This is a genomic window from Cellulomonas pasadenensis, from assembly GCF_047229365.1.
Lineage (GTDB): Bacteria > Actinomycetota > Actinomycetes > Actinomycetales > Cellulomonadaceae > Cellulomonas.
In genome coordinates this window covers 1-57,085 of record NZ_JBFTEP010000004.1, presented here as the reverse complement: position 1 = coordinate 57,085, position 57,085 = coordinate 1, and the positions used below count along the sequence as shown (strand labels likewise).

Sequence of the window (57,085 nt, the reverse complement as noted above, 5' to 3'; positions counted from 1 at the left end):
GGCAGGAACCGCGTCGTGCCGTCCCGGGCGGTGAGGCCGAAGACCCGCGTGCCGTCCGGCGCGACGCGCGACGGCGCGAGCGGCGGCACGGGCAGCGGGACGTCGAAGTCCGCCGGCTCCGAGACGGCGGACGTCGAGACCGACCCGCACCCGCCCAGGGCGCCCGCGAGGACGAGCGCCGCCGTGAGCGCCGCGGCCGCACGGCGCACCGCCGGTCCTGCCGCGCTCACGGCCGGCCCCCGGTGCGCAGCTGCCGCACGGCGCGCCCGAGGAGCCCGGCGCCGGCGCCGAGGAGGGTCGCCCACGTCAGCTCCCACAGCGCGCCGACCGCGACGAGCACCACGCCCTGCCCCGCGCCGCGGCCTCCCACCAGCACGGACACCGCGACGAGCGCCGCGCCGTACAGCAGGCCGGCCCACGTGCCGGTCGCGAGCGGGCGCGGCACGTCGAGCAGGCCGAGCACGGCCACCCACACGGCCGCGGTGACGCCGAGCACGAGCACGGCGAGCACCGGGCCGTCGCGGCCGGTCGTGCCGACGAGCGGCCACAGGAGCACGGTGGCGGCGAGGCAGAGGACGGCTCGCCAGCGGACGGACGTTCTGGTCAGAGGTGTGGTCTCCATGCCGTCGACGCTAGGGAGACGGCTCGTGCGCGGGATCCGCCCGGTGTCGTCGGCGCACCCCGGTCCGCGTCCGGGGGCGCGTGTCGTCAGGAGGCGACACCGGACCGCTACCCGCGGGGGATGTCCCCGACCGGCGCGCGTTCCTACGCTCGGGGGATGGGCGCCCCACCTGCGACGTCGCGCCGGGTCGACGTCGCCCTCGCCGTCGCGACGGTCGTCGTGGTCGCGCTGACGGTCGGCGCGGGGCTCGAGGCCGAGCGCGACCCGGCGCCGGCGGCGTACGCCTTCGCGACGGGCTTCGGCGCGCTGCTGCTCGTGCGGCGGCGGTGGCCCTTGGGCGTCCTCGTCGTGACCGTCCTCGGCATCTTCGTGTACTACGCGCTCGGCTTCCCCGCGATCGGCCAGGCGCTGCCCGCCGCGGCGGCGCTGTACTCGGCGGCGGAACGCGGGCGCACGCACGCGGCGCTCGTGGTCGGCGGCGTGCTCGTCGGGGTCGCCGCGTACTTCCGCATCACCGAGGGCCTGCCCGCCACGTACCTGCTCAGCTACGAGCTGCTCACCAACGTGGCGCTCGTGGTCGCCGCCGTCGCCCTGGGGGTGAGCGTGCGCGTGCGGCGGCGGGCGCGCGAGGACCAGGAGCGGCTGCGCCTCGCGGCGCTGGCGGAGCAGGAGGCGCAGGCGGAGCGGCGGATGCAGGCGCAGCGCGTGCGGATCGCGCGCGACCTGCACGACAGCGTGGGCCACACCGTCTCCGTGATCGCGGTGCACGCGCACGTCGCCGCGGAGGCGGTCGGCCGCGACGACGCGCTCGTCACCGCCTCGCTGGAGCGGATCAGCGTGGCGACCGCGTCGACGCTGCGGGAGCTGCGCGCGACCGTGCGCGTGCTGCGCACGGCGGACGACGACACCGGGCGCGGCACCGTCGGGCTCGGCGGCATCGCGGATGTCGCCGACGCGACGCGCGCGGCGGGCGTCGCCGTCGACCTGCGCCTCGACGTGCCGGACGGCGCCGTCGACGCGGCGATCGGCGCGGCCGCCCACCGGATCGTGCAGGAGGCGCTCACCAACGTGCTGCGGCACGCGCGGGCGCAGCACGTCGAGGTGCGGGCGTCCGTCGCCGACGGCTGGCTCGAGGTGGCGGTGCGCGACGACGGGGTCGGACCGGGCGACGGGGCCCGCGCGGACCGCGGGACGGGCCAGGGCCTGCGCGGCATGGGGGAGCGCGTGGGCCTGCTCGGCGGGGCGCTGACGTCCGGCGCCGGCGACGACGGCGGCTTCGCGGTGCACGCGCGGCTCCCCGCGAGGCTCGCGCCGTGACGGCCGGGCGCGTCCTCACGGTCGTCGTGGTCGACGACCAGGAGCTGCTGCGCACGGGTCTGCGCACGCTCCTCGAGCGGGACGGCGACGTCCGCGTCGTCGGGGAGGCGGGCACCGGTCGCCAGGGGCTCGCGCGCGTGCGCGAGCTGCGCCCCGACGTCGTCCTCATGGACGTGCGCATGCCGGACCTCGACGGCATCGCGGCCACCCGGGAGGTCGTGGCGGATCCGGCGCTCGCGGGCGTCGCAATCGTCGTCCTCACGACCTTCGACGAGGACGCGCTCGTGCTCGACGCCATCCGGGCGGGCGCGGCCGGGTTCCTGCTCAAGGACGTGACGCCCGACGAGCTGCGGCACGCGGTCCGGACGGTCGCGGCGGGGCAGGCGCTGCTCGACCCGTCGGTGACGCGCCGCGTGCTCGACCTCGTGGCGGCCGCGCCGGCGCCGGTGGACGACGCACGCCTCGCGGTGCTCACGGCCCGGGAGCGGGAGGTGCTGCGCGAGGTCGGCCGCGGCCGGTCCAACGACGAACTCGCCGTCGCGCTGCACCTGAGCCCGGCGACGGCCCGGACGTACGTCAGCCGGTTGCTCGCGCGGCTGCACGCGCGGGACCGGTCGCAGCTGGTCGTGGTCGCGTACGAGACGGGGCTCGTGCGCCCCGGCGACGCGGGCTGACGGGCCCCGGGCCGGCGGCGGGGTCCGCCCCCGGCCGGGCACGAGGCAGGCCGGCCGGGGGCGGCGCGGAGGGGCGGACGGGCGCCCGGTCTAGGGCGCGGTGACGTTCGTCCGCGTGAGCGCGACACCGCCGTTGAGGGACACAAGCCGTCCCGCCACGGTCGCGCGCGTCGCGGTGACGTCGCCGTTCGCGAGGACGAGCCCGCGCACGAGCGCGCCGTCGTTGAGCACGGCCGTCGACGTGCTGACGAAGAGGACGCGGTCGGCGGACGCGCCGTTCGCGAGGACGACCGACGACCCCGCGGCGAAGGTCAGCGAGGTGCCGGAGAAGACGAAGAGGGCGCTCGCGTCGCCGCGCGCGTCGAGCGTCAGCGTGCCGCCGACCTGCACGGCGCCGGCGCGGTGCAGCACGCCCGGGCGCAGCGTGCCCGTCAGGGTGGCGACGGCCGTGCCGGTGGCCGGGCGGGCGCGTGCGGCGTCGTGGAGCGCGATAGCGTCCGTGCGCGCGGCCGCGGCCGCCGCGGTGCCCCGCTCGGTGCTGCCGGTGATGTCCCAGCTCCAGAAGCCGGTCACCGTGGTACCCGGCGAGACGCCGACGCTGCCGTTGACCGAGCTGCCGATGCCGAGGAAGGACTGGTTCGTCACGCGCGTCGCGGCCAGGATCGCGAACGACGCGACCCGTCCGAGCGCGAGCGTCGGCCACGTGCCGACACGGAACGAGTTGGCGGCCATGGACGTGCGCGCCGAGAACCCGGCCCACACGGGCTCGCGCGACACGAGCGCGGAGCCGCCCGCCGTCGCTGCGAGCGCGGCGGCGAGGAACGTGCGGCGGGTCAGCGCCGGTGCGCCGGGCGCTCCGGCCGGCGGTCGCGACGGCGTGCCCGGGCGGGACCCGTCGCGCGACGGCCACGTCCACGCGACGAGGCCGACGGCGGTCGCCGTGACGGCGGCCCAGCCGACGAGGAGGTCCGTGCGGCCGTCCCGCTGCCAGATGCTCGGCAGCCCGACCCACCGCACGAGCAGGCGCGCCTGTCCCGTGATGTCGTCGCGCGTGAGGGGGCTGCTGTCGACGTCGGCGTTCGCGTCGCCCGCGGTCACCCACTGCCCCCGCTCCTCGCCCTCACCGACGACGCGGTGCATGACCGTGCGCTCGCCCCCGCCGGGGGCGGACGTGCGGAACTCGACGACACCGCCGAGCGGGACGGGCGAGTCGTCGGGCAGCGGCGTCGACAGGACGACGTCGCCCGGCCGCACGTGCGGCTGCATGGACCCGGTCTGCACGACGGAGCCGTGCCACCCGAGCGCGAGCGGGAGGACCGCGATGGCCGTCATCGCGAGGGTGAAGACGAGGTAGCACTCGGCCGCCGCGCCCAGCACGAACGCGGGCCAGCCCTCGCGGCGGAGCCACCCGCGGCGTGCCTCAGGCGAGGTCGCGCGCACGGGTGGCTCCGTCGGTGGGGGGAGTGGGTCGCGGGGTCGTGCTCACGCCGTCCCCGCGGTGGGTCACGGGGCCGGGGTCACCGGGTCGGCGCTCTGCAGCTCCCACACGAGGTCGATCGAGACCTGCGCGCCCTGGAGCGCGTCGACCTGCTGCTGCGTCAGGCCGGTGGTGTCGAAGACCCAGGAGCCGCGGTACGTCGTGGACTCGCCGGGCGTGCCCGTCGTCGTCCACTCCTGGCCGCCGTTCGCGAAGCTGTTGTACGCGGTCGAGAGCAGCGACAGCGGCTGCGCCGGGAGCGACGGCTGCGCCGGGGTGAAGCCCGCGCAGCTCTCGAAGGTGCCGCCGGTGCCGCGCTCGACGCGCAGGCGGATGTGGTCGGCGAGGCCCTGCGCCGAGGTGGAGAGGTTCTGGACGTACGAGCGCACCTCGCCCGGGACGTTCGCGTTCGAGGTGACGACGATGCAGCGCTCGCCGGTCTGGCCGGGGACCAGGTTGGTGACGCTGAAGCCGGCGCGGCCCGCGTCGTCGTCGGTCAGGGCGACCTGACCCGTGCTCCACGAGTTGCCCGCGTTGCGGGTCGTGGCGGTGAAGGCGGCGGTCGAGCTCTGCCAGACCATCGCGCCGGCGGCGAGGACGGCGACGGGCGCGGCGGCGAGGGCGACGGCGCGGCGCACGCCGCGGGACGGTGTTGCCATGGTGGTGGTGTTCTCCCCTGCTGGGGCCGCGCGGATCGGCGGCCTCGTGGGGACGACGATATGTAGCGGAAGCGCAACACTGCAACGTATCAGTTACAGAAAAACCGGACGTGCGCGGGTGAAGAATCCGACACGTCCGACTCTGGCGTATCGCGCCGCTGTGTGATCAGGCCAGCACCGCACTGACGATCAGCAGCACGGGCACGCAGAGCAGCGTCGTGATCAGCCCCGCGTCGCGGGCGAGCGACTCGCCGTGGCGGTACTGCATCGCGTACACGAGCACGTTCTGCGCCGTCGGCAGCGCCGCCATCGCGGTGACCGCCAGCAGGGCGTGCGGGGGCAGGCCCAGCGCGCTGCCCAGCCCCCACGCGAGCACGGGGTGCACGACGCTGCGCAGGGCGACCGCCACGACGAGGTCGCGGCGCGGCGCCGACGCCCCGGGTGCGCGCGGGACCGCGAGCTGCATGCCGAACGCGAGCAGCGCGAGCGGTGCGGCAGCCGCCCCGACCAGGCGGAACGGCTCGAACACCACCTCCGGCAGGTCCCACGGGAGCGCCGCGAGCAGCACCCCGGTGAGCGTGCCGAGGATGATCGGGTTGGTCAGCGTCCGCCGCACCACGGCCTGCGCGCGCAGCGCCCACGGGACGACCGCGGCGACGTCGCCCGGTGCCCCTGCGGGGCGCGCCGCCGCGGCGCCGTCCAGCACCGTGAACGCGACGGGCGCGAGCACGAGCAGCTGGAACAGCAGCGTCGGCACCACGGCCACCGGGTCGCCCAGCAGGTACACCGACAGCGGCAGGCCGACGTTGCCGGCGTTCACGTAGGACGACGCGAGCGTCGCGACCGTGACGTCGGCCGCCGCACGTCGCAGGGCGAGGCGCACCACGAGCGCCGCCACCAGCGCGACCAGCGCGGTGGACCCCCACGTCGCCGCGGCGGTGCGCGAGAGCAGCAGCCGCAGGTCGGCGTGCGCGAGCGTGCCGAGCAGGAGGGCCGGCGTCGCGACCGTGAAGACGACGCGCGCGAGCACGGGCGCGGCGCGCTCGCCGAGCACCTGCCAGCGCCCGAGCGCCCAGCCGAGCACGACGACGGCGCCCATGGTGCCGAGGGCGGTGAGGACGGCACCCATCAGCGCGCGCCACCGGCTCGTCGTCCCACGGCCTCGATCCTCGCACGCCGCACGAGGCACGCGGAAAGCGCTTGCCTCGACGTGCCGCGGCGTGGCACGATCACTCGTGCCGCCGACGACGGCGGTCCGGCCGTGCGCGCCCCGAGCGTGACACCGCGCACCCGGCCGCGTGCTCGCACGAGGGAAGGCAACGATGCCCGCAGTCGCACTGGTCACCGGAGGCAACCGCGGGATCGGCCTCGGCATCAGCCGCCGCCTCGTCGCCGACGGGTTCGCCGTCTCGATCCTCGCCACGCGCGAGGAGCCGACCGACGTCCTCGAGGAGCTGCGCGCGGCCGCGGGGGACCCGTCGCTCGTCCGCTACGTGCGCGGGTCGGTCGCCGACCTCGACGACCACCGCCGCTACGTCGCCGACGCCGTCGACGCGTGGGGACGCCTCGACCTGCTCGTCAACAACGCCGGCGTCGCGCCGAGCGTGCGCGCCGACCTGCTCGAGGCGACGCCCGAGTCCTTCGACCGCGTCCTCGGCATCAACCTGCGCGGCCCGTACTTCCTCACGCAGGAGTTCGCGCGCCGCGTCATCGAGCTGCGCGGACCGCTCGAGGCGCTCCCCGAGCCGCCCGCCGGCCCCGTCGCGACGGTCGTCAACGTCTCGTCGATCTCCGCCACGACGGTGTCGACCAACCGCGGCGACTACTGCATCTCGAAGGCCGGCGTCGGCATGGCGACCCAGCTGTGGGCCGCGCGCCTCGGCCCCGAGGGCGTCGTCGTCTACGAGGTGCGGCCCGGCGTGATCGCCACCGACATGACCGCCGGGGTCACCGGCAAGTACGACGCCCTCATCGCCGAGGGCCTCGCCCCGGTCAACCGCTGGGGACGCCCCGCCGACGTCGCCGGCGCCGTCGCGATCCTCGCGTCCGGCCAGACCCCCTACTCCACCGGCGAGGTCTTCCACGTCGACGGCGGCATGCACATCCCGGTGCTGTGAGGACGGAGCGAGAGATGACGCAGCAGCCCCTGCCCCACGAGCAGCGCCACCACGAGCCGCACCACGAGCCGGAGACCGTGCGGATCGGCGAGCACGACGTCCCGGTCGTCACGGCCACGACCGTGGTCGTCGGCACCGGCTCCGCCGGCTACTGCGCCGCCGCCCGGCTCGTGCAGTTCGGCCACGACGACGTCGTCATGGTCGCGGACAAGATCCACGCTGGCGCGTCCCGCAACGCCGGGTCGGACAAGCAGACGTACTACAAGCTCACGCTGTCGGGCGGCGACGGCGACTCCGTGCGCGAGATGGCCGAGACGCTGTTCAGCGGCGGCGCGATGGACGGCGACAACGCGCTCGCGGAGGCCGCGCTCTCGGCGCGCGGGTTCCTGCACCTCGTCGACCTCGGGGTGCCGTTCCCGCAGAACCGGTTCGGCGAGTTCATCGGGTACAAGACCGACCACGACCCGCGCCGCCGCGCCACGTCCGTGGGCCCGTACACGAGCCGGTCGATGGTCGAGCGCCTCGAGGCGAAGGTGCAGCGCGACGGCACGCGCGTCTTCGACGAGTGCCGCGTCGTCGACGTCGTCACGACCACCGACGCGGACGGCACGCGACGGGTCGCCGGCCTGCTCGTGCTACGCACCGACGTCCCGCACGACGGCGCCGCCAGCCCCTGGCTGCTGTTCCGCTGCTCGAACCTCGTCTACGCGACGGGCGGCCCGGCGGGCATGTACGCGACGCGCGTGTTCCCGAACGGGCAGTGGGGCGCGTCGGGCGCCGCGTACCGGGCGGGGGTGCACGGCAAGAACCTCACCGAGTGGCAGTTCGGGCTCGCGTCGACCAAGCCGCGCTGGAACGTGTCCGGCACGTACATGCAGGTCGTCCCGCGGTTCGTCTCGACGGACCAGGACGGCGGCGACGAGCGCGAGTTCCTCACCGAGGCGATCCCCGACTACGGGCGCCTCATGTCGCTGGTGTTCCTCAAGGGCTACCAGTGGCCGTTCGACATCCGCAAGGCGCGCGACGGCTCGTCGCTCGTCGACCTGCTCGTCTACCGCGAGACCGTGCTGCGCGGCCGGCGCGTGTTCCTCGACTTCCGGCGCAACCCGGTGCGCGAGGACTTCGACCCGTCCGCGCTCAGCCCCGAGGCGTACGCGTACCTCGAGCAGGCCGGCGTCCTGTTCGGCACGCCCATCGAGCGGCTGCGGCGCATGAACGAGCCCGCGTACCAGTTCTACCTGGACAAGAACCCGTACGTGGACCTCGAGAAGGACATGCTCGAGGTCGACGTGTGCGCCCAGCACAACAACGGCGGGCTCGTCGTCGACGCGTGGTGGCAGTCGAACGTCACCGGGTTCTTCCCGGTCGGCGAGGCCGGTGGCGCGCACGGCGTGTACCGGCCGGGCGGCGCCGCGCTCAACAGCGGGCAGGTCGGCGCGACGCGCGCGGCGCAGTTCATCGCCGCGCGTCGGGACGAGAAGCCGCTGCCCGAGGCGGAGTTCGCGGAGGTCGCCGCGCCGGTGCTCGACGCGGCCGTGGGGCTCACCGCCGCCGCCACGGGGCGTGCCGCGTCCGGCGTCGCCGACAACACCGGCGACCTGCTGCGCGACGTCCAGGTGCTGATGAGCGCCAAGGCCGGGCCGGTGCGCTCGGCGGCGTCCATCCAGGAGGCGCTCGTGCAGGTGCACGACTGGCTCACCCGCTACGACGACCTCGTGAGCGCCGACGGCACGTCGCGGCGCTCCGTCAACCGGACCTTCCTCGTCCGGGACATCCTCACCAGCGCCTACGTCTACCTGTCGGCGATGGCGGACTACGTCGCGCACGGCGGGCGCTCGCGCGGGTCGGTGCTGTACTCGGACGCCGCGGGGGAGCTGCCGCGCGCCGGGCACGGGCCCGACGCGGAGGCGGAGCTCGACCTGCCGGACGTGTTCCGGTTCGCGCTCGACGGCGGCGTGCTCGACGACGTCGTCCAGGAGACGGCGTGGGTCGCGCCCGGGTCGGCACCGGCGGACGCGGGCGACGGCGCCGGCTGGGCGCCCGTCGTCGCGCGCGACGTCGACGACCCCGCGGGCACGCCCGTGTTCCGGTGGCGGCCGCGCCGGCCGATCCCCGCGGACGACGACTTCTTCGAGAACGTGTGGCGCGAGTTCCGGGAGCACGGCAACGTCCGCTGACGCCGTCGTCGTCCCGCTGCCCGACGCCCGCGTCGAGGTCCGCGGGGCGGCGTGGCTCGAGCGGACGGGCGACGGCGTGCTGCCGCACCGCCTGCCGGCGTGGACGCGCGCGCAGTTCCCCGACGGGTTCGTCGCGATGTGCGACGAGCAGCCGTCCGGGGTGCGGCTGCGCCTGCGCACGGCCGCACGGCGGCTCGTGCTGCACGTGCGGACGTGGCGCGTCGCGACGCTGCCGCACGCCGCGCCCGCGCCGGGGGAGCGGTTCGAGGCGGTGGTCGGCGGGCGGGTCGTGGGTTCCGCGGTGTGCGAGAGGTTCGGGGTGCAGACGTTCGACCCCGGCGCCGCGACCACGGTGAGCGGACCGGCCCCGGTCGGCGCCGTCGCGTTCGCGCTCCCCGACGCGGGCGGCGCGCCCGTCGACGTCGAGGTGTGGCTGCCGTACCGCGAGCGGACCGTGCTCGTCGCGGTCGAGGCCGACGCCCCGGTGCTGCCGCCCGCGGCCGTGGACGCCCCGCGGTGGGTGCACCACGGCTCGTCCATCAGCCACGGCGCGAACGCCGACGCGCCGACCGGCACCTGGCCCGCGGTCGCCGCCCGCACCGCCGGGGTCGACCTGGTCAACCTCGGCCTGTCCGGCAACGCGGTGCTCGACCCGTTCGTCGCGCGTGCGGTCCGCGACCAGCCGGCCGACGTGATCAGCCTCAAGCTCGGCATCAACGTGGTCAACCACGACCTCATGCGCCGCCGCGCCTTCCTGCCCGCGGTGCACGGGTTCCTCGACACGGTGCGCGAGGGCCACCCCGCCACGCCGGTGGTCGTCGTGTCGCCGGTGCTGTGCCCGCTCGTCGAGGACGTCCCGGGGCCGACGTCGATCGACCCCGACGTCGCCGAGACGCGGTTCCGCACCGCCGGCCGGGCCGAGGAGGTCGCCGAGGGGAAGCTCTCGCTGCGCGTCATCCGCGACGACCTCGCGGCGCTCGTCGCGGCCCGCCGGGCCGCGGGCGACACCGCGCTGACCTACGTCGACGGGCGGACGCTGTACGGCGAGGCGGACGCCGCCGCGCTGCCCATGGCGGACCTGCTGCACCCGGACGCGGCGGCGCAGCGCCGCATGGGGGAGCGGTTCGCCACGGTGCTGCGGGCGGTCGCCGCGCCGCCGGTGGCCGCGCCCCCGGTCCGCCGCCGCACGCCCTGACGCCGGCGCAGCCGACGCCGGCCCCGCTCCGCCGTCCCACGCCGAACGGGGCGTGACGTGCGGATTCGCCGGTGCGAGCGCACGCGACGTCCCGCTCGCGGCGGACGGGGCGACACGACGTGCAACTCAGGGGTTGCGCACGCGCCGCCCGCAGTGCATGGTGGTGCAACCAGAAGGTTGCATCTATCGGAGGTCGCCATGTCGCAGCACCAGCCGTCCGCCGTCGTCGACGCCGACGCGCTCACCGTCAGCCGCACCGTGCGCCTCGCGGCGCCGCGGGCCCGCGTGTGGGCCGCACTCACCGAGGCCGACCTGCTCGCCCGCTGGTTCGGCGACGAGGCGTCGCTGCCCGACCTGCGCCCCGGGGGCGCCGGCTCCCTCACGTGGCACGACCACGGCACGTTCGACCTGCGCGTCGAGGCGTGCGACCCCCAGGAGCGCTTCGCCTTCACGTGGGCCGCGCGGCCGGGCGCGCCGCTCGCCGCCGACAGCAGCACCACGGTCCGCTTCACGCTCGAGGACGACGGCGACGGCACGCTCCTCACCGTCGTCGAGACCGGCTTCGACGCCCTCGCCGGCGACGCCCTCGCCGCCCTCGAGGACCACCGCGGCGGCTGGACGGCCGAGCTCGACGAGCTCGCCGCGCTCGTGGAGGCCGGCACGTGGCACGGCGCCCGCCTCGCCGACGCCGTGGCGGGCGACGCGTGAGCGCCGACGCCGCCCTGGTCCCCGTCTTCGCCGCCCTCGGCGACGAGACGCGGTGGGCCGTCCTCGACGAGCTCGGGCGCGGTGACGCGTCGGCGTCCGCGCTCGCCGGTCGGCTGCCCGTGACGCGCCAGGCGGTCGCCAAGCACCTCGCCGTGCTGGCCGCCGTCGGGCTCGTCGAGCCGGTGCGCGTCGGCCGGGAGGTCCGGTACCGCGCGGTCGGCGCACGGCTGAGCCAGACCGGCCGGGCGCTCGAGGCCGTGGGCCGCGCCTGGGACCGCCGGCTCGACGCCCTGCGGGCGCTCGTGGAGGAGCCGGGCGACACGGGCGGGGGCGCCACGCAGTCCGGCTGACGTCCGGGCCGGGATGCTGGGGAGGACGACGGGGGCGCGGAGCTCGCGTTCGTCCCCGCGCGGTTATGACGGCCACGCCGTGCGGTCGTGACGACCGCGCCCTGCGCCCGGGCGTCCACCCGCCCGGTCCCGGACGCGACCGAGCGCGGGCGACGTGGTCGCCCGCGCTCGGGGGACGGCGCACGCGGTGCGCCGGGGAGGGGCCGCCGGTGGGGTGCGTCCCCTCCGGACCGTCAGAGGCCGGTGCCCTGCACGGTCGCCGTGAGGCCGCCGGTCTCCTGCACGACGACGCACTGCACGACGTCGTCGCCGGCCGCGAAGCCGTCGGGCGTCGGCACGAGCGTGGAGTAGTAAAGCGCCGAGTCCTCGTAGGCCGCGCCCACGTACCCGGCGAACTGGTCGTAGCAGTACTGGTCCGCCACGTCGTCGACCGTCGCGAACTGCTCCTCGGTCACGGTCGTCTCGGCGTAGATCTCGGCGTCGTGCGGCTCGGAGCACGGCACGGTCGGCAGCGAGGAGATCTCCGACGAGCCCTCGTCCTGCATGTAGTTCAGGCAGTCGCCGACCTGGAGCGTGAAGACGTCGGCGTCGGCGGAGGCGGTCACCTCGCCACCGGGCTCCGAGCGCTGGGCGGGCGGCGGGTTCTCGCCGAGCACGGCGTCGGCGATGGCGCCGCAGCCGGACAGGGTCACGGCGGCGACGAGAGTGGCGAGGGGGAGGAGGGCACGGCGGCGGGTGGCGATCACGGGGAGCAGTGAAGCAGTCGGACGCGCCTCGCGGTGAGCGGTTTCGGCAACGATCGGATCAAGGTGCGCCGCCGCCGCGCGGACCTCCGGACACGCGTCCGGCCCGGCCCCGCGCGAGGGGACCGGGCCGGACGGGCGGCGTGCGGGGGTCAGAGGTGCGGCAGGACGTGCCGCACGTGCCGCTCCGCCATGGTGGCGAGGGTGGCCTCGGCGGGGTCGGCCCAGATCGCCTCGTGGAAGATCTCGACCTCGACGTCGCCGGCGTAGCCCGCGTCGCGGACCCAGCCGGTGATCGTCGCGACGTCGACGTAGCCGTCCCCGACGTGCCCGCGGGAGTTCAGGGGCTCGGCCGCGAGCGGCAGCACCCAGTCGCACACCTGGTACGACGCGATGCGTCCCTCGGCCCCGGCCCGCGCGACCTGCCGCCGCAGGTCCGGGTCCCACCACACGTGGTACGTGTCGACGACGACGCCGACGACGTCCGGGGCGAACGGCGCCGCGAGGTCGAGCGCCTGCCCGAGCGTGGACAGGACCGCGCGGTCCGCGGCGAACATCGGGTGCAGCGGCTCGAGGACCAGCCGCACGCCGTGCTCCGCCGCGTACGGCGCGAGCTCCGCGATCCGGTCGGCGACCCGCTGGCGGGTGGCGACGAGGTCGCGCGCCGGGTCGGCGGCGCCCGCGTCGGCGGACGGGTACGGGCGTGCGGCCGCGCCCGGGGCGGGGCACGCCGGCAGGCCGCCGACGACCATGATGAGCTCGCGCGTGCCGAGCGTCGCCGCCTCGCGGATCGCGAGCCGGTTGTCCTCGAGCGCCGCGGCGGCCCCGTCGGGGTCGGGCGTCGTGAGGAACCCGCCGCGGCACAGCGACGAGACGCGCAGGCCGTGGTCCGCGACGACGCGGGCGGCCTGCTCCGCGCCGACCTCCTGCACGCGGTCGCGCCAGACGCCGATCGCGGACAGGCCCGCCGCCGCCGCCGCGGCCGCCGCCTCCGGCAGCCTCAGGTGCTTGGTCGTCGCCGTGTTGAGCGACAGCCGCGCGAGGTCCGCCCGCCGCCCCGCGGCCGCCTGCCCGACGGGGGCGACGGCGACCGTGCCGGTGCCCGCCCCGCTCACAGCGTGATCTCGGGGACGTCCAGGCGCCGGCCCTCGTCCGACGAGCGCAGGCCCAGCTCGGCGAGCTGCACGCCGCGTGCGGCGGAGAGCAGGTCGAACCGGTGCGGGCGGCCCAGCGCGACGTCGGCGAGGAACTCCTCCCACTGAGCCTTGAAGCCGTTGTCGAGCTCGGCGTTCGCCGGGATGTCGATCCACTGGTCGCGGAAGTGCTCGGTCGTCGGCAGGTCGGGGTTCCACACCGGCTTCGGCGTGGCCGAGCGCGGCTGCGCGACGCAGTGGAACAGGCCCGCGACGGCCGAGCCGTCGGTGCCGTCCACCTGGAACTCGACGAGCTCGTCCCGGTGCACGCGCACGGCCCACGACGAGTTGATCTGCGCGACGACCGGGTCGCCGGCCGGCGTCTCGAGCTGGAAGATCCCGTACGCCGCGTCGTCCGCGGTGGCCTCGTAGGGCTCGCCCTTCTCGTCCCAGCGGGTGGGGATGTGCGTGGCGGTCTGCGACGACACCGTGCGGACCTTGCCGACGATGCCCTCGAGCACGTAGTTCCAGTGGCAGTACATGTCGACTGTCATGCCGCCGCCGTCGGCCTTGCGGTAGTTCCACGACGGGCGCTGGGCGCTCTGCACGTCGCCCTCCCACACCCAGTACCCGAACTCGCCGCGCAGCGAGAGGATCCGGCCGAAGAAGCCCTCGTCGACGAGGCGGCGCAGCTTGACCAGGCCCGGCAGGTAGAGCTTGTCGTGCACGACGCCCGCGGTGACGCCGGTGGTCTCGCGCAGCCGCGCGAGCTCGGTCGCCTCGTGCAGCGTCTCGGCCGTCGGCTTCTCCGTGTAGACGTGCTTGCCGGCCTTCATCGCCTCGGTGAGCGTCGCCGCGCGCAGGCTCGTCATGGACGCGTCGAAGACGATGTCGGTCGCCGGGTCGTGGATCGCGGCCTGGAGGTCCGTCGTCCAGTGCTCGACGCCGTGCTTCTCGGCCAGCTCGCGGACCTTGTCGGCGTTGCGGCCGACGAGGACGGGCTCGACCTGCACGCGCGTGCCGTCGGGCAGCGTGATGCCGCCCTGCTCGCGGATCGGGAGGATCGAGCGGACGAGGTGCTGGCGGTAGCCCATGCGGCCCGTGATGCCGTTCATGGCGATGCGCAGCGTGCGGGTGGTCATCGGGTCTCCCTGTCGTCGGGGCCGGCGCCGTCGCCGCCCGGAGGAATGCGCTTTCCGCACTGTAACGGACGGCCCCGCCCCGCCGTCAAGACCACGACCCCGCGGCTCCCCACTCACGCCACCGTCGCCCCGAGCCCGCGAACCGGTCGTCGTGCAGCACCGGCGGCCGGGATCGCTGCACGACCGCCGGTTCGGCGCGGTGCCGGACGACGGACGGGCCGGTGCTCGACCGTCCGGCTCCTCGTGGGGTGCGACCCGGTCGTTCTGCAGCACCGGCGGCCGCGACTGCTGCAGAACCGCCGGTTCGACGCGGTGCCGGGCGACGGGACGACCGGGTGCCGCACCGGCCGGTCCCCCCGGGGCGCCAACCGGTCGTCGTGCAGCACCGGCAGGGTCGCGTGCTGCGCGACGGCCCGGTCGGCGGGGCCTCGAGGACGCGGGTCAGCGGGTGAGGGTGCGCAGGGCCGCGACCGTCGCGTCGCGGAAGCCCGCCGACGCCGCGACGTCCGCCGGGACGACCTGCCGCAGCGCCAGCACGCCGTCGACCGCCTGCTCCGGCGACCCGGCGGCGGCCTCCGCGAGCGTCGCCGCGAGCGGGTCGTCGAGCGCCACCGTCCGCCCGCCCACGACGAGTCCGCCGGCCACCGCCGCCCGCACGTACGCGACCCACGCGGCGAACGTCGTCGCCGCCGCGTGCGGCACCGCGCCCGCGGCGAGCCGGTCGGCCACCGTGCCCAGCAGCCGCACGGGCAGCTTCTGCGACCCGTCCATCGCGACCTGCACGGTCGTGTGCCCGGTCGCGGGGTTCGCGAACCGGTGCAGCACCTCGTCGCGGTACGCGGCCAGGTCGGTGCCGTCGGGCGCGACGAGCGTCGGCAGGACGTCCTCGTCGACGAGCGCCCGCGCGACCGCCGCGAGGTCCGGGTCGGCCACGGCCTCGGCGATCGTCGCGTGCCCCCGCAGCGCGCCCAGGTACGCGAGCGTCGAGTGCGTCGCGTTGAGCACCCGCAGCTTGGCGCGCTCGTACGGCGCCACGTCGCCCGTCAACGTCGCCCCGGCGCGCTCCCACGCCGGGCGCGGCCCCGCGAAGGCGTCCTCGACCACCCACTGGAAGAACGGCTCGCCGACGACCAGCCCCTCGTCGCGCAGGCCCAGCAGGCGCTCCGCCTCGGCGTGGTGCGCGTCGGTCGTCGCCGGCACGATCCGGTCGACCATCGTCGACGGGAACCGCACCGCCGCCTCGACCCACGCGCCGACGGCGTCCGCGCCGGGCACCGCGGCCAGCGCGTCGGCGACGAGCCCGGCCAGCACCGTGCCGTTGTCGGTGAGGTTGTCGCAGCACACCACGGTCAGCGGCGCGCCGGACGTGCGGTGCCGGCGCACGAGCCCGCGCACCAGCATGCCGACGGGCGTGCGCGCCGCCCCGTCGACGGGTCCGGCGAGCTCCGCGGCGGCGTCGGCCAGGTCGGCCGCCACCTCGTCGGCCGCGACGTCGAGCGTGCCGCCCGGGCCGCGCCGGTACCCCTTCTCCGTCACGGTGAGGGTGACGACGTGCGTCGTCGGCGCCGCGAGGGCGTCGAGCACGCGCCCGGTGTCCCGCCCCGGGTACGCGACGTCGCGCACCGAGCCGACGAGCCGCAGCGAGGTGGCGTCGGCGCCCGCCGTCAGCACGCCGTACAGGCCGTCCTGCGGCACGAGCTGCTCGGCGACGCGCGGGCTGCGCTGCGTGACGCCGAGGACGCCCCACCCGGTCGCGCCGGCGGCCGCCGCGGCGTCCTCCGTGCACAGCAGCTGGTGCGCCCGCGTGAACGCGCCGAGGCCCAGGTGGACCTGCCCCACGGTGAGCGCGGTGGGGTCGACGGCCGGGCCGCGGACCGCGTCGGGCAGAGGCCGGGCGGCGCGCTCGCGCCACGTCGGCAGGGTCAGCCGGGGGTGCGTCATCGAAGGCTCCGGTGGTCGGGTGCGGTGGTCGTGGTCAGGTGGCCGGCGGCGCCGTGGACGCGCGCACGACCAGCTCGACCGGCAGGGCGACGCGTGCGGGCGCGTCGGTGTGCGGCGGGTCGAGCAGCAGGTCGACGGCGGTGCGGCCGAGCCGGGCGAGCGGTGCGGCGACGGTCGTCAGGGCCGGCGTGACGAGGGTGGCGACGGGGGCGTCGTCGAAGCCGACGACCGACACGTCGTCCGGCACCCGCACCCCGCGCGTGCGGAGCCGGTCGAGCAGGCCGAGGGCCATGAGGTCGTTGTGCGCGAGCACGGCGGTCGCGCCGGCGGCCAGCGCGAGGTCGGCGGCCGCGACGCCGCCCGCGAACACGGGGGCGTGCGCGCCGAGGTCGACGACGTCGAGGCCGGGCAGCTGCGCGGCGAGGTCGCCGGACAGGCCCTCGCGGCGGCGGGCGTCGGACCACGAGCCGGGCGGGCCGCCGGCGTACGCGACGCGCCGGTGGCCGAGCGCGTGCAGGTGCCGCACCGCCTGGCGGACGCCGTCACGGTTGTCGATGACGACGGACGGCAGCCCGGCGTCCTCGCGGTTGACGAGCAGCAAGGGCCGGTCGTCGGCGGCGACCTCGGCGAGGTCGTCGGCGGACATGCGCGGCGAGCACAGCAGGACGCCGTCGGCCTGCGCGCCGAGGTGCGAGACCAGCTCCGCCTCGAGCAGCGGGTCCTCCTCGGCGTCGGCGACGACGACGGCGTGCCCGGCGGCGCGCGCCCGCGCCTGCACGGCCTTGGCGACGGCGGAGAAGAACGGGTTCTCGAGGTCCGGCACGACGAGGCACAGGTGCCCGGAGCGGCCGGTGATGAGCTCGCGGGCGGCCCGGTTGGGGCGGTAGCCGAGCTCGCGCGCGACGCGGCGGACGAGCTCGCGGCGCTCGGGCGCGACGAGGTCGGGGGCGGACAGGGCGCGGGACGCGGTGGCGGGGGAGACGCCGGCGGCGCGGGCGACGTCGCGCAGCGTGACGGCCATCCGTCCTCCTCGTCACGGGGGCCCGGCGCGTGCCGGGAGGCGGACGGACGTCCGCGATGAATGCGATTTCAGCACGTCGCACCAACTCGCCGCAACGGCGGGCGTCCCTCTTGCGCGTCGCGCTCGCCGCCTGGCATGGTCGTGACTGCAAACGCATTCATCCGTCGGATGCGCTACCCCGCCCCGCGTCGTCGCGTCGGCCGGGCCTGCGGCGACGGGCGCGCAGGGGCGCCCGTCGCCCCCGACGTCCAGGAGGACCCATGAGCCACACCGCAGCCCGCTGGACGCTGCACCCCGACCGCGCGCTGCCGGCCGACCCCGTGACCCGGGGCATCGCACGGCAGGTCTTCGACGCCACCCGCGACCTGCCGATCGTGTCGATGCACGGGCACGTCGACGCGGGCGTGCTCGCGCGGGACGAGCCGTTCGGCGACCCCGCGTCGCTGCTCGTCGTCCCGGACCACTACCTCGTGCGCATGCTGGTCTCGCAGGGCGTCCCGCACGACGCGCTGGGCGTCCCCCGCGCGGACGGCCGGCCGGTGGAGACGGACCCGCGCGCGATCTGGCGCACGTTCGCCGCGCACTGGCACCTGTTCCGCGGCACGCCCACGCGGTTCTGGCTCGAGCACCAGCTCGTCGAGGTGCTGGGCGTGAGGCACAAGCTGACCGCCGAGACGGCCGACGAGGCGTACGACACGATCGCGGAGCGGCTCGCCGATCCGGCGTTCCGCCCGCTCGCGCTGCTCGACCGGCTCGACATCGAGATCATCGCGACGACCGACCCGGCGACCGCGACGCTCGCGGACCACGCCGACCTGGCCGCGCGCGGCTGGGGCGACCGCGTCGTCCCGACGTTCCGGCCCGACGCGCTGCTGCACGTCGACCGGCCGGGCTGGCGCGACGACGTGGCGCTGCTCGGCGAGCGTGCGGACGTCGAGATCGGCTCCTACCGCGACTACGTGCGCGCGCTCGAGGCCCGGCGCTGGGCGTTCGTCGAGGCGGGCGCGCGCGCCACCGACCACGGGCACCTGCGTGCGGACACCACGCCGCTCGACCCCGCGGACGCCCAGGCCGTGTTCGCCGCGGCGCTCCGCGGCGAGGTCACGGCCGCCGAGGCCCAGGCGTTCAGCGCGCACATGCTGTTCGAGATGGCGCGCATGTCGACGCAGGACGGCCTCGTGATGCAGCTCCACCCGGGCGCGCTGCGCGACCACGACCCGCGCGTGGCGCTCGAGCGCGGCGCGGACGTCGGCTACGACATCCCGGTCGCGACGGAGTACGTGCGCTCGCTGGCGCCGCTGCTCGAGGCGTTCGGGCACCACCCGGGCCTGCGGCTCATCCTGTTCACGCTGGACGAGGACACGTTCAGCCGCGAGCTCGCGCCGCTCGCCGGCGTGTACCCGGCGGTGCGCCTGGGTGCCCCGTGGTGGTTCCTCGACACCCCGGACGGCATGCGCCGCTACCGGGAGGCCGTCACGGACACGGCGGGGTTCTACAACACCACCGGGTTCGTCGACGACACCCGCGCGTTCCTGTCGATCCCGGCCCGGCACGACCTCGCGCGCCGCATCGACGCCGGGTTCCTCGCGCGGCTCGTCGTGGAGCACCGGCTGGACGTCGACGAGGCCGTGCAGACGGCCGTCGACCTCGCCTACCACCTGCCGCGCATGGCGTACCCTCCTGTCACAGCAAGCGCTTTCCGCGGCACCGACGCCGCCACCCCCCAGGAGGTCATGCCGTGACCGAGACCGCCGCCACCGCGCCCCACACCGGCACCACCGTCCTCGAGCGCCTCGCCGCGCACCGCCTCGTCCCGGTCGTCGTCCTCGACGACGCGAAGGACGCCGACGGCCTCGGCGCCGCCCTCGTCGGCGGCGGGCTGCCGGTCGCCGAGGTGACCTTCCGCACCGCGGCCGCGGCCGACGCGATCCGCGTGCTGCGCGACCGCGGCGACGTGCTCGTCGGCGCCGGCACCGTCCTGACGGCCGACCAGGTCGACGCCGCGGTCGCCGCGGGCGCCGACTACGTCGTCTCGCCGGGCACGAGCCGAGCCGTCGTCGAGCGGTGCCACGAGCACGGCGTCCTCGCGCTGCCCGGCGCCGTCACCGCCACCGAGGTGCAGGCCGCCCTCGAGCTCGGCGTGACCACCGTGAAGTTCTTCCCGGCGGGCACGTCCGGCGGCGCGAAGGCGATCGCGGCGCTGGCCGCGCCCTTCGGCGGCGTGCGGTTCGTGCCGACCGGCGGCATCGGGCCGGCGAACCTCGACGAGTACCTGGCCCTGGCGTGCGTCGCCGCGGTCGGCGGCTCGTGGATGGTCCCGCGCGACCTCGTGCGCGCCGGCGACCTCGCCGCCGTCCGCGGCCTCGTCGCCGACGCCGTCGCGCTGGCCACCGACCTGCGCCCCGCCGCCTGAGCCACCCGCCCCACCCCGCGCGCCCGACCCCCGTCCCACGGACCCCTCAGGAGCCGACGATGCCCGACCTGACGATCCGCCCCGCGTCCGAGACCCGCTACGACGCGGTCAGCCTCGGCGAGGTGATGCTCCGCCTCGACCCGGGCGAGGGGCGCATCCGCACCACCCGCACGTTCCGCGCGTGGGAGGGCGGCGGCGAGTACAACGTCGCCCGCGGCCTGCGCCGGGCGTTCGGGCTGCGCGCCGCGATCGTCACCGCGCTCGCGGACAACGAGGTCGGGCGGCTCGTCGAGGACCTCATGCTGCAGGGCGGCCTCGACACGCAGTTCGTGCGGTGGGTGCCGTACGACGGCGTCGGGCGTGCCGCGCGGAACGGGCTCAACTTCACCGAGCGCGGCTTCGGCGTCCGCGGTGCCGTGGGGGTGTCCGACCGCGGGCACACGGCCGCGTCGCAGCTCGCGCCCGGCGACGTCGACTGGGACCACCTGTTCGGCGAGCTGGGCGTGCGGTGGTTCCACACGGGCGGCATCTTCGCGGCGCTGTCGGACACCGCGGCCCAGACGGTGATCGAGGCGGTCACGGCCGCGCACCGGCACGGCACGGTGGTCTCGTACGACCTCAACTACCGGCCGTCGCTGTGGAAGGCCGTCGGCGGGCAGGCCCGCGCGCAGGAGGTCAACCGGGAGATCGCGCCCCACATCGACGTCATGATCGGCAACGAGGAGGACTTCACCGCCTCGCTCGGGTTCGAGGTCGAGGGCGTCGACGAGAACCTGTCCGACCTCGAGGTCGACAAGTTCGCCGCGATGATCGAGAAGGTCGCCGCGACGTACCCGAACTTCCAGGTGATCGCGACGACGATGCGCGCCGTCCGCTCGGCGACGGTCAACGACTGGGGCGCCCTCGCGTGGTCCCGCGCGTCCGGGCTCGTCCAGGCGACGCACCGCCCGGGCCTGGAGATCCTGGACCGCGTCGGCGGCGGCGACTCGTTCGCGTCCGGCCTCGCGTTCGGGCTGCTCGACGGGCAGGACCTGCAGACGGCCGTCGAGTACGGCGCGGCGCACGGCGCGCTCGCGATGACCACGCCGGGCGACACGACCATGGCGTCGAAGGCCGAGGTGCTCAAGCTCGCCGGCGGGGGCGGCGCGCGCGTCGACCGCTGACGTCGGCGGCCGGGCCGCACGGGGGACGGCGTCTCGCCGTCGCGCGCGTCCCGGCACGACGCCGGGCGGCTGCCCTAGCCTGGCGCGCATGGCCTCCAGCGTGACCCTCAGCGACGTGGCGCGTGAGGCCGGCGTCTCGCTGGCCACCGCGTCGCGCGCCATCAACGGCAGCGCCAACCGGACGGTGCGTCCCGATCTCCGCGAGCGCGTGCTCGCGGCGGCCGAGCGCCTGCGGTACACCCCCGACGCCAACGCGCAGGCGATGGCCCGCGGCCGCACGACGTCGCTCGGCCTGGTCGTGCACGACATCGCCGACCCGTTCTTCTCCTCGATCGCGGCGGGGGTCACGCAGGCCGCGGACCGCGCGGCGCTGCAGGTGACGCTCGCGAGCACGCAGCACGAGCCGGCCCGCGAGGTCGAGCTGGTGCGGCTGCTGCAGCGTCAGCGGGCGCGCGCCATCGTGGTCGCGGGCGGCCGCCACGACGACGAGGCGGAGAACGACGCGATGCGCGACGCGCTCGGCGACTTCCGCGCCGCCGGGGGCGCCGTCGCGCTCGTGGGGCAGCCGGTGCTCGGCGTGGACACGGTCGCCGTGGACAACGCCGCGGGCGCCGACGCGCTCGCCCGCGCGCTGCACGCCCGCGGCTACCGGCGGCCCGGAGTGCTCGGCGGCCCGCAGGACCACCTGACGGCGCGCGAGCGCCGGGACGCCTTCACGGCGGCGTTCGCCGAGCTGGGCGACCCGGTCGACCCGGCGCACGTCGTCACCGGCGACTTCACGCACGAGGGCGGCGAGGCGGCGATGCGCGAGCTCCTGCACGTCGGCCCCGACGTGGACGTGGTGTTCGCCGTCAACGACGTCATGGCGCTGGGCGCGCTCGCGGCGGCCCGCGACCTCGGCGTCCGCGTCCCCGAGGACGTGGCGCTCGCGGGCTTCGACGACATCCTCACGCTGCGCGACGTCGTGCCGCCGCTCACGACGGTCCGGGTGCCGCTCGTCGACGTCGGCGTCCTCGCGACCGAGCTCGCCCTCGAGGAGCACACGGGCACGCCCCGACTGCGCACGGTCCCCACCGAGGTCGTGCTGCGCGCGTCGACCCCCGACCGCACGGCCTGAGGCTGCTCGGTCCGCTCGTCGGCGCGTTCCCGCCACCGGGGCGTCGCAGGACGAGGTGACCTGCCTCGCCCAGCGGCGTGTCGCCGGGGAGGAGGACCTCGTCCCGCGGGCGTACGCACATGGTGCGCACGCTGTGCGTACGCCCGCGGGACGGCATCGCCTCCCGTGCCGACACGCCCACCGGCGACACGCCGACACCGCGCGCATGCGCAGGTCGGCCGACGGCGCGCGCGATGCCCGTGCGGTGCGGGTGCACGAGCCCGCGCGGGGCGGGCCCGCCCGCCGGACGCCCGCCGGACGTGCGGCGGACGTGCGGCGACGACGTCGAGGCGTGGGCCGCGGAGCCTCCCGCTCGCGCGGACGCTGCGAGACCATGCCTCCGTGGGTCCGAGCGGCGGGCGAGCGACGAACGTGCTGAGGCGTGCCCTGCCACGGGCGCGCGCGAGCGCAGCCACCGTCGGCGCGGCCGTGGTCGGCGGGACCGTGGTGCTGGCACTGCTGACGGCGTGCGGGCCGGGTGCCGGGTCCGCGGCCACTGGGCCCTCCGTGCCCGCGGCGGGGACGTCCACGACGGGGACCGGGGCGCCGTCCACCATCGCCTCCGCGCCGGAGGCGTTGCCCGCGGCGGTCGTCGAGGCGCTGTCCGTCGAGGTGGGGCAGGCGCGGACCGACCGCCTGGCGCGCGTCGTCGAGCTGCGCGTGCGGAACGCCGGACCGGTCGACGTCCGCGTCGTCGAGGGTCGGCTGACGACCGCGACGACCGGCGCGCCCGCCGTGACCGACCGGGTCCGGGACGTGCGGGGCGGCGCGACGCGGTCCCTGCGGGCCGCGCTCGCCCCGCCGGTGTGCCCCGACGGCGCCGCCGGCGCCACCGCGTCCGACCCGGAGGCGGTCGTCGAGCTCGACGTGGTGGACGCCGCGGGCCGGGCCGGCACGGTCCGGCTGACGCCCGCCGACGGCTCCGACGAGCTGCGTCGCATCCACGGCGAGGACTGCGCGGCGCGGGCGGTGGCGTCCGGGCTCGCGCTCACGCTCGACGAGACCCTGGCGACGCGGCGGGAGGGCGACACGCTCGTCGCCGACCTCGTGCTCCGCGTGCGCGCCGTGCCCGGCGGGCCGCACGTCCGCGTGCACGAGGTCGGCGGGACGACGCTGCTGCGCCCCGCCGGTGCCCTCGGTGCGTGGGCCGTCGCCGTCGACTCCGCGGCGCCCCCGCCCGACGGGCGCGTCGTGCTGCCCGTCGTCCCCGCGCGCTGCGACCTGCACGCGATCGCCGAGGACAAGCGGGGGACCGTCCTCGGCGTCCGGGCGGTCGTCGACGGCGTCCCGCAGCCCGAGACGTACGTCGCGGCGTCGCCGGCGCTGCGCGCCGCCCTGCACGCGTTCGTCCTCGACGCCTGCGGCGCACCCGACGACGCGCGCCGCTGACCGCGGACCTCAGCGCACCTCCGGCGTCAGCGGGCCCCCACCTCGGCCCGGGCGCTGCGGCCCACCATCAGGTCCTCCACGCCGAGCAGGTGCGTCGCCATGCGCAGCCGCGCGCGGTCGGGGTCACGTGCGGTGATCGCGGCGAGGATCGCCTCGTGCTCCGCGGCGACGCGGTCGCCCGCGACGTCGTGGAGCTCCTCCCACGCGCGGCGGCGCGCGTGCGTGCCGGCCAGGCCGTCGATGAGGGCGGCGAGCACCGAGTTGCCGGACCCGTCGGCGACGGCGCGGTGGAACGCCAGGTCCGCGGCGACCAGCGCCTCGGGGTCGGGCGCCGCGTCGACGAGCGCGCGGCTGGTCTCGTCGAGCGCCGCGCGGGCCCGCGCGATCTGCGGGTCGGTCATCCGCAGCGCCGCGAGCCCCGCGGCCTCCGTCTCGAGCATCCGGCGCACGGCGTGCAGCTGCGCGCGGTCACCGGGGACGTCCGCGACGAACGCGAGCGGCGTCAGCAGCGTCGCCGGGTTGAGGTCCGTGACGTACGTGCCGTCGCCGTGCCGCGCCTCGAGGATGCCGAGGACGACGAGCGCCCGGACGCCCTCGCGCAGCGACCCGCGGGACACGCCCAGCTCGACGGCGAGCTCCTTCTCGGCCGGCAGCCGGTCGCCCGGTCGCAGCCCGCCGTCGAGGATCAGCCGCTGGATGTCCTCGACGACGCCCTGGGTGCGTGACACGTGCCCACCCTCGTCCGGTCCGCTGTGACCGTCGACCTGGACGGTCGACCCGGTTCGATGCTAGCTCGCGGCGACGAGCGGGGGGATGCCGTAGACCTCGACCGCGGTACGGCCGAGCACGCACGCCCGCCCGGCGGCGTCGAGCCCGTCGAGCGTCGTCGCGACCGTGCACCACGCCTGCTCCCAGGACGCGTGCCCGTGCAGCGCGCTCGGCCAGTCGCTGCCGGCCATGAGGCGGTCCGCCCCGAACGTGGCGATCGCGTGGTCGACGGCGGGCCGGACGTCGTCGGCGGTCCACCCGGGGCCGGCGGCGCGGCCCAGGCCCGCGAGCTTCGCGACGACGTTCGGCGCCTGCGCGACCTCGTCGAGGGCCGCCGCCCAGCGCGCCCACGTCGCCGTGTCACCGGCCCGCAGCGCGGCGAGGGGAGGTCCGCCGAGGTGGTCGACGACGACGGTGAGCTTGGGGTGCCGCTCGGCGATGGTGGCGACGTGGCCGAGCAGCTCGGGCGTCGTCGCGGGGAGGTCGAGGACGAGGCGCCGCTCGGTGAGCACGTGCAGGCCGTCGTCGACGGCGTCCCGGACGAGCCAGCGTGCGTCGGCCTCCCGGTCGACGTGGTGGCTGACGCCCACGACCGGCTCGGCGCGCCAGTGGTCGAGCTGCGCGGCGGCCTCGTCGGGGCGGTCGAGGGGGACCCACGCGACGACGCCCACGACGTCCGGCGAGCTCAGCGCCTGGAAGAGGAGGTGCTCCGAGTCCGCGCGGTTGTCGGCGGACTGCACGAGCACCACGCCGTCCACGTGGTGCTCGTGCAGCTCTCCGCCCACGTCGGCGACGCGGTACGCCTGGTGCAGGAGGGAGGGGTCCTGCGCCATCCACGGGTAGTGGACCGTCTCGGGGTCCCACACCTGCAGATGTGCGTCCACGACGTCGTAGGGCATGGTCCGACCGTAGCGGTGCTCCGATGTCTGGAACGTCCCACACGCCCGATCCTCATCCAACCCTCATCCGGGACGTCCCGGGCGAGACAGACATCCGATGACTCAGAACGTTGGGGTGCGCGTGCGACTCAGCGCCCGACGGCGTACCCCTGCATGCCGCGGGGGTTCGCCGCCGCCTCGAGCAGGCCGTCGGCGCGCACCCCCGCGGCGCTGATGCGCCCGAGCGTCCACGCGCCCGCGTCCTGGACGTCGTGCCCGCGCGCGGCGAGCGCCGCCAGGACCTCGGCGCCCACGCGCGACTCCACCGTGAGCCCGCGCGGCGTGTGCGTGCGCGGGTGGAACGAGCCGTGCACGTGCGTCGAGTGCCACGACGCGCCGTCGATGGCCGCCTGCAGGTCCGCGCCGCCGACGAGGTGGCGCAGCAGGAACGGCACGGTCCACTGGTCCTGCTGGTCGCCGCCGGGCGTCCCGAACGCGAAGCCGGTGCCGCCGTCGCCCAGCACCAGCGCGGGGCTGAGCGTGGTGCGGGGGCGCGTGCCGGGGACGAGGCTCGACGGCAGCCCCCGCTCGAGCCAGAACATCTGCGCGCGCGTCGGCAGCGCGAAGCCCAGGCCGGGCACGACGGGGCTGGACTGCAGCCAGCCGCCCGACGGCGTCGCGGACACGCGGTTGCCCCACCGGTCGACGACGTCGACGTGGCACGTGTCGCCGGGGGACAGGCCGATCGGTGACACCGTCGGCTCGCCGAGGCCCTCGGCGGCCACCCCCGCCGCCACCCCGCCGTCGGCCGCGGCCCGCGCCTCGACGAGCGCGCGCGGCAGCACCGGCTCGCGCCCGTCGGGGCTGCCCGGGCGGTACCCGCCGTCGGCCTCCGGTCCCACGAGGTGCGCACGCTCGGCGGCGTACGCGGGGGACAGCAGCGCGTCGAGCGGGACGTCGCCGGAGTCGCCGTACCAGGCGTCGCGGTCGGCGAACGCGAGCTTCGCGGCCTCGGTGACCAGGTGCGCGAGGTCCGTGGTCGGCTCGACGGCCACCTGCCCGCGCGCCTCGGCCGCGACGACGTCCCGGACCAGCGCGTCGACGCCCAGCGCGTCCAGCAGGCGCAGCTGCTGCAGCAGCACCGGGCCCTGGCCCCACGCGGCCGTCTTGTGCACCTCGACGCCGGCGAAGGGCACCGACACGGTGGGCTCCTCGGTGGCACGCCACGCGGCCAGGTCGTCCCCGCGCAGGAAGCCCGCGTGCGCGGACCCCGTCGCGTCGTGCACGGGGGTGCCCGCCACGAACGCGTCGACGGCCTCGGCGACGAAGCCCTCGTAGAACGCGCGCCGCGCCGCCTCGATCTGCGCCTCGCGGTCGGGGCCGGCGGCCGCCGCCTCCGCGAGGAGCCGCTCGAACGTCGCCGCGAGGGCCGGGTTGGCGAACCGGGCGCCCGCCGCGGGCGCCGCGCCGTGCGCCAGGTAGACCTCGGCGCTCGTGGGCCAGCGCGCGGCGAACATGTCCGCGACGGTGGCGATCGTGCGCGCCGCGGCGGGCACGAGCGGGTAGCCGTCGCGCGCGTAGCCGATCGCCGGGGCGAGGACGTCGGCGAGCGGCAGCGTGCCGTACCGCGCGAGCAGGTCGAGCCAGGCGCCGAACGCCCCGGGGACGACGGCGGCGAGGTGGCCGGTGCCCGGGACGACGTCGACGCCGAGCGCCGCGAACGCGAGCGGCGTCGCCGCGGCGGGCGCCGTGCCCTGGCCGACGACGACGAACGTCCGCCCGTCCGCCGCGCGGTGGCCGATGACCGGCACGTCCCCGCCCGGGCCGTTGAGGTGCGGCTCGACGACCGACAGCGTGAAGCCCGCCGCCACGGCGGCGTCGAACGCGTTGCCGCCCGCCTCGAGGGTGCGCATGCCGACCGCGCTCGCGAGCCAGTGCGTCGAGCCGACCATGCCGAAGGTGCCCGTGAGGACGGGCCGCGTGGTGAACACCCGACGATCCTGCGCCGCCGTGCGCGCCGCGGCCAAACGGCGACGTGCGCGGCACCGGTCAGGCGCCGGCGAGCGGCTTCTGCAGGAGCGTCACGCTGAACGTCGGGAAGTCGCGCTGCCCGACGGCCGTGAACCCGTGCGCCTCGTAGATCGCCCGCAGCGCCGGGTTGGTCGTGCGGCAGTCGAGCCGCAGCAGCCCGACGCCGGCCGCGCGCCCGCGCGCGGCCGCCCAGTCGAGCAGCGCGCCGCCCAGGCCCGTGCCGACGCGCGAGCGCGCGGTCATCAGCCCGTGCACGTACACCGCGGGCGTCGTGTCCTCCCCCCAGAAGTCGGGGTCCGACCACAGCAGCCGGAGCGTCCCGACGACCTCGCCGGGACCCCCGCGGACGACGTGCCACTCGCCGGCCGCGAGCTGCGCCTCCACGGCCGCGCGCGGCAGCGACCCGCGTGGCCACTGCACGACCCCCGCGTGCTCCATCCAGTCCTCGAGGGCCGCGCGCAGGGCGAGGATCGCGTCGACGTCGTCCGCCCGGGCCGGCTCGACGAGCACGGCGGCGCTCACGCGCCCCCCGGGAAGCCGAGCACCCGCCACGCCTCGTACGTCGCGACGGCGGCCGCGTTGGACAGGTTCATCGACCGGCGGCCCGGCAGCATCGGGATCCGCACGCGGTCCGTCACGCGGGGGTGGTCGACGACCTCGTCGGGCAGCCCCTCGGGCTCGGGGCCGAACAGGAGCACGTCGCCGTCGCACCAGTCGACGTCGGTGTACCAGCGCTCCGACCGCGCGGTGAACGCGAGCACGCGGGCGCCGGGCAGGGCGTCCAGCAGGGCGTCGAGGTGCGGGTGCACGACCACGTGCGCGAGGTCGTGGTAGTCCAGGCCGGCGCGGCGCAGGCGCGCCTCGGAGAGGTCGAAGCCGAGCGGCTCGACGAGGTGCAGCGTCGCGCCCGTGCCGGCGCACATGCGGATCGCGTTGCCCGTGTTGCCGGGGATCCGCGGCTCGAACAGGGCGACGTGCAGCACGGGTGCATCCTGCCACCCGACCGCGGTCGGGCTGCCGCCGGGGTGGTCGGTCAGGCGTGCGCCGCCAGCAGCGCCGCGGCGGTGCGCCGGGCCAGCGCGACGGGGTCCGCCGGCGTCCCGCGCAGCAGGCTGGCGAGCACCCCGTTGTAGAGCAGGAGCAGCGCGTCGGCCGTGGCGGCGGGGTCCGCGTGGCCCGCGTCCGCGGCGAGCGCGACGAGCCGGTCCGTGACGAGCCGGGTGTCCTGCCGGACCAGCTCGAGCACGGGGTCGGTGCCGGGCTCGGCGGGCACGGGTCGCTCGGACGCCGTCGCGAGGAAGCAGCACCACTGCGTCGGCCCGCTCGCCGCCCGGAACGTCGCCACGGCGTCGAACACGGCGAGCAGCCGGTCGCGCGGCGTGCCGGCGCGGGCGACGGCGGCGTCCCAGTGCTCGAGCCACGCGTCGAGGCGGCGCCGGAGCACCGCGTGCAGCAGCCCGTCCTTGGACCCGACGTGCTTGTACAGCGTCGCGACGGCGACCCCGGCCGCCGCGGCGACGGCGTCGACGCCGGTCACGGCGATGCCGTCGCGGAAGAACAGGCCCTCGGCCGCGTCGAGGACCCGGTCCCGGGTGTGCTGCGTGTGCCGCGCCGCCGCCATGCCGCTAGCGTAACGATCGTTATGGTGAAACGAGCGTTCTACCCAGGCGGTGCCGCATGACGACGACCACGGCGCGACCGGCGGGGGTGGGGGCCCTGGCCACGGTCGCCGGGATGCTGCTCGTGGCGACGACGTACGGCATGGCGCGGTTCGGCGTCGGCCTGTTCGCGCCCGCACTCGCGGACGAGCGCCCGCAGCTGGCCGACGTGCTCGGCTGGGCCGCCGCCGCGCAGTTCACGTCGTACTCCGTCGCGGCGCTCGCGGCGGCGCGTCTCGTCGACCGCCGCCCCCGCGCCGGGCTCGTCCTCGCGGGGGTCACCGCGACGGTCGGCTGCCTCGGTGTCGCCGTCACCGCCACGCCCGCGGTGCTCGTGGCGGCGGTCTTCGTCGCCGGCATGGGCGGCGGGTTCGCGTCGCCGGCGCTCGTGCCCGTCGTCGACGCGGTCGTGGCGCCGCGGGCGCGGCCGACCGCCCAGTCGGTCGTCAACGCGGGGACGGCCGTCGGCGTGGTCGGCGCGGGCCTCGTCGCGGCCGGCACCCCGGCGGTGGCGCCGGCCTGGGTCCTCATGGCCCTCCTCTGCGCGGGGACGGCCGCCGCGGCGCGGTGGTCGGCGCGGTCGGTCGGCGCGGGTCGTCACGGGCCGGCAGGACCGGGTGCCGGGGCCGCCCCCGGCAGGGGCGACGGCCCGGCCGCCGTCGCGCGTGACGTCTCGACCGGGACCGCCGTGGACGCGTCCGCCCGGCGGCCCCTGCTCGCACCCGCCGCCGCGGCCGTCGTCGTCGGCGCCGGCTCGGCGCTGACGTGGACGTTCGGGCCGCTGCTCCTCACCGCGGCGGACGCGGTGGCGCCCGCACGGGTCGGGTGGCTGTGGGTCGCGCTCGGCGCGGGCGGCGTGCTGGGCGTGCTGACGGGTGCGCTCGTCGCCCGGCTCGGCCTGCGGCGGGCGTGGTGCGCGTGCTCCGGTGCGCTCGCGCTGGCGACGGCCGGCGTCGCGCTGTCGGTCGCGACCGCCGGGCCCGCGCCGGCGTACGCGGGCATGGCGCTGTTCGGCGCCGCCTACATGGCCGCGTCGGGCGTGCTCATCCTCTGGGCGCGTCAGGTGCGGCCAGCGGGTGCCGGCGCCGCCACCTCGGTCCTGTTCGTCGCGCTGGCGACGGGTCAGGCCGTCGGCTCGGCCGGGTTCGGCGTCGCGCGCGGCCCGCTCGACCCGGTGGTGCTCGCCGTGGTGGCGGCCGCCCTGTGCCTCGTCGGCGGCGCCGGCGTGCTCGTCAGACCGCGGGGTACTGCTGCCGCTTGAGCAGCCGCGCCAGGTGGGCGGTGTTGGCGGCGAGGGTCCGCGTCGTCGTCGTCACCGTCTCGGGCGTCTCGTCGAGGTCGTGGTAGTCGGTGCCGCCCATCGCCTCGCCGACCCAGTAGGTGATCGCCGCGGCGGGGATGGTGAAGCCCACGTCGTTGAGCGCCTGGAACAGCTCGGCGCTGACGTGGTGCGCACCGTCCTCGTTGCCGACGACCGCCACGGCCGCGACCTTGCCGTACGTGAGCAGGCGGCCCTCGTCGTCCTGCTCGGACAGCTCGGCGTCGAGCCGCTCGAGCGCGCGCTTGGTCACGCTCGACGGCTGCCCCATCCAGATGGGCGTCGCCATGACGAGGATGTCGGCGGCCATGACCTTCTCGCGGATCGCCGGCCACGCGTCGCCGTCGCCCATGTCCTTCTGCACGCCCGGCTTCACGTCGTGGTCCACGACCCGCACCACCTCGCCGGTGACACCGCGCGCTCCCAGCGCCGCGAGCACCTGGCGCCCGAGGAGCTCGGAGCTCGACGGGCTCGGCGACGGCGTCAGCGTGCCGACGAGGACGAGGGCGGTGAGGTCCGGTGCGGGGGTGTCGGTCGTCATGGGCACCACCCTGCGTCGCCCCGGTCGTCGCCGCGACCGCAGCGGGGCGGCACGCCTGCCCTCGCCCGCCCGATCTTCCGGGGTAAGGCAGCAGGGGGATGAGCGCGCCAACTGCGCCGACGAGGGCAACGACGAGCAGGGCGACGACCGCGAGGAGGACGAAGAGGTTGTTCGCCACACGCAGCAGAGGGTCCTCCGGGACGAACGTGGCCCCCTTCTGACCTTAGTAGGGGGTCTTGACGACGACCGCGCCGTGCCGGCCCACCGCTTCGTCCGAGCGCACGACCGTCGCCATGCGCCCGCTCTCCAAGGACGCCAGGGCGCCCTCGAGCGCGGTGACCGAGCATGCGAGACGGATGGCCAGTCGGTGCAGGGTGACGTCGAGCCGTCCGTCGGCCTGCCAGTCCAGCAGTCCCATGACGTCCTCCGCCAACGCCGCGTAGCGGACCGTGGCCGTCTGCCGCGCGTGGCGCAACTCCTCCGGGTCGATGCCGGCCCGGTGCCACGCCTGCTGCGGCGAGGGATGCGGAAACACCACACGGGTCCGGGCATCGTCGAGGGCGAGGATGCGCAGCGCCACGTACGCGTCGACGTGCTCGTCCCACGTCGTCAGCGGGCGACTGCCGTCGCCCCAGGCGTGCAGCGCCAGGCGCGTGGACGCACCGGCCGGTGCGTCGCTCCAGTCCAACGAGGTGCACGCCACCAGCTCGTCCACGGTCGCCGGGCGCCCGAGGAGCTTCAGGCCCCACAGGAGACGCGCTAGGGATCCCGTCCCCAGGATCTGTTCGCTAGATCCGGCCTGCGTCGCCGCTCCGATCGCGTGGAGCCATGCGAGCTGGACGCCGTCAGACGTTGGTCCTGCGCCAGCCTCGGCGGTTCGAGGCCGAGGGGATTCGTGCCGCCCTCGACCGGGTCGGGGTACAGCTGCACGAGCCACTGCTCGACGGGGGGCCGTGCGAGGTCGGCGCCGTCGTCGTCGTCCTCGCTGTCGTAGCGCCCGCGAGCCAGGACGACCACCCGCACGTGCCGCATGCCTGACAGGTCGATCTCACCACCGGGTTCGTCCGGGTTGCCGTACAGGGTCAGGATCGCGTCTTCGGGGTCCAGCGCCCGATAGACCAGCTCCGCGCGGTCCTCCCACCCCGCCTGCCACGGAGGTCGCGCGTCCCACCGCTCCAGTACGGGGGGCAGCTCTGGGGCGGCTACAACATCCGCCCACGGCGGTGCCCGACGTGCAAGGGCAAGGGCGGTCGACCCGAGCGCGAGGAGCACTGATGAGCTCGCCCATGTTCGAGGTGCCCGAGCACCTCCCCATCGAGGTCGACGAGGACGGGAACGGGCCAGCGATCGGCTCCGGGGTGATCGTCTGCTGGTGCGGCGAGCCCGGCTCCCGGCGCTACCTGCAAGAGTGACGAACGGCCCGCACCTTCTCGGTGCGGGCCGTTCGACGTGATCAGGCCGTGCCGGTGGTGGTCATCCCCACCGCGATGCCCGCCGCCGTCATGACGAGGATCGTCGCCGCACTCAGCGCGATCGCTGCCCACAAAAACTTGGCGTGCCCCGTCCCCTTCCTGAGCAGCGCCACGGAGGCGATGATCGTGATCAGCGCCAGCACGATCGCGAGCGGCGTGAGGAGCGCCCCCACAGCGGAGGCCACGCCGCCGGCTAGCGCCCACACGTGGCGCCGATCGGTGCGGCCCGCAGCGATAGTGGACATCATGCCTCCGGTCAGATGTTGATGAGGTGCCAGGCGTCCATACCGTAGCGGCTGGTCTTCGTGTACATCTCCTTGTTCATGCCCCCCGCGGCGCCCTTGAAGACCACGTCCAGGTCGAAGTCGGTGTAGCAGTGGCCGAAACCGTTGGTGACGTAGTGGCTGTTCACCTGGGAGATGTTCCAGAAGCCAGCGAAGCCCGTCCACGTACCCCTGCACTTCTGAGAGCTGACCACGGCGGTGCTGGAGGTCTGGTAGTTGAAGACCTGCCGGAAGTAGCCGATCGTGATGCCGAACATCTTCGCGTCGATCCGCCAGTCCGACGTCCTGTCGACCGCGTTCAGGGAGTGGGAACGCGAGGGACCGGCCAGCGCGGACCGGGCGGGTGCGCTGGTGACGGTCCTCGACTCGACGATCTCGACGCCGGGCTGCGATGTCGGATCGGGGCTGGTCAGGACGGCGACGAGCTGCGCCTGCTGCTCCTCGGTCAGCGCCTCGTACGTGGCGACGTCGGACGCGCTGCCCTCGCTCTCCAGGTGCTGCTCGAACTCGGCCACGACGGTTGCCGGCGCCTCGACGAGTTCGGGGGCGGAAGCCGAAGCACCAGCCGCGGAGGCTGCCACGAGAGTCGCGCTCAACAGCGCTGCCGTCGCGACCCGGGTGACGTTCCTGTGCATGACATCTCCGTTCGTCTGCCTGCATCCCCCTTGGTGCAGCGCAACTCGAACGTAGGGTTACGAATCCTTTCAGATGACCTATTCAGTCCTTTGAATCTGTGACAATCGTCACACTTGACGCGACAAGAGAGGGCGTGCGAGTGCCGTCGAAGCCGCGCAAGGCCGGCTGAGGCACGCGTACCTGTGCCCGGACGTCGCGCGCACCGGTGGAGAGCAGGATTCGACCGGGGACGCTCCCGGCGAAGCTGCCTCTCGCACCCGACGACGGGGATGTCGCCGGCATCATCCACATCGCGCCCGAGTCCACCAACACGGTGGATTCGAAGAACTCGACCGCCCCGTACCCGCCCACCCGATCTCCCTGTGCCTCGAGGCAAGCATCGAGCAGTCCGCGCCGATCACGAGCGTGCACATGGGTGAGTCCGCCTGACTGGCGCTGTCTGCGACCGCTGATCACGGGAGGTTTGGGCGACGTGTGCGTCCCTCAATCCGCGCGATGCGCTGGCATCTCGACGGTGGCGAGCCGCGGCAGCTCGAGGAGTGCCGCGACCGCGTGCCGTAGAAGCGTGTGATCGATTCCTCCGGTGTAGTAAGCCGCGTCAACCGCCGGACCCGACCGGGTCATGTCCGTGCTGGAGCACACCAGCAGCATCGCGACTGACGTCCGCGCCCAGCCCGAGCGATACCGCGACGCTGTCGCCGGCATGCACGCGGTCGGGCTGCGCCCGGTCGTGATGGGCGATCAGGGCGGCGACGGTGGCGCCGAGGTAGGTGCGGCCGGCGAAGTGGTTTGCGCCAGCAGTGTGCGTGCGGTGGCGTGCCTCGCGGTTGAGCAGCTGCAGGACGATATGGGCGGCGTGCTGGCTGGCTGCGGCGGTGCGCCGCGGCGCGCAGCGATCGCACTGCTCCGGCCCCAGGGGTGCGTGTGCACCCCCGGGGACGGCAGAGGTCACCCGCCGGAGAACACCTGCAGCAGGATCTCGACGAGGCGCTCGATCGACTCGGCGAAGGTCGGCGACGCGACGACTTCACCGACGACACGTCGAACCTAGTCACCACCCGGAACAGACGACGACTCCGTGCGCGAATCCGTCTGTGATCTCTTCGCGCCATGCGTGTCGATCAGCGCCACCCGTCCGGGGACGGACTGCGGACCGGGTCGCGCGCGGCACCGCTGCTAGCGTGCCGGGCGGCCGAGGACGTGACGGGGCGTGCGGGGGACGGATGGGCGACGTGGTGGTCCGGGCGGGCGACGAGCGGCACGGGACCGGAGGAGAGCCCGTCGTGAGCGGGCGCGTCACGACCGGGACCCCGGCTGCCCGGGACGGCGGTCTCGTGCTGCGGCTCGACGCGCCGGCGCGGGAGTGGACCGACGGCTTCCCGGTCGGTGACGGGCGCATCGGCGCCATGGTCACCGGCGGCACCGCGCACGAGCGGCTGCAGGTCAACGACGACACGTGCTGGACGGGTGCACCCGGCGCGCCCGACCTCGCGCCGCTCGCGGGTACCGACGGCCCCGGCGCGGTGCTCGCCGCCGCACGCCGGGCGCTCACCGACGGCGACGTCCCCGCGGCCGAGCGGCACGCCAGCCGCCTGCAGTCCGGCTACACGCAGGCGAACCAGCCGCTCGTCGACGTCCTGCTGACCCACCCCGACGCGGGGGAGGCGCGGACGTACCGCCGCACGCTCGACCTCGCCGACGGTGTCGCGACGACCGCCTGGACCGCGGCCGACGGCACGGCGTGGCGGCAGGACGTGCTCGTCAGCCACCCCGACGGCGTGCTGCTGCTCGACCGCCGCGCGCAGGCGCCGACGACCCCCACCGGGACCCTCGTCGTCGCCCTCACCAGCCCGCACCCGTGGGTGCGACCGCCCGCCGCGACGTCCGTGCCGCTGCCGGCGGGTGCCGTGGGCGTCGTCGCGCTCGTGCGGATGCCCGCGCGCGTGCTGCCGGACTACGTGGACGCCCCGGACCCGGTGTCCTACGACGGGCCGGGCGTGCTGGCGGCCGTCGCGCTCGCGGTCGTCGCGGACGGGGGACCGGGCGGCCCGGCCGTCGTGGACGGCGTCGTCGAGGTCGCCGCTCCTGCGCGGGTCCGCGTGGTCGTCGCGACGGCCACCGACCACGTCGTCGCCGACGCGCGCCTGCACGGCGAGGCCGACCGCGTCGTCGCGGACGCCGTCGGCCGGCTGACCGCCGTGCTGCCCGACCTCGAGGGCGTGCCGGCGCGGCACGTCGCGGACCACCGCTCCCTCATGGGCCGCGTCGACCTGGACCTCGGTGCGTCGCCGCCGGACGCCCCGCTCGACGCGCGCCTCGTCGCGCACGCGCGCGGCGCCGCGGACCCGCACCTCGCGGTGCTCGCGTTCCAGCACGGCCGCTACCTCACGGTCGCGGGCTCGCGGCCCGGCACGCTGCCGATGCACCTGCAGGGCATCTGGAACCCGCACGTGCAGCCGCCGTGGAACGCGAACTACACGATCAACATCAACACGGAGATGAACTACTGGCCGACCCTCGTCGGCGACCTGGCCGAGTGCCACGAGCCCCTGCTCGCGTGGCTGGACCGCCTCGCCGTCGCGGGGGAGCGCACCGCGCGCGAGCTCTACGGCGCGCGCGGCTGGGTGGCGCACCACAACAGCGACCCGTGGTGCTTCACCGCGCCGGTGGGGGCCGGCCGTGACAGCGCGAGCTGGTCGACGTGGCCGTTCGGCGGCGTGTGGCTCGCGCGGCACGTCGTGGACCACCACGACTGGACCGGCGACGACGACGCGCTGCGCCGGCACTGGCCGGTGGTGCGCGGCGCGGCGCTGTTCCTGCTCGACTGGCTCGTCCCGCTGCCGGACGGCTCGCTCGGCACGGCGCCCGCCACGAGCCCGGAGAACCAGTACCTGCTCCCGGACGGCACGATCGCGAGCGTCGGGGTCTCGACGACGTCGGACCTGGCGATGGCCCGTGACCTGCTGGATCACGTGCGACGCCTCGCCGCGGTCGCCGGCGACGACGACGCCGACCTGCGCGCCGCCGTCGACGACGCCCTGGACCGGCTGCCCGCCGAGCGCGTCGCGCCCGACGGCCGCCTCGCCGAGTGGTCGGCCGACGTCGCCGACGCCGAGCCCGAGCACCGCCACCAGTCGCACCTGTACCGGGTGTTCCCGGGCACGTCGATCGACCCCGACCAGGCGCCGGCGCTCGCCGCGGCGGCCCGGCGCACGCTGGACGCGCGCGGCCCCGACTCCACCGGCTGGTCGCTCGCGTGGCGGCTCGCGCTGCGCGCGCGGCTGCGCGACCCGGAGGGCCTCGCGGCGCTCGTCGACGCCTTCCTGCACCCCGTCGACCCGGACCTCGTTGACGCCGCCCGCGCCGGACGGCCGCAGGACGGCCCGGCGCCCCGGCACGCGGGCGGCGTCTACCGGTCGCTGCTGTGCGCGCACCCGCCGTTCCAGGTGGACGGGAACCTCGGCTTCACCGCGGGCGTCGCCGAGGCGCTGGTGCAGGCGCACCGGGTCGACGTCGACGGCGTGCGCGAGGTGCACCTGCTGCCCGCGCTGCCGGCCGCGTGGCCCGACGGGCACGTCCGCGGTCTGCGCCTGCGGGGCGGCGTGCGGCTCACCGAGCTGGTGTGGCGCGCGGGCCGCGTCACGCGCGCCGTGCTGACGGCCAACCGGCCCACCGCGGTCCGCATCCGCACGGCCGAGGGCCCGGCCCGCGTGACCCTCGACCTCCCGGCGGGCCGCCCGGTGACGATCCCCCTCTGACCGACGGGCGGAGGGCCGGGCGGTCCCTCAGGCCGTGCGGTACGGGGCCGTGGACTCGCGGACCACCAGCTCGGTGGCCAGGTCGATGCGCAGGTTCGCGGGGTGCTCGCCGCCGGCGAGGCTGAGCAGCATCTGCGTGGCGGTGGCGGCCATCTCCCGCAGCGGCTGGCGCACGGTCGTCAGCGACGGGCCCAGCCACTGCGCGAGCGGGATGTCGTCGTACCCGACCACCGAGAGGTCCTCGGGGATGCTGAGGCCGAGCTCGCGCGCGGCCCGCATGACGCCCAGCGACTGGTAGTCCGACCCGGCGAAGATCGCGGTGGGCCGGTCGGGGCGTGACAGCAGGTCGATGCCGTGCGTGTACCCGCCGAGCACGTGGAAGTCGCCCCAGCGGGTGAGCGCGGGGTCGGGCCGGATGCCGGCCTCCTCGAGCGCGCTGCGGTACCCGTCGACGCGTGCGCGGGAGCAGAGCACGTCGGCGGGGCCGGCGATGACGCCGATGCGGCGGTGCCCGAGCGAGAGCAGGTGCCGCGTGGCGATGAGCCCGCCGTTCCAGTTGTTCGAGCCGACGGTCGGCACGCCGGCGGGCGGCTCGCCCCACGTGTCGACGACGACGAACGGGATGGACCGCGACTCGAGCTGGTGGCGCTGCGTGGCGTCGAGGGACGACAGCACGAGCAGCACCCCGAGGGGGCGCCGCGCGAGGATGTCGTCGATGAGGTCCTGCTGCGGCCGGTGGGACCCGCCCAGCTCGGACAGCACGACGCCGACGCGGCGCGCGGACGCGGCGTCCTCGACGCCCTTGATGACCTCCTGCGCCCACGCGTTGTCGAGCTCGTGGAAGACGAGGTCGATCAGCGACGGGTCGGTCGAGGTGCGGGCGCGGCGGCGCCGGTAGCTGTGCTCCTCGAGGATCGCCTCGACGCGGGCCCGGGTGGTGGGCGCGACGTCGGCCCGCCCGTTGAGGACCTTGGACACGGTGGGGACGGAGACACCCGCCAGCGCCGCGACGTCCGCGATGGTCACCGCGCGCACGTCGCCCGTCGGTTCGGTGGATGCGGTCACCGCGTCCCCTTCGGTCACGCCTGCGCAGCCGTTGCGCAAGTTTCGGCTGCGACCGTAGCACCCCGGGACGGCGACAGTCAGCACCCGGGCGAATCGCCCCAAGGTCTCGGTTCGGTCACCGGGGTTGACGGGTGTGCAAACGCTTGCCTAAGTTGTCGGCCACAGGATTTCGGGCAACATGCCGAAAGTTTCCGATACCACAAGGATGTGGGGTTGCCAGTGTCGGCACAGCAGGAGGACGTGCGGGTGCCCGCCGTGGACGGCGGTGCGCACGCGACGTCCGGGGCGTCCCTCCCGGCCCGGGTGGCCGCGCGGCGCCGTGCCCGCGTCGACGAGCTCGTCGCCGCCATGACGCCCGAGGAGAAGGTCGCCCAGCTCGTGGGGCTGTGGGTCGGCGCGGACGCCTCCGGCGGCGGCGTCGCCCCGCACCAGGCGGACATGAGCGGCAGCGTGCCGGCGTGGTCCGACGTCATCGCGCACGGCCTCGGCCAGCTCACGCGCCCGTTCGGCACCGCACCCGTCGACCCGGTGCGCGCCGCCCGCTCGCTCGCGGCCAGCCAGCGCGACGTCGTCGCCGCCAGCCGCTTCGGCATCCCCGCCCAGGTGCACGAGGAGTGCCTCACCGGCTTCGCCGCCTGGACCGCGACCACCTACCCGACGCCGCTCGCGTGGGGCGCGTCGTTCGACCCCGCCCTCGTCGAGGAGATGGCGACCCGGATCGGCGCGTCGATGCGCGCGGCCGGCGTGCACCAGGGCCTCGCGCCCGTCCTCGACGTCACCCGCGACTACCGCTGGGGCCGCACCGAGGAGACGATCGGTGAGGACCCGTACCTCGTCGGCCTCGTCGGCGCCGCCTACGTGCGCGGCCTCGAGAGCACCGGCGTCGTCGCGACGCTCAAGCACTTCGCCGGCTACTCGGCGTCCCGCGCCGGGCGCAACCTCGCGCCCGTGTCGATGGGCCCGGCCGAGCTCGCCGACGTGATCCTCCCGCCCTTCGAGATGGCGCTGCGGCACGGCGGCGCCCGCTCCGTCATGCACTCGTACGCCGAGGTCGACGGCGTGCCGGCCGCCGCGGACGAGTGGCTGCTCACCGACCTGCTGCGCGGGCGCTGGGGCTTCGAGGGCACCGTCGTCGCCGACTACTTCGGCGTCGCGTTCCTGCAGAGCCTGCACGGTGTCGCCGGCTCCCGCGGCGAGGCCGCCGGGCTCGCGCTGCGCGCCGGCGTCGACGTCGAGCTGCCGTCCGTCGACGCGTACGGCGCACCGCTGCTCGCGGCGCTGCGCGACGGGTCGGTGGACGCGGCTCTCGTCGACCGCGCGCTGCGCCGCGTGCTCGACCAGAAGGCCGAGCTCGGCCTCCTCGACGAGGACTGGGACCCGGAGCCGCCCGCCGGCGACGCCGTGACGCTCGACGACCCGGTGAGCCAGGACGTCGCGCTGCGGCTGGCGCGCGCGTCGGTCGTGCTGCTCGAGAACCGGGACGGCGTCCTGCCGCTCGCACCGGGCACCCGCGTCGCCGTCGTCGGCCCGCTGGCGGACGACCCGATGGCGATGCTCGGCTGCTACACGTTCCCCGCGCACGTCGGCGCGCAGCACCCGGACGTCCCGATGGGCGTCGACGTGCCGAGCGTGCTGACCGCGCTGCGGGAGCGCCTCGGCGACGTGCCGACGGCGCGCGGCTGCGACGTCGAGTCCGACGACCGGTCGGGCCTCGACGCGGCCGTGGCGGCGGCCCGCGACGCGGACGTCGTCGTCGTCGCCGTCGGGGACCGCGCCGGCCTGTTCGGCCGCGGCACGTCGGGCGAGGGCTGCGACGCCACCGACCTGCACCTGCCCGGGCAGCAGGGCGACCTGGTGCGCGCGGTCCTCGCGACCGGCACCCCGGTCGTCCTCCTGCTGCTCACCGGGCGGCCCTACGCGGTCGGCGACCTCGCCGAGGGCGCGGCCGCGGTCGTGCAGGCGTTCTTCCCCGGGCAGCGCGGGGGCCAGGCGGTCGCCGAGGTGCTGACGGGCGAGGTCGCGCCGTCGGGCCGGCTGCCCGTCAGCATGCCGCGCGACCCGTCGGGGCAGCCCGGGACGTACCTGTCCCAGCCGCTCGGCCGGCGCTCGGGCGTCTCCGACGTCGACCCGACACCCCTGTACCCGTTCGGCCACGGCCTGTCGTACACGACGTTCACGTGGTCCGGCGCGCGCGCCCTCGACGGCGACGTCTGGCCGGTCGACGGCACCACCCGCGTGGCCGTCGACGTCACGAACGACGGCGACCGCGCGGGCACCGAGGTCGTCCAGCTGTACCTGCACGACCCGGTCGCGTCGGCGGTGCGTCCCGTCGTCCGGCTCGTCGGGCTCGCGCGGGTCGACCTGGCGCCGGGGGAGCGCGCGACCGTCGAGCTGACGGTGCACGCCGACCTGGCGTCGTTCCCGCGCCGCGACGGCACCCGGGTCGTGGAGCCCGGCGACGTCGAGCTGCGGCTCGCCCGTTCCAGCGCCGACGCGGAGCACGTCGTCCGCCTGCGCGTGGACGGCCCCGTCCGGACGGTCGGCGACGACCGTCACCTGCTGAGCACGGCACGCGTGCTCCCCACCACCTCCAGGGCGGTGACCTCATGACCGTGCACGACCCCCTGCCCGCGGGGCAGACCACGTCGGCGACGCCGACCGGGGGCGGCTCCGGACCCGCCGCGGCGGCCACCATCGGCATGGTCGCCGGTGCCGCCGCGCCGGGACGCCGGTTCGGCCGCGACCGCCGGCACGACCGCGGCGCCCGCACCAGCTGGCGCAAGGCGCTGCGCCGCGACTGGCAGCTCTACTCGCTGCTCGTCCTGCCGCTCGTGTTCTTCGCGATCTTCCGCTACGTGCCGATGCTGGGGAACGTCATCGCGTTCCGCCGGTTCCGGCCCGGCGGATCGATCTTCGGCGAGGAGTGGGTGGGCCTGCACTACGTGCGGATGTTCATCCAGGACCAGACGTTCTGGAACGTCTTCCAGAACACGCTGGTCCTCGGCGTGCTCAGCCTCGTCATCATCTTCCCGCTGCCCGTGGTGCTCGCGCTCATGCTCAACGAGCTGCGCTCGAGCCGGTTCAAGCGGATCATCCAGACGATCTCGTACCTGCCGCACTTCATGTCGGTCGTCATCGTGGCCGGCCTGGTGTTCCAGCTGACCGCGGTGCGCGGCACCATCAACCAGGTCATGACGGCGCTGGGCAGCAGCCCGGTCGCGTTCATGCAGCTGCCCGAGTGGTTCCGCACCGTCTACATCGGCTCGGAGATCTGGCAGACCGTCGGCTGGGGCACGATCCTCTACCTCGCCGCCCTGTCGACGATCGACCCGCAGCTCTACGAGGCCGCGCGGATCGACGGCGCGAACCGCTGGCGCCAGACCTGGCACGTCACGCTGCCCGGCATCCGGCCGACGATGGTCGTGCTGCTCATCCTCAACATCGGCACGTTCATGGCGGTCGGGTTCGAGAAGATCCTGCTGCTCTACAACCCCTTGCTGTTCCCGACGGCCGACGTCATCGCGACGTACCTGTACCGCGTCGGCATCGGGTCCAGCCAGTTCTCCTACGCCACGGCCATCGGCCTGTTCGAGGCGATCATCGGCCTCACCCTCGTCCTGTCCGCCAACGCGATCTCGCGCCGAGTGGTGGGAGCGTCCCTGTGGTGACCACCGACGTCACACGCCTCGACGAGCGGCTGTCCGCCTCCACCGTGCGGGGGGTCAAGGACACGCGCGCCTACACGGCGTTCCGCGTGGTCAACGCGACGCTGCTCGTGATCATCGCGGCCGTCACGCTGTACCCGTTCGTCAACCTGGCCGCGCAGGCGTTCAGCTCCGAGGCGTACATCAACGCCGGCCAGGTGAACCTGTGGCCCAAGGGCTTCAACCTCACGACGTTCGACCTCGTGATGAGCGACGGCATGTTCTGGCGCAACTACCAGAACACCGTCTACTACACGGTGGTCGCGACGCTCGTGGCGATGGTGCTGACGACGACGTTCGCGTACGCCATCTCCAAGCACCACCTCAAGGGCCGCACGGTGTTCATCGGCATCGCCGTGTTCACCATGTTCTTCAACGGCGGCCTGATCCCGAACTACGTCCTCGTGAACGAGCTCGGCCTGCGCAACTCCGTGTGGGCGATCGCGCTCCCCAACGCGATCAGCGTCTTCAACCTGCTCGTCATGAAGTCGTTCTTCGAGAGCTTCTCGACCGAGCTCGAGGAGGCCGCCGAGATCGACGGCCTGAGCACGTACGGGAAGCTGTGGCGCATCGTCCTGCCGCTGAGCAAGGCGGTCATCGCGACGATGGTGCTGTTCTACGCGGTGTCGTTCTGGAACTCGTGGTTCGCCGCGTTCCTCTACATGGACCACCGCGAGCTGTACCCGGTGACGGTCTACCTGCGGAACCTCATCGCGGGTGCGACCAGCGTGGACGGTGCCGCCGGGTCGGCCGAGGCGACGCAGATCGCCGCGAACGTCAAGGCGGTGACGATGCTCCTCACCGTCCTGCCGATCGTGTGCCTCTACCCGTTCATCCAGAGGTACTTCGTGTCGGGCGTGATGCTCGGCTCGGTCAAGCAGTGACGCACGCCCCGCGGTCCGTCCCGGCCCGCGGCCCACTCGGATGCAGGACGACGGCGTTCCATTCGGAAGGAGAACGATGAGGACCACGACGAGGCGGCCGCTGGCGGTCGTCGCGACCGCGACGACCCTGGCCCTGACCCTGGCCGCCTGCTCCGGCGGCTCGGGCGGCGGCGAGGGCGGCGACACCCCCGAGGCCAGCGAGCTCGGCCAGGTCGGCGCGATGGAGGACTACGAGGTCGGCACGACCTTCAAGGCCACCGAGCCGGTGACGTTCGGGCTCATGTACCGCGACCACCCGAACTACCCCCTCAAGGCCGACTGGGACATCCTGACGAAGCTGCAGGAGAACCAGAACGTCGAGTTCGACATCCAGACCGCGCCGCTGTCCGACTGGCAGCAGGCCCAGTCCATCGCGATCGGCGCGGGCAACGCCCCCGACATCATCTCGGTGACGTACCCCGGCCAGGAGGTCCCCTTCGTCGCCGGCGGCGCGATCCTGCCCGTCAGCGACTACGTCGAGCACATGCCGAACTTCCAGGACAAGGTCGAGAGGTGGGGCCTGGAGGCGGACATCGACCGCCTGCGCCAGGAGGACGGCAAGTACTACCTGCTGCCCGGCCTGCGCGAGTCGGTCCGGCCGATGTACACGTACGCCGTCCGCAAGGACGTGTGGGACCAGCTCGGCCTGAGCCTGGAGCCCGAGACGTTCGAGGACTTCAAGGCCGACCTCGAGAAGGTCAAGGCCGCGTACCCCGACCAGTACCCGATCTCCGACCGGTGGTCGGCTAACGGCCCGCTCGAGGCCACGCTCAACGTCGCGGCGCCGGCCTTCGGCACCATCGCCGGCTGGGGCTTCGGCGAGGGCGTGCAGTGGGACGAGGACGCCGAGGAGTTCGTCTACGCGGGCGCCACGGACGAGTACCGCAACCTGCTCGAGTACTACAACGGGCTGATCGCGGACGGCCTCATGGACCCGGAGAGCCTCACGCAGGAGGACGACCAGGCCCTGCAGAAGATGGGCTCCGGCCAGACGTTCGCGCAGCTCACGAACGACCAGGAGATCCTCAAGATCCGCAGCACGCTGACCGAGCTCGGCACGACGGGCGAGGTCGCGATGATCCGCGTGCCGGCGGGCCCCGCCGGTGACATCGAGGGCGGTCAGCGCCTCGTCAGCGGGCTGATGCTGTCGTCCACGGCGGCCGAGGAGGACGACTTCCTCGCGATGCTCCAGTTCCTCGACTGGCTGTACTACTCCGACGAGGGCCTCGAGTTCGCCAAGTGGGGCGTCGAGGGCGAGACGTACACGAAGGACGGCGACACCCGGACGCTGAACCCGGAGATCGACCAGAACGGCCTCAACCCCGGCGCGCCGAAGGCGCTCAACGTCGACTACGGGTACCACAACGGCGTCTGGATGCTCGAGCACGGCTCCACGGACGACCTCGACCGGTCGATGCTGCGGCCGGAGGTCGTGGACTTCGTCGAGTCGATGTCCGACAAGGAGCTCGCCCCGGTGGCGCCGCCCGCGCCGCTGAACGAGCTCGAGCGCGAGCAGGTCTCGCTCTGGCAGACGGCCCTGCGCGACCACGTCTACCAGAACACCGCCGCGTTCATCCTCGGCCAGCGCCCGCTGTCCGAGTGGGACGCGTACGTCACGGAGCTCGAGGGCAAGAACATGCAGCAGTACCTCGACGTCGTGAACGGCGCGCAGCAGCGGTTCGCCGAGGCGAACGGCTGACGCGACCGACCGACGCGACGGCCCGGTCCCTGCTCGCAGGGACCGGGCCGTCCCGTTCCAGCCGTGCCCGTGCACGCCGCACCTGACCGCGAACGACCGGAAGGACCGTCCCCGTGCGCACCGTCGTCCCCACCCAGCCCAGCGGCCCCCTGCCCGACGCCTGGCGCGCCTGCGTCGGCACCGGGCGCATGAACCTGGCCCTGCGCGCGGACTACCGCGACTCGCTGACGCAGGTGCAGCGGGAGATCGGCTTCCGGCACGTGCGCGGGCACGGCCTGCTCTCGGACGACATGGCGGCGTTGCGCACGGACGAGGTCGACGGCCGCACGTACACGCGGTACGCGTCGACCTACGTCGACCAGGTGCACGACTACTTCCTGTCGGTGGGCATCCGGCCGTTCCTCGAGCTGGGCTTCATGCCGTCGCAGCTCGCGTCGGGCGACGACACGGTGTTCTGGTGGAAGGGCAACATCACGCCGCCGCGCGACGAGCGCGCGTGGGTCGCGCTCGTGCAGGCGGTCCTGCGCCACCAGATCGACCGGTACGGCATCGAGGAGGTGCGGCACTGGCCGGTCGAGGTGTGGAACGAGCCGAACCTCACGGTCTTCTGGAAGGACGCCGACCAGGACGCCTACCTCCGCCTCTACGAGGCGACCGCCCGCGCGGTGAAGGACGTCGACGCGGACCTGCAGGTGGGCGGCCCGGCCCTCTCGCCCGGCTCGGACGAGTGGTGGGCGCCGTTCACGGACTTCGTGACCTCGCGCGACGTGCCGGTCGACTTCCTGTCCCGGCACGCGTACACGTCGGGGCCGGCGCAGCACGTGCCGTTCGGCACGTACCAGACCCTCATGCCGCCGCAGCACCTGCTCGAGCAGTTCGACGCCCCGCGCCGGCACGTCGCGGGCACGCCGCTCGCGGGCCTGCCGGTGCACATCACCGAGTTCAACACGTCGTACCGCCCGGACAACCCCGTGCACGACACGGCGTACAACGCGGCGTACCTCGCGCCCGTGCTGGCGGCCGGCGGGGACCTCGTCGACTCGTTCTCCTACTGGACGTTCTGCGACGTCTTCGAGGAGACGAACGTGCCGACGTCGTTCTTCCACGGTGGCTTCGGCATGCTGACGCACCGGCAGGTGGCCAAGCCGACGTACCACCTGTACGCGTTCATGGCCCGGATGGGCCGCGACGTGCTCGCGCGCGGCGACGACCACCTCGTGTGCGTCGACCCCGACGGCCGCGTGACCGTGCTGGCGTGGCAGCCGGTGGGCGGCACGGACGCCGCCGACGCGCCCGCCGAGCACCGCGTCTCGCTCTCCCTGCCCGTGCCGGCCGGCGTCCCGGCCGCGTTCGTGCACCGCGAGCGCGTCAACGAGCACGACGGCAACGCGTTCGCCGCGTGGCGCGAGCTCGGCCGGCCGTTCTCGCCCACCGCGCGCGAGCTCGACCTGCTGCGCGCGTGCGCGACGCCCGCGACGTCCCACGCCCACGCGCCCGTGCACGACGCCCGCGTCGACCTGGACCTCGTGCTGTCCCGGCACGAGGTGACGTTCGTCGAGGTCCTGCCCGTGACGCCCACGCACCACGAGGGGCTGGACGACCGGCGCGCGCTGGGCGTCGACGACGACCGGCTCGTGGCGCCGCACGAGCGGCTGCGAGCATGACCGCCATGACCTACGACGGTGCGGGGGCGCGACGCGGCGCCCCGGACGACGAGATCGGTGCCGGCCCGCTGTCGCGGGGGGCCGCGGTGGTGTGGTGGGTGCTGACGGTGAGCGGGCTCACCGTGCTCACCGGCGGCCTGCCGCTCGCCGTCGTCCCGCTGCTCCTCTCCGACCCGAGCAACGCGCCGCTCGTGGCGCTCGCGGCCGTGCCGCTCGCGCCCGCGCTGGCGGCGGCCGTGTTCGCGTGGCGGCGGTTCCTCGGGGACCGCGACCTCGGGCCCGGCCGGCACTTCTGGCGCGGGTACCGGCTGAACGCGCTCGACGTCCTGCGCTGGTGGGTGCCGACGGTCGCCGTGCTCGCGGTCGTCGGGTTCACCGCCGGCAACCTCGGGCAGGCGCGCGTCCCCGCCGGGTACGGCGTGGTGCTGGCCGTCGTCGCGGCGGCCCTGCTGCTGTGGGCCGCGAACGCGCTGGTGCTCTCGGCGACGCTGAGCCTGCGGACGCGGGACGTCGCCCGCCTCGCCGCGTACTACCTGGCCGCACGGCCGCTCGTCACCCTCGGCACGCTGTCGCTGCTCGTGCTGTGCGTCGGCGTCGTCGTGCTCACGTCCGACTGGGTGCTCGTCGCCCTGCTCGGCCCCTTCGCGCTCGCCCTCACGCGCAACGCCGCACCGGTGCTGCGTGACGCGACCGCCCGGTTCACCCGCCCCACCGACCACGGACGAGGTCCTCACGCATGACCCTGCACGGCCCCGGTCTCCCGCTGTCCGACCACCTGCGCTACGGCGGTGACTACAACCCCGAGCAGTGGCCCGAGCACGTCTGGGACGCCGACCACGCGGCGTTCTCCGCGGCGCGGATCTCGACGCTCACCGTCGGGGTGTTCGCGTGGGCGCACCTGCAGCCCGCGGAGGGCACGTACGACTTCTCGCGGCTCGACGCGATCGTCGAGCGCGTCGCCGCCGAGGGGCGGCAGGTCGTCCTCGCGACGCCGAGCGGCGCGATGCCGCCGTGGCTCGCGCGCGCCTACCCGGACGCCTGCCGCGTGGACTTCGAGGGGCGGCGGCACGTCTACGGCCAGCGCCACAACCACTGCCCGTCGTCGCCGGACTTCCGGCGCCTGTCGGTCGCGATGGCCGACCGCCTCGCGGAGCGGTACGCCGGCCACCCGGCGGTCGTCGCGTGGCACGTCGGCAACGAGTACGGCGGCGGCTGCTGGTGCGAGGCGTGCACCGCCGCGTTCCGGGTGTGGCTGCGCGAGCGGTACGGCTCGCTGGACCGGCTCAACGACGCCTGGAGCACCCTGTTCTGGTCGCACGTGTTCACCGACTGGGACGAGATCCCGGCGCCGTCGATGCTGTCGGAGCACTGGCGCGGCCCGAACCACACGGCGTTCCAGGGCATCAGCCTGGACTACCGCCGCTTCCTGTCGGACGCGCTGCTCGGCGGCTTCGTCGCGGAGAAGGCCGCGATCCGCGCGCACGACGCGACGACGCCCGTCACGACGAACTTCATGGGGCTCTACCAGCCGGTCGACTACCACCGCTGGGCCGAGCACCTGGACTTCGCGTCGTGGGACAACTACCCGCCCGCCGACGACCCGGTGCGCACGGCCGCGCGGATGGCCGCCACGCACGCGGCGATGCGCGGCCTGAAGGACGGCCAGCCGTTCTGGATCATGGAGCAGACGCCGTCGATCACGGCGTCGCGCGACGTCAACCCGGTCAAGCGCCCCGGCGTGCTCGCGCTGTGGACGTGGCAGTCGGTCGCGCACGGCGCCGACGCGACCCTGTACTTCCAGATGCGGCAGTCCCGCGGCGCGTGCGAGAAGTACCACGGCGCGGTGCTCGACCACTCGGGCCGCACCGACACGCGCGTGTTCCGCGAGGTCGCCGAGCTCGGCGGCGCGCTGGCCGTGACGGGCGACGCGCTGCTCGGCGCCCGCACGCCGGCCCGGGTCGCGCTGCTGCTCGACTGGGACTCGTGGTGGGCCGTCGAGATGACCGACGGGTACAACCGGCACGTGGGCTACGTCGCGACGCTCCTGCGGTACCACCGCGCCCTGTGGCACGCGAACGTGCAGGTCGACGTGGTGCCGGTCACCGCGGACCTGTCGCGGTACGACGTCGTCGTCGCGCCGCTGCTGCACATGCTCAAGGGCGACGTCGTCGAGCGGCTGACCGCGCACGTCGAGGGCGGCGGGTCCCTCGTGACGACGTTCTACGGCGGGCGGGTCGACGAGGGCACGAACGCGTTCCTCGGCGAGCCGCCGCTGGACCGGCTGCTGGGCGTGCGCGTCGAGGAGACCGACTCGGCGGCGCCGGGCGCGGCGAACCCCGTCACGCTGCGCCTGGGCGGGGCCGAGGCCGTGCACGACGCGGAGCTGGTGTTCGAGCTGCTCGTGCCGCACGCCGGCACCGAGGTGGTCGGCACGTACGGCGCCGACTTCTACGCCGGCACGCCGGCCGTCACGCGGGCGGCCCGCGGCGCGGGCGCGGCGTGGCACGTCGGTACGGGTCTCGACGACGACGGCGTCGCGGCCGTGCTGCGCGCGGTGCTCGACCGGCACGGGCTGGTCGGTCCGCACGCGGACGACGACGGCGTCGAGGTGGCCGACCGCGTCGCGCCCGACGGCACCTGCTACCGCTTCCTGCTGCACCACGGCGACGCCCTGCGCACCGTCACGCTCGAGGTCGGCGGCACCGACCTGCTCACGGGCCGCGAGGTCGCCGTGGGGGAGGAGCTGACGCTCGCGCCGGCGCAGGTCATGGTGCTGCGGCAGGGCGCCGCCTGCTGACGCGGGGCGGGCCCGCGTCCCGTACCCTGTCCCCGTCGAGGGGAGTACTTCCCCGCACCGACCCGGTCAGTACGGCGCACCCGGTGCGACCTCGGGCGGTGGCCCGCCGCAGGCGGGTGAAGGAGACCTCGGAGCCACACCACTTCCCGGTAGGAGACTCCGTTGACCCCAGTTCTCGCTGCCGCCGACGCCGCGTCCGGCTCGGCCATCAGCACCATCGCGACCCCCACCCTGTGGGGCGTCACCATCGCGGGCGTGATCGCGCTGCTCGCGCTCGACTTCCTCGTGACGCGCAAACCGCACGAGGTGTCGATGAAGGAGGCGGCCGGCTGGTCGGCCTTCTACATCGCGCTGCCGCTCGCGTTCGGCGGCTGGATCTGGTCGCAGTACGGCCAGCAGACCGGCGTCGAGTACCTCACCGGGTACCTGGTCGAGAAGTCGCTGTCCGTCGACAACCTGTTCGTGTTCATGCTCCTGCTCAGCGCGTTCGCGGTGCCCGCGGTCCTGCAGCAGCGCGTCCTGCTGTGGGGCATCATCGGCGCGCTCGTGCTGCGCGGCATCTTCATCGCGCTCGGCGCGGCGTTCCTCGCGAACTTCGCGATCGCGTTCCTCGTGTTCGGCCTGATCCTGCTGCTCACGGGCGTGAAGATCCTGCGTGACCAGGTGTCGGGCGCGAGCCACGACGTCGACGTCGCGAACATGCGGTCCGTCAAGCTCATCCGCCGCTTCATGCCGGTGACCGACGACTACCGCGGCACCCGGTTCTCGGTCGTCGAGAACGGGAAGCGGATGCTCACGCCGCTCGCGGTCGTCGTCGTGGCCGTGTTCGCGACCGACATCGTGTTCGCGGTCGACTCCGTGCCCGCCGTCTACGGCATCACCGGCGACCCGTACCTCGTGTTCGCGACCAACGCGTTCGCGCTGCTCGGCCTGCGCGCCCTGTACTTCGTGCTCCAGGGCGCCCTGTCCAAGCTCGTGCACCTCGGCTACGGCCTCGCCGCGATCCTCGGCTTCATCGGCGTCAAGCTGGTCCTGCACTGGGCGCACGGCATCTGGCCGGCCACCCCCGAGGTGCCGACCGTGTGGTCGCTCGTCGTCATCGTCGCGATCCTCGGCGTCGTCACCGCGACGAGCCTCTACGCCACGCGTGGCAAGGACGGGGACGCGGCGGAGGACTCGGCGCACGTCGCCGAGCCGGGGTCGCACCACCACCGCTGACGCACCCCCACGCACCACCGCGACCGCCCGGTCGCCGGCACCCGCCGGCGGCCGGGCGTCGTCGTGCACGCCCGCCCCGCCCGCGCACCCGCGCACCCCGCGCACGCCCGCCCCCTGCGCGCGTCCCCCGCGCGTCCGCCGAGTGCGGTACGTCGCACCGAGTGCGGCAGGTACGACTACCGCACTCGGTGGGATCGACCGCACTCGGCGAGGGCGGTCCGTCGAGGGGGGAGGAGGGGGACGGGGTGGTCGGCGCGCCGGTGCCGGCGGCGCACCGGTGACGGCGTCCGGTGGTCGGGGCTTGACCGCGGGTGGCGCGGTGCGGTCCGATCGGCGCGCGGGCAGGCCGGGTGCGGACGGAGGTGCGGCGTGGGCGCGTGGACGCCGGGACCGGGTGTCGTGGTGCTGCCCGACGGCCGGTCCGTGCGCGGGCGCGGCCTGCGCGCAGCGTCGCCCGACGGCCCCGACCCCGAGCTGGGCGTCTACCTCCTCGGCCGGCGCCCGCCGCCGCGCACCTGGGACCACCGCTGGGTGCGCTGGCCCGACTTCGCGCTGCCCGTGTCGACCCCCGACGCGCTCGCGGCGCTGCGCGAGGCCCACGCGCGGGCGGGTGACGAGCGCGTCGAGGTCGCGTGCGCCGGCGGCACCGGCCGGACCGGGACGGCGCTCGCGGTCCTCGCCGTGCTCGGCGGCGTGCCCGCGGACGACGCGGTCGACTGGGTGCGCGCGCACTACCGGCCCGGCGCCGTCGAGACGCCCTGGCAGCGGTGGTGGGTGCGACGGGCGGCCGACGCGCTCGGGCGGCGCGGCTAGCCTGGCGGACGGTGCCCGAGGCGGGCGCCGCCCCGACCCACGTGAGGACGCCACCGATGCCGAGCCTGCAGCCGTACCGCGCCGACGACGCCCGGTACGACGCGATGACGTACCGCCGGACCGGCCGCTCCGGCCTCGACCTGCCGGCGCTGTCGCTCGGCCTGTGGCACAACTTCGGCGACCAGACGCCGTTCGAGACGCAGCGCGCCGTGCTGCGCCGCGCGTTCGACCTCGGCGTCACGCACATGGACCTGGCCAACAACTACGGGCCGCTGCCGGGCGCCGCCGAGGAGAACTTCGGCCGGCACCTCGCGCGCGACCTGCGGCCGTACCGCGACGAGCTCGTCATCTCGACGAAGGCGGGCTACGACATGTGGTCGGGCCCGTACCAGGACGGCGGCTCGCGCAAGTACCTGCTGTCCTCGCTCGACGCGTCCCTGGGCCGCATGGGCCTCGAGTACGTCGACGTCTTCTACCACCACCGCCCGGACCCGACGACGCCCCTCGAGGAGACGATGGGCGCGCTGCACCACGCGGTGACGAGCGGCAAGGCGCTCTACGCGGGCGTCTCCAACTACACGCCGGCGCAGACGCGCGAGGCGCACCGGATCCTCGGCGAGATGGGCACCCGCCTGCTCATCCACCAGCCCAGCTACTCGATGTTCAACCGGCACGTCGAGCTGGTCGGCGAGGGGCAGAGCGAGTCGCTCCTCGACGCGGTCGGGGACCTGGGCGTCGGCATGATCGTGTTCTCGCCGCTCGCGCAGGGGCTGCTCACGGGCAAGTACCTGGGCGGCGAGGCGCCCGCCGGGTCCCGTGCGGCGGGCGCGAGCCCGTTCCTCTCGTCGCAGGCGCTGTCGGAGACGTACCTGGCGCGGGCGCGGGCGCTGGACGAGATCGCGGCGGGCCGCGGGCAGTCGCTCGCGCAGCTCGCGCTGTCGTGGGTCCTGCGCGACGAGCGCGTGACGTCGGCGCTCATCGGCGCCAGCTCGGTCGCGCAGCTCGAGGACAACGTGCAGGCGATGTCCGCGGCGCCGCTCACCGCGGACGAGATCGCCGCGATCGAGGAGCACGCGGTCGACGGCACGGGCCGCTGACGGCTCGCGCGCACGGCTCGACCGTCCTGCGCGTGCAGCGTTGCGGACCCCCGGTGTCCGCAACGCTGCACGAGCCCGCGCCGCCGCACGCGCGGGTGCGTCAGTAGATCGGGCGACCCGACGCGTCCGGGACGCCGCTCTTGCGGAACACGTACGTGCGCACCTGGTCGCGCCACTCCGTGGCCGAGCGCAGCTGCTCGGCCAGGCGCTCGGTGACCCGCGCGTGCAGGGCGTCGTCGACGAGCCCGGCGACGTCCGTCCACGCGGTGACCATCCGCCCGACCTCGTCGACGGCGTCCGCGCGCGAGTCGTACACGTGCTGCGCGACGGTCGTGCCCGACTGCAGGCGGTGCTCCCACGGCACGTGGTGGAAGAACAGCAGCAGCTCGTCGGGGCACGTGGCGACGTCCTCGTAGACGTCCCGCCACGGTGCCTCGTACTGGCCGGTGTACCCGGTGCCGGTGGCGCGGGTGCGGTCGACGCCGATGCCGTCGCGGTCGGCGAAGTGGTACGTGCCCCACGGGCTGTACTCGTACCCGTCCACCGACGGCCCGTAGTGCGAGCCGGGCGTCACCATGAAGCCGACCCCGAGCGGCGCCGTGTACGCCTCGTACGTGCGCCACGACCCGTCCATGAGGCGGTGCAGCGTGTCCCGCACGCGCGGGTCGGCGTCCGGGAACGTCAGGCCGACCCACTCGTCGAGCACCTCGACCGGGTTCGCCCCGGGGCTCCACGCGAGGCGGGCGAACGCGTAGAGGTTGGCCTGCGCGAGCGGGTGGCCGGTCCAGAAGACGTCGTCGCCGGCGTTGGCGACGGCGACGATGCCGCCGGCGCGCAGGTCGGCGGCCTCCCGCCCGTGCACGGTCCGCCCAGGCCCGCCGGGCAGCCCCGTGGCGATCTGCGCGACGGTCCGCGTCGCCCCCTCGGTCAGGGGGAAGCCGAGGATCTCGCTCCACCAGGGGCCGAGGTAGCAGACGTGCTTCTGGTGCCCGGTGTACTCCTGCGTCACCTGCAGCTCGACGGCCACGCGCGTGCGCGGCATCGCGCCGATGACGGGGGAGACGGCCTCGCGGGTCTGGAAGTCGAGCGGACCGTGCTTGACCTGCACGACGACGTTCTCGTCGAAGCGCCCGTCGAGCGGGTGGAAGTGGTCGTACGCCGCCCGGGCGCGGTCGGTCGACCGGTCGCGCCAGTCCTGCGTGTGGTTGTAGACGAACGCCCGCCAGAACACCGTGCCGCCGTGCGGCGCGACGGCCCGGGCGAGCATGTTGGCCCCGTCGGCGTGGTCGCGCCCGTACGCGAACGGCCCCGGCTGCCCCTCGGAGTCCGCCTTGACGACGAACCCGCCGAAGTCCGGGACGGCCGCCCACACGCGGTCGGCCGCCGCGGCCCACCAGCGCTGCACGTCGGGGTCGAGCGGGTCGGACGTCGGCAGGCCGCCGATCGTCATCGGCGCCGCGAACGACACCGACAGGAACGTGCGGATGCCGTGCGGGCGGAACACGTCGGCGAGCCGGGCCACGTCCGGCAGGCCGTCCGTGAGCAGCCGCGCCTCGGTGCGGCCGACGTTGACGTTGTTGAGCGAGACGGCGTTGATGCCGACGGAGCCCAGCAGCCGCGCGTACGCGGCGACGCGCGTGAGGTCCTCGCGCACGCGCCCGGCCTCGAACCAGAGCGACCCGCCGGCGTAGCCGCGCTCGACCTGCCCCATGACGGGGTGCACGTCGACGTTGTCCCAGTGGTCGAGCATGCGCAGGGAGGACACGGGGAGGTCGAACACCTGGTCCTCGTCCGCCGCCCAGGCGCGCTCACCCTCGCGGACCAGGGCGTGCAGGCCGTAGAGGAGCCCGCGATGGCCGCCCGCCACGACGTAGGCCCGGCCGCCGCGGCGCCCCAGCAGGAACGCCTCCTCGCCGATCGGTGCACTCGCGGACCCGTCCAGGGCGCCGCCGCTCGCGGCCCCGACGAGGTGCGCGTTCGGATCGGTCGTGGGGTGCGGGAACTGCATCGCCACCCCGCTGACGCCGGCCGCCCGGACCGCGACCACCAGCGTGACGTCGTGCGCGTCGACCGCCTCGGCCTCGACGGGCGCGTCCGCCGTGCTCACCGTCAGCGAGCCGCCGAACAGCCGCGTCGCCCGGCGCACCTCCGCGACCACGGTGTCGCCGACCGGCCCGGCGTCGGGACCGAGTGCCACGAGGACCCGCCGGGAGCCGAGCGGCCGGAACGCGGCGTCGGGCAGCCACGCGTCGTGCCAGCCACGGTCCTGCCAGGGGACGTCCTGCCAGCTCTCCTGCGTCGTCATCGCGGTCACCAGTCGTGCACCGTCCCGTCCTTGAGCCGGTTGAACGGCAGGTACGCCGTCTCGTACGGGAACCGTGCGGCCGCGTCGTCGTCGTGCACGACGCCGAGTCCCGGCTCGTCCGAGGGGTGCAGGTAGCCGTCGACGAACGTGAACGACGTGCGGAACACCTCCTGCGTCGTCGGGGAGTGCTGCATGTACTCCTGGATCCCGAAGTTGTGGATCGCCAGCCCGAGGTGCAGCGCCGCCGCCATGCCGACGGGCGAGATGTCGGTCGGGCCGTGGAAGCCGGACTTGATCTGGTACTGGGCGGCGAAGTCGACGATCCGGCGCAGCGAGGTGATCCCGCCGGCGTGCGTCACGGACGAGCGCACGTAGTCGATGAGCTGCTCGCGGATGATCGTCTGGTAGTCCCAGACGGTGTTGAAGACCTCGCCGATCGCGAGCGGCGTCACGGTGTGCTGCCGGACCAGCCGCAGCGCGTCCTGGTTCTCCGCCGGGGTGCAGTCCTCGAGCCAGAACAGGTCGTACGGCTCGAGGTCCTTGCCGAGGCGTGCCGCCTGGATCGGGGTCATGCGGTGGTGGCCGTCGTGCAGCAGCGGCAGCTCGGGCCCGAACTCGTTGCGGACGGCCTCGAAGACGCCGGGCAGGTGGCGCATGTACGCGCGGGTGTCCCAGTCCTCCTCGGCGGGCAGCGGCGCGCGCTGCGCGGGCTCGTAGTCGTAGCGGCCGGACGTCGACGGCTGCGCGGCCACGCCGTACACGGCGGTGATGCCGGGCACGGAGGTCTGCACGCGGATCGAGCGGAAGCCCTCGTCGAGGTGCTGGCGGATCGAGTCGAACAGCTCCGGCAGGTCCCGCCCGGACGCGTGCCCGTACGCCATGAGCCCGGTGCGGCTGGCGCCGCCGAGCAGCTGGTACAGCGGCATGCCGGCGATGCGGGCCTTGATGTCCCACAGCGCCATGTCGACGGCGGCGATGGCGGCCATGGTCACCGGGCCGCGGCGCCAGTACGCGCTGCGGTAGAGGAACTGCCAGGTGTCCTCGATCCGGTGCGCGTCCCTGCCGATGAGCAGGGGGACCACGTGGTCGGTCAGGTAGCTGGCGACGGACAGCTCGCGGCCGTTCAGCGTCGCGTCGCCGAGCCCGACGACGCCGTCCTCGGTGACCACGCGCAGGGTCACGAAGTTGCGGCCGGGGCTGGAGACCAGCACCTCGGCGGTGCGGATCGCGGTGGACATCCTCGTCACTCCCTCCGCCCGCACCTCGTCGGCGGGCTGCGGCGAGCGTAGGCAGGGCTGCCGCGACATGGCAATCGTGTGCCATGATTTGCCACCCGATGTGCCACGGGCACGCCGCCTCGGCGGCGGTGCGCCGGGCCCGTCACGACCCGTCAGCGAACGGAGGACCGCGTGAGCAGGCAGCCCACGCTGCGCGACGTCGCCGAGAAGGCGGGTGTCGCCGTGTCGACGGCCTCGCGCGCCCTCACGCGTCCCGGACGCATCAGCGCGCACACCACCGAGCGGGTCCGCGCCGCGGCCGACGCCCTCGGGTACACGCCCAGCGCGTCGGCCCGCGCGCTGTCGTCGGGGCGCACCACCACGGTGGCACTCGTCGTCCCCGACGTCACGAACCCGTTCTACTTCGGGCTCGTCCGGGGCACGGGCGCGCGGCTGCGCGAGGGCGGCTACGTGCAGGTGCTCGTCGACACCGAGGAGTCCGCCGAGGCCGAGGCGCGTGCGCTCGTCGGCCTGCGCGGCACCGTCGACGGCGCCGTGCTCGCCGCGTCGCGCCTGGCCGACGCGCGCCTCGCCGAGCTCGCCGCCGACCTCCCGGTCGTCGCGGTCAACCGCACGAGCCCGTCCCTGTCGGCGCCGAGCGTGCTCATCGACACCCCCGGCGGCCTCGTGCAGGCGCTCGAGCACCTCGCCTCGCTGGGGCACCGCCGCGTCGCGTACGCGTCCGGCCCCCGGACGTCGTGGTCCGACACCCGCCGGCAGGCCGCGCTGCACCCCGCCGCCGCGCGCCTCGGCCTCGACGTCACGGTCCTCGGCCCGTACGCACCGGTGCGCACGGCCGGGCCCGCGGCCGCCGACGCCGCCGTCCAGGCGGACGTCACCGCCGTGGTGGCGTTCAACGACCTGCTCGCGTTCGGCATCCTCGAGCGGCTCGACGCCCGCGGGGTCGACGTGCCCGCCCGCATGAGCGTCGTGGGCTGCGACGACGTCTTCGGCGCCGACCTGGTCCGCCCGGCCCTGACGACCGTCGCGTCCCCGATGGAGCGCGCCGGCCGCCTCGCCGCCGACCTGCTCATCTCCCGGCTCGAGGGCACCGGGCCGTATGCCGGGTACGGCAGCGACCCGTCGGTCCTGCCCACGCACCTGGTCATCCGCGGGTCGACGGGCCCTGCCCCCGCCTGACGCCTGCCACCCCGGCGGGCTCGCCGCCCCTCGCCGCGCCCGTCGGGCCCCTGCGTCGCCGCACCCGTCGGGCCCCTGCGTCGCCGCACCCGTCCGCCGGCGGCTGTGGCGGTGGGCGAGGCGTTCGGGGCTCCGGAGCGTCACGCCCGGCGTGTCGGCACACGCGCGGAGAATCCCGCCCGCGGGCGTACGCACGGTGTGCGCCTCGTGTGCGTACGGCCATGGAGGACAGGTCGTCCCCACGCCGACACGCCGTCGTGGACACGCGGCGCGGAGGCACGCACCTGTCCCGCCGGCGCCGGCCCGCCCATCGGCGCCGACCCCGGGACGAGCGCCGGCTCCGGGACGAGCGCCGCCGCCGAGCCCGCTCGGCGGTCGTCAGGCCGCGTCGTCGCCGAGTGCGGCGATCGTCGCCAGCACCCCGTCCGCGTAGCGGTCGAGCTTGGCGGCGCCGACGCCGCCGATCGTGCCGAGCTCGGCCCGCGTCGTCGGCCGGCGCGTCGCGATCTCCCGCAGGGTCGCGTCGTGGAAGACCACGTACGCCGGGACGCCCTGCTCCTTGGCCGCGCCCGCGCGCCACGCGCGCAGGGCCTCGAACGCCGACACGTCGCCGCCCGTGAGGTCCGCCGCGGCCGCCGACCG

The 57,085-nt window shown here is 75.3% G+C and carries 52 protein-coding genes (1 of these 52 cut by a window edge); 26 read left to right on the top strand and 26 right to left on the bottom strand.

All coding sequences use genetic code 11. The features are described from left to right. A protein-coding gene (locus tag AB6N23_RS01505; protein ID WP_412864054.1) for a multicopper oxidase family protein crosses the window boundary here: on the bottom strand, positions 1-209 show its beginning. Its footprint begins 1,279 nt before the window's first position; only the first 209 of its 1,488 coding nucleotides appear in the window; its start codon is at positions 207-209; its stop codon lies beyond the left edge, outside the window. Between the two features lie 17 nt (positions 210-226). Further along, complete coding sequence (locus AB6N23_RS01500; RefSeq protein ID WP_412864052.1) at positions 227-622, bottom strand: hypothetical protein; 396 nt, start codon at positions 620-622, stop codon at positions 227-229. Positions 623-778: 156 nt separating this feature from the next. Between AB6N23_RS01500 and AB6N23_RS01495 the strand changes: the two genes are divergently transcribed. Together AB6N23_RS01495 and AB6N23_RS01490 are read left to right on the top strand one after the other, a co-directional pair. Then, on the top strand, positions 779-1,939 hold the full coding sequence (locus AB6N23_RS01495; protein WP_412864050.1) for a sensor histidine kinase: 1,161 nt from the start codon (positions 779-781) through the stop codon (positions 1,937-1,939). Further along, complete coding sequence (locus AB6N23_RS01490) at positions 1,936-2,613, top strand: response regulator transcription factor (RefSeq protein WP_412864048.1); 678 nt, start codon at positions 1,936-1,938, stop codon at positions 2,611-2,613. The genes AB6N23_RS01495 and AB6N23_RS01490 overlap by 4 nt, the downstream gene beginning before the upstream one ends. Positions 2,614-2,703: 90 nt before the next feature. Here AB6N23_RS01490 and AB6N23_RS01485 read toward each other — a convergent pair whose 3' ends face one another. From AB6N23_RS01485 to AB6N23_RS01475, 3 genes are all read right to left on the bottom strand, one after another. Next, positions 2,704-4,053 carry an ice-binding family protein gene (locus AB6N23_RS01485; protein WP_412864046.1) on the bottom strand — a complete coding sequence of 450 codons (1,350 nt, stop codon included), beginning with the start codon at positions 4,051-4,053 and terminating at the stop codon, positions 2,704-2,706. Between the two features lie 63 nt (positions 4,054-4,116). After that, positions 4,117-4,749, bottom strand: coding sequence for a hypothetical protein (locus AB6N23_RS01480; protein WP_412864044.1), 633 nt, complete (start codon positions 4,747-4,749; stop codon positions 4,117-4,119). A 166-nt stretch (positions 4,750-4,915) separates the two neighbouring features. Next, a complete protein-coding gene (locus AB6N23_RS01475; RefSeq protein ID WP_412864042.1) occupies positions 4,916-5,878 on the bottom strand; it encodes an AEC family transporter in 963 nt (320 codons plus the stop codon). Positions 5,879-6,071: 193 nt separating this feature from the next. On the opposite strand from AB6N23_RS01475, the gene AB6N23_RS01470 reads away from it, so the two are divergent. The 5 genes from AB6N23_RS01470 (at position 6,072) to AB6N23_RS01450 (ending at position 11,296) form a co-directional block, all read left to right on the top strand. Then, complete coding sequence (locus AB6N23_RS01470; RefSeq protein ID WP_412864040.1) at positions 6,072-6,866, top strand: 3-ketoacyl-ACP reductase; 795 nt, start codon at positions 6,072-6,074, stop codon at positions 6,864-6,866. Between the two features lie 14 nt (positions 6,867-6,880). Continuing rightward, positions 6,881-9,043, top strand: coding sequence for an FAD-binding protein (locus tag AB6N23_RS01465; protein WP_412864038.1), 2,163 nt, complete (start codon positions 6,881-6,883; stop codon positions 9,041-9,043). A gap of 76 nt (positions 9,044-9,119) precedes the next feature. After that, complete coding sequence (locus AB6N23_RS01460; RefSeq protein ID WP_412864036.1) at positions 9,120-10,238, top strand: SGNH/GDSL hydrolase family protein; 1,119 nt, start codon at positions 9,120-9,122, stop codon at positions 10,236-10,238. A gap of 198 nt (positions 10,239-10,436) precedes the next feature. Further along, a complete protein-coding gene (locus AB6N23_RS01455) occupies positions 10,437-10,946 on the top strand; it encodes an SRPBCC family protein (RefSeq protein ID WP_412864034.1) in 510 nt (169 codons plus the stop codon). Beyond that, positions 10,943-11,296: an ArsR/SmtB family transcription factor gene (locus AB6N23_RS01450; RefSeq protein WP_412864032.1), complete on the top strand. Its 354-nt coding sequence runs from the start codon at positions 10,943-10,945 to the stop codon at positions 11,294-11,296. The genes AB6N23_RS01455 and AB6N23_RS01450 overlap by 4 nt, the downstream gene beginning before the upstream one ends. Positions 11,297-11,529: 233 nt before the next feature. Here the strand turns inward: AB6N23_RS01450 and AB6N23_RS01445 are convergent, their stop codons facing one another. The 5 genes from AB6N23_RS01445 to AB6N23_RS01425 all read right to left on the bottom strand — a co-directional run bounded on the left by AB6N23_RS01445 (position 11,530) and on the right by AB6N23_RS01425 (position 17,276). Further along, positions 11,530-12,042 (bottom strand): septum formation family protein, encoded by a 513-nt coding sequence (locus tag AB6N23_RS01445; protein WP_412864030.1) that lies wholly within the window; start codon positions 12,040-12,042, stop codon positions 11,530-11,532. A gap of 149 nt (positions 12,043-12,191) precedes the next feature. Then, positions 12,192-13,073: a sugar phosphate isomerase/epimerase family protein gene (locus AB6N23_RS01440; RefSeq protein ID WP_412864066.1), complete on the bottom strand. Its 882-nt coding sequence runs from the start codon at positions 13,071-13,073 to the stop codon at positions 12,192-12,194. Positions 13,074-13,150: 77 nt separating this feature from the next. Beyond that, entirely contained in the window at positions 13,151-14,314 is a 1,164-nt protein-coding gene (locus AB6N23_RS01435; RefSeq protein ID WP_412864028.1) for a Gfo/Idh/MocA family protein, read from the bottom strand. 441 nt (positions 14,315-14,755) lie between these two features. After that, entirely contained in the window at positions 14,756-16,255 is a 1,500-nt protein-coding gene (locus AB6N23_RS01430) for a mannitol dehydrogenase family protein (protein WP_412864026.1), read from the bottom strand. Between the two features lie 34 nt (positions 16,256-16,289). After that, positions 16,290-17,276, bottom strand: coding sequence for a LacI family DNA-binding transcriptional regulator (locus tag AB6N23_RS01425; RefSeq protein ID WP_412864024.1), 987 nt, complete (start codon positions 17,274-17,276; stop codon positions 16,290-16,292). Positions 17,277-17,536: 260 nt separating this feature from the next. Between AB6N23_RS01425 and uxaC the strand changes: the two genes are divergently transcribed. The 5 genes from uxaC (at position 17,537) to AB6N23_RS01400 (ending at position 23,397) form a co-directional block, all read left to right on the top strand. After that, positions 17,537-19,018 (top strand): glucuronate isomerase, encoded by a 1,482-nt coding sequence (uxaC, locus tag AB6N23_RS01420; protein WP_412864022.1) that lies wholly within the window; start codon positions 17,537-17,539, stop codon positions 19,016-19,018. Beyond that, positions 19,015-19,689 (top strand): bifunctional 4-hydroxy-2-oxoglutarate aldolase/2-dehydro-3-deoxy-phosphogluconate aldolase, encoded by a 675-nt coding sequence (eda, locus tag AB6N23_RS01415; protein ID WP_412864020.1) that lies wholly within the window; start codon positions 19,015-19,017, stop codon positions 19,687-19,689. Before uxaC ends, eda begins: the two co-directional genes overlap by 4 nt. Before the next feature lie 59 nt (positions 19,690-19,748). Continuing rightward, positions 19,749-20,852 (top strand): PfkB family carbohydrate kinase, encoded by a 1,104-nt coding sequence (locus AB6N23_RS01410; RefSeq protein WP_412864018.1) that lies wholly within the window; start codon positions 19,749-19,751, stop codon positions 20,850-20,852. Positions 20,853-20,940: 88 nt separating this feature from the next. Further along, positions 20,941-21,969 carry a LacI family DNA-binding transcriptional regulator gene (locus AB6N23_RS01405; RefSeq protein WP_412864016.1) on the top strand — a complete coding sequence of 343 codons (1,029 nt, stop codon included), beginning with the start codon at positions 20,941-20,943 and terminating at the stop codon, positions 21,967-21,969. A gap of 468 nt (positions 21,970-22,437) precedes the next feature. Beyond that, positions 22,438-23,397 (top strand): hypothetical protein, encoded by a 960-nt coding sequence (locus tag AB6N23_RS01400; protein ID WP_412864014.1) that lies wholly within the window; start codon positions 22,438-22,440, stop codon positions 23,395-23,397. A 26-nt stretch (positions 23,398-23,423) separates the two neighbouring features. On the opposite strand, the gene AB6N23_RS01395 is transcribed toward AB6N23_RS01400, so the two are convergent. The 6 genes from AB6N23_RS01395 to AB6N23_RS01370 all read right to left on the bottom strand — a co-directional run bounded on the left by AB6N23_RS01395 (position 23,424) and on the right by AB6N23_RS01370 (position 28,695). Further along, positions 23,424-24,125: a FadR/GntR family transcriptional regulator gene (locus tag AB6N23_RS01395; protein WP_412864012.1), complete on the bottom strand. Its 702-nt coding sequence runs from the start codon at positions 24,123-24,125 to the stop codon at positions 23,424-23,426. Positions 24,126-24,185: 60 nt separating this feature from the next. Beyond that, entirely contained in the window at positions 24,186-25,064 is an 879-nt protein-coding gene (locus AB6N23_RS01390) for an amidohydrolase family protein (protein ID WP_412864010.1), read from the bottom strand. Between the two features lie 128 nt (positions 25,065-25,192). Then, positions 25,193-26,995 carry a gamma-glutamyltransferase family protein gene (locus AB6N23_RS01385; RefSeq protein ID WP_412864064.1) on the bottom strand — a complete coding sequence of 601 codons (1,803 nt, stop codon included), beginning with the start codon at positions 26,993-26,995 and terminating at the stop codon, positions 25,193-25,195. Positions 26,996-27,092: 97 nt separating this feature from the next. Continuing rightward, positions 27,093-27,596: a GNAT family N-acetyltransferase gene (locus AB6N23_RS01380; RefSeq protein ID WP_412864008.1), complete on the bottom strand. Its 504-nt coding sequence runs from the start codon at positions 27,594-27,596 to the stop codon at positions 27,093-27,095. Next, positions 27,593-28,057 (bottom strand): tRNA (cytidine(34)-2'-O)-methyltransferase, encoded by a 465-nt coding sequence (locus AB6N23_RS01375; protein ID WP_412864006.1) that lies wholly within the window; start codon positions 28,055-28,057, stop codon positions 27,593-27,595. The genes AB6N23_RS01380 and AB6N23_RS01375 overlap by 4 nt, the downstream gene beginning before the upstream one ends. Before the next feature lie 50 nt (positions 28,058-28,107). Beyond that, on the bottom strand, positions 28,108-28,695 hold the full coding sequence (locus AB6N23_RS01370; RefSeq protein ID WP_412864004.1) for a TetR/AcrR family transcriptional regulator: 588 nt from the start codon (positions 28,693-28,695) through the stop codon (positions 28,108-28,110). Between the two features lie 56 nt (positions 28,696-28,751). Between AB6N23_RS01370 and AB6N23_RS01365 the strand changes: the two genes are divergently transcribed. Then, the gene (locus tag AB6N23_RS01365) at positions 28,752-29,993 is read left to right on the top strand and encodes an MFS transporter (protein ID WP_412864002.1); all 1,242 of its coding nucleotides are present in this window, start codon (positions 28,752-28,754) and stop codon (positions 29,991-29,993) included. Here the strand turns inward: AB6N23_RS01365 and AB6N23_RS01360 are convergent. From AB6N23_RS01360 to AB6N23_RS01350, 3 genes are all read right to left on the bottom strand, one after another. After that, positions 29,965-30,591, bottom strand: a complete 627-nt coding sequence (locus tag AB6N23_RS01360; protein ID WP_412864000.1) for a flavodoxin family protein — start codon at positions 30,589-30,591, stop codon at positions 29,965-29,967. The genes AB6N23_RS01365 and AB6N23_RS01360 overlap by 29 nt on opposite strands. 223 nt (positions 30,592-30,814) lie before the next feature. Further along, on the bottom strand, positions 30,815-31,306 hold the full coding sequence (locus AB6N23_RS01355; RefSeq protein WP_412863998.1) for a hypothetical protein: 492 nt from the start codon (positions 31,304-31,306) through the stop codon (positions 30,815-30,817). A gap of 44 nt (positions 31,307-31,350) precedes the next feature. Next, positions 31,351-31,863, bottom strand: coding sequence for a hypothetical protein (locus AB6N23_RS01350; protein WP_412863996.1), 513 nt, complete (start codon positions 31,861-31,863; stop codon positions 31,351-31,353). A gap of 2 nt (positions 31,864-31,865) precedes the next feature. Here AB6N23_RS01350 and AB6N23_RS01345 point away from each other — a divergent pair, with 2 nt between their 5' ends. Beyond that, positions 31,866-32,003, top strand: a complete 138-nt coding sequence (locus AB6N23_RS01345; protein WP_412863994.1) for a hypothetical protein — start codon at positions 31,866-31,868, stop codon at positions 32,001-32,003. 41 nt (positions 32,004-32,044) lie between these two features. Here AB6N23_RS01345 and AB6N23_RS01340 read toward each other — a convergent pair whose 3' ends face one another. The 3 genes from AB6N23_RS01340 to AB6N23_RS01330 form a co-directional block, all read right to left on the bottom strand. Further along, the gene (locus tag AB6N23_RS01340; protein ID WP_412863992.1) at positions 32,045-32,248 is read right to left on the bottom strand and encodes a hypothetical protein; all 204 of its coding nucleotides are present in this window, start codon (positions 32,246-32,248) and stop codon (positions 32,045-32,047) included. A 71-nt stretch (positions 32,249-32,319) separates the two neighbouring features. Then, positions 32,320-32,982 (bottom strand): hypothetical protein, encoded by a 663-nt coding sequence (locus AB6N23_RS01335; protein WP_412863990.1) that lies wholly within the window; start codon positions 32,980-32,982, stop codon positions 32,320-32,322. Positions 32,983-33,581: 599 nt separating this feature from the next. Continuing rightward, positions 33,582-33,935, bottom strand: coding sequence for a hypothetical protein (locus AB6N23_RS01330; RefSeq protein WP_412863988.1), 354 nt, complete (start codon positions 33,933-33,935; stop codon positions 33,582-33,584). Positions 33,936-34,266: 331 nt separating this feature from the next. Between AB6N23_RS01330 and AB6N23_RS01325 the strand changes: the two genes are divergently transcribed. Further along, on the top strand, positions 34,267-36,741 hold the full coding sequence (locus AB6N23_RS01325; protein ID WP_412863986.1) for a glycosyl hydrolase family 95 catalytic domain-containing protein: 2,475 nt from the start codon (positions 34,267-34,269) through the stop codon (positions 36,739-36,741). 27 nt (positions 36,742-36,768) lie between these two features. Here the strand turns inward: AB6N23_RS01325 and AB6N23_RS01320 are convergent, their stop codons facing one another. Continuing rightward, a complete protein-coding gene (locus AB6N23_RS01320) occupies positions 36,769-37,806 on the bottom strand; it encodes a LacI family DNA-binding transcriptional regulator (protein WP_412863984.1) in 1,038 nt (345 codons plus the stop codon). A gap of 219 nt (positions 37,807-38,025) precedes the next feature. On the opposite strand from AB6N23_RS01320, the gene AB6N23_RS01315 reads away from it, so the two are divergent. The 10 genes from AB6N23_RS01315 to AB6N23_RS01270 all read left to right on the top strand — a co-directional run bounded on the left by AB6N23_RS01315 (position 38,026) and on the right by AB6N23_RS01270 (position 51,721). After that, entirely contained in the window at positions 38,026-40,416 is a 2,391-nt protein-coding gene (locus tag AB6N23_RS01315) for a beta-xylosidase/alpha-l-arabinosidase (protein WP_412864062.1), read from the top strand. An 89-nt stretch (positions 40,417-40,505) separates the two neighbouring features. Next, positions 40,506-41,474 (top strand): ABC transporter permease, encoded by a 969-nt coding sequence (locus AB6N23_RS01310; RefSeq protein WP_412864060.1) that lies wholly within the window; start codon positions 40,506-40,508, stop codon positions 41,472-41,474. Beyond that, entirely contained in the window at positions 41,471-42,394 is a 924-nt protein-coding gene (locus AB6N23_RS01305) for a carbohydrate ABC transporter permease (RefSeq protein WP_412863982.1), read from the top strand. The genes AB6N23_RS01310 and AB6N23_RS01305 overlap by 4 nt, the downstream gene beginning before the upstream one ends. 76 nt (positions 42,395-42,470) lie before the next feature. Beyond that, positions 42,471-44,132 (top strand): ABC transporter substrate-binding protein, encoded by a 1,662-nt coding sequence (locus AB6N23_RS01300; RefSeq protein WP_412863980.1) that lies wholly within the window; start codon positions 42,471-42,473, stop codon positions 44,130-44,132. Positions 44,133-44,245: 113 nt separating this feature from the next. Beyond that, a complete protein-coding gene (locus AB6N23_RS01295; RefSeq protein WP_412863978.1) occupies positions 44,246-45,796 on the top strand; it encodes a GH39 family glycosyl hydrolase in 1,551 nt (516 codons plus the stop codon). After that, positions 45,793-46,536, top strand: a complete 744-nt coding sequence (locus AB6N23_RS01290; RefSeq protein ID WP_412863976.1) for a glycosyl transferase — start codon at positions 45,793-45,795, stop codon at positions 46,534-46,536. Before AB6N23_RS01295 ends, AB6N23_RS01290 begins: the two co-directional genes overlap by 4 nt. After that, positions 46,533-48,593 (top strand): beta-galactosidase, encoded by a 2,061-nt coding sequence (locus tag AB6N23_RS01285; protein WP_412863974.1) that lies wholly within the window; start codon positions 46,533-46,535, stop codon positions 48,591-48,593. The genes AB6N23_RS01290 and AB6N23_RS01285 overlap by 4 nt, the downstream gene beginning before the upstream one ends. 162 nt (positions 48,594-48,755) lie before the next feature. After that, positions 48,756-49,811, top strand: coding sequence for a TerC family protein (locus tag AB6N23_RS01280; protein ID WP_412863972.1), 1,056 nt, complete (start codon positions 48,756-48,758; stop codon positions 49,809-49,811). 369 nt (positions 49,812-50,180) lie between these two features. Next, entirely contained in the window at positions 50,181-50,624 is a 444-nt protein-coding gene (locus AB6N23_RS01275; protein WP_412863970.1) for a protein-tyrosine phosphatase family protein, read from the top strand. A gap of 56 nt (positions 50,625-50,680) precedes the next feature. Next, positions 50,681-51,721 carry an aldo/keto reductase gene (locus AB6N23_RS01270; protein WP_412863968.1) on the top strand — a complete coding sequence of 347 codons (1,041 nt, stop codon included), beginning with the start codon at positions 50,681-50,683 and terminating at the stop codon, positions 51,719-51,721. Positions 51,722-51,821: 100 nt separating this feature from the next. Here the strand turns inward: AB6N23_RS01270 and AB6N23_RS01265 are convergent, their stop codons facing one another. Together AB6N23_RS01265 and manD are read right to left on the bottom strand one after the other, a co-directional pair. After that, the gene (locus AB6N23_RS01265) at positions 51,822-54,026 is read right to left on the bottom strand and encodes an alpha-glucuronidase (protein ID WP_412864058.1); all 2,205 of its coding nucleotides are present in this window, start codon (positions 54,024-54,026) and stop codon (positions 51,822-51,824) included. Between the two features lie 5 nt (positions 54,027-54,031). After that, positions 54,032-55,264: a D-mannonate dehydratase ManD gene (gene manD / locus AB6N23_RS01260; protein WP_412863966.1), complete on the bottom strand. Its 1,233-nt coding sequence runs from the start codon at positions 55,262-55,264 to the stop codon at positions 54,032-54,034. 171 nt (positions 55,265-55,435) lie between these two features. Here manD and AB6N23_RS01255 point away from each other — a divergent pair, with 171 nt between their 5' ends. Beyond that, the gene (locus tag AB6N23_RS01255; protein WP_412863964.1) at positions 55,436-56,443 is read left to right on the top strand and encodes a LacI family DNA-binding transcriptional regulator; all 1,008 of its coding nucleotides are present in this window, start codon (positions 55,436-55,438) and stop codon (positions 56,441-56,443) included. A 378-nt stretch (positions 56,444-56,821) separates the two neighbouring features. Here AB6N23_RS01255 and AB6N23_RS01250 read toward each other — a convergent pair. Beyond that, positions 56,822-57,085, bottom strand: a 264-nt coding sequence (locus tag AB6N23_RS01250; RefSeq protein ID WP_412863962.1) for an HRDC domain-containing protein, incomplete at its 5' end; no start/stop codon positions are given.

What these genes read in the sequence shown, in the direction of transcription:
- AB6N23_RS01500 (WP_412864052.1), bottom strand. Translation starts at nt 622, where the DNA reads ATGGAGACCACACCTCTGACCAGAACGTCCGTCCGCTGGCGAGCCGTC.
- AB6N23_RS01495 (WP_412864050.1), top strand. Translation starts at nt 779, where the DNA reads ATGGGCGCCCCACCTGCGACGTCGCGCCGGGTCGACGTCGCCCTCGCC.
- AB6N23_RS01480 (WP_412864044.1), bottom strand. Translation starts at nt 4,749, where the DNA reads ATGGCAACACCGTCCCGCGGCGTGCGCCGCGCCGTCGCCCTCGCCGCC.
- AB6N23_RS01475 (WP_412864042.1), bottom strand. Translation starts at nt 5,878, where the DNA reads ATGGGTGCCGTCCTCACCGCCCTCGGCACCATGGGCGCCGTCGTCGTG.
- AB6N23_RS01470 (WP_412864040.1), top strand. Translation starts at nt 6,072, where the DNA reads ATGCCCGCAGTCGCACTGGTCACCGGAGGCAACCGCGGGATCGGCCTC.
- AB6N23_RS01465 (WP_412864038.1), top strand. Translation starts at nt 6,881, where the DNA reads ATGACGCAGCAGCCCCTGCCCCACGAGCAGCGCCACCACGAGCCGCAC.
- AB6N23_RS01455 (WP_412864034.1), top strand. Translation starts at nt 10,437, where the DNA reads ATGTCGCAGCACCAGCCGTCCGCCGTCGTCGACGCCGACGCGCTCACC.
- AB6N23_RS01435 (WP_412864028.1), bottom strand. Translation starts at nt 14,314, where the DNA reads ATGACCACCCGCACGCTGCGCATCGCCATGAACGGCATCACGGGCCGC.
- AB6N23_RS01430 (WP_412864026.1), bottom strand. Translation starts at nt 16,255, where the DNA reads ATGACGCACCCCCGGCTGACCCTGCCGACGTGGCGCGAGCGCGCCGCC.
- AB6N23_RS01425 (WP_412864024.1), bottom strand. Translation starts at nt 17,276, where the DNA reads ATGGCCGTCACGCTGCGCGACGTCGCCCGCGCCGCCGGCGTCTCCCCC.
- uxaC (WP_412864022.1), top strand. Translation starts at nt 17,537, where the DNA reads ATGAGCCACACCGCAGCCCGCTGGACGCTGCACCCCGACCGCGCGCTG.
- AB6N23_RS01410 (WP_412864018.1), top strand. Translation starts at nt 19,749, where the DNA reads ATGCCCGACCTGACGATCCGCCCCGCGTCCGAGACCCGCTACGACGCG.
- AB6N23_RS01405 (WP_412864016.1), top strand. Translation starts at nt 20,941, where the DNA reads ATGGCCTCCAGCGTGACCCTCAGCGACGTGGCGCGTGAGGCCGGCGTC.
- AB6N23_RS01390 (WP_412864010.1), bottom strand. Translation starts at nt 25,064, where the DNA reads ATGCCCTACGACGTCGTGGACGCACATCTGCAGGTGTGGGACCCCGAG.
- AB6N23_RS01385 (WP_412864064.1), bottom strand. Translation starts at nt 26,995, where the DNA reads ATGGTCGGCTCGACGCACTGGCTCGCGAGCGCGGTCGGCATGCGCACC.
- AB6N23_RS01370 (WP_412864004.1), bottom strand. Translation starts at nt 28,695, where the DNA reads ATGGCGGCGGCGCGGCACACGCAGCACACCCGGGACCGGGTCCTCGAC.
- AB6N23_RS01365 (WP_412864002.1), top strand. Translation starts at nt 28,752, where the DNA reads ATGACGACGACCACGGCGCGACCGGCGGGGGTGGGGGCCCTGGCCACG.
- AB6N23_RS01360 (WP_412864000.1), bottom strand. Translation starts at nt 30,591, where the DNA reads ATGACGACCGACACCCCCGCACCGGACCTCACCGCCCTCGTCCTCGTC.
- AB6N23_RS01345 (WP_412863994.1), top strand. Translation starts at nt 31,866, where the DNA reads ATGAGCTCGCCCATGTTCGAGGTGCCCGAGCACCTCCCCATCGAGGTC.
- AB6N23_RS01335 (WP_412863990.1), bottom strand. Translation starts at nt 32,982, where the DNA reads ATGCACAGGAACGTCACCCGGGTCGCGACGGCAGCGCTGTTGAGCGCG.
- AB6N23_RS01310 (WP_412864060.1), top strand. Translation starts at nt 40,506, where the DNA reads ATGGTCGCCGGTGCCGCCGCGCCGGGACGCCGGTTCGGCCGCGACCGC.
- AB6N23_RS01300 (WP_412863980.1), top strand. Translation starts at nt 42,471, where the DNA reads ATGAGGACCACGACGAGGCGGCCGCTGGCGGTCGTCGCGACCGCGACG.
- AB6N23_RS01290 (WP_412863976.1), top strand. Translation starts at nt 45,793, where the DNA reads ATGACCGCCATGACCTACGACGGTGCGGGGGCGCGACGCGGCGCCCCG.
- AB6N23_RS01285 (WP_412863974.1), top strand. Translation starts at nt 46,533, where the DNA reads ATGACCCTGCACGGCCCCGGTCTCCCGCTGTCCGACCACCTGCGCTAC.
- AB6N23_RS01270 (WP_412863968.1), top strand. Translation starts at nt 50,681, where the DNA reads ATGCCGAGCCTGCAGCCGTACCGCGCCGACGACGCCCGGTACGACGCG.
- AB6N23_RS01265 (WP_412864058.1), bottom strand. Translation starts at nt 54,026, where the DNA reads ATGACGACGCAGGAGAGCTGGCAGGACGTCCCCTGGCAGGACCGTGGC.
- manD (WP_412863966.1), bottom strand. Translation starts at nt 55,264, where the DNA reads ATGTCCACCGCGATCCGCACCGCCGAGGTGCTGGTCTCCAGCCCCGGC.